We start from the raw sequence: 54679 nt of genomic DNA on the forward strand, positions 1-54679 counted from the left end.
GTCTCCTCCTCGGCCTCGCGCAGCGCCGTGCCGACCGGGCCGTCGTCGCCGTCCTCCGCGCCGCCGCCGGGGAACGAAACCTGCCCGGCGTGCGAGCCGAGCGTGTCCGCCCGCCGCTGCAGCAGGACGTCGGGACCGTCGCCGCCTGGCCGGTCGCCGAACAGGATGAGCACCGCGGCGGCACGGGTGAGCAGGTCTTCCGGCGGGCTGAACCGGGTGAACGTGCGGCTGTCGACCTCGCCGGACACCTTCACCAGCGGCCGCAGCCATTCCGGCACGGCTTCGGGTTCGACGAGCGGTCCGGTGGTCATGAGTAGTCCTTCACAGCAGCGCGCACCTGGTCAGTGTTGTCGAACACCCGCGGGTTCGCGACGAACCGGACCTGACCGTCCGCGGTGACCAGGTACGACGCGGGCAGCGACGAGGGCACCTTGAGCGCGGTGCGGATGGGACCGGTCTGGCCGTCGCCGTCGTAGAGCGACGGGAGATGCACGCCGAGTCGCTCGAACAGGCCGAGCCCGTCCGAAGCCGGGCTCGCGACCTGCACGCCGACCACGCGCACCGCACCCGGCTCAGCGGCGTATCGCTGCAGCACCGGCAGTTCGGTGCGGCACGGCTGACACCACGACGCCCACACGTTGATCAGCACCGGACCGCCGCCGAGAACCTTGCCGACGTCCACGCGAGACCCGTCGCCGAGGCAGTCCGCCTCGATCCCGGACAGCTGGCCGACCGCTTTCGCCGCGGCGGGCGGGCAAGCCTGGAGCTTCGCCGCCGCTCGCGGCCCGGCGAGGTCGCCGGACGCGGGCTGCGCGGACGTCGAATCGCCGCCGCGCAGCGTCAGGACCGCCACCAACGCGGCCACCGCCAGCACCGCGACCCCGAGCGCCCATTTGGTGACTGCGGTCACCCGCGCGCCGCCAGCTCGAGAATGTGGTCCTTCTCCGGGCCTTTGACCAGTTTCGCGGCCACTTCGAACTCGGTGGGCCCGGTGCCGAACGACGGGCAGTCCTTGCGCAGCGGGCACGCGCCGCAGGCCGGTTTCCGTGCGTGGCACACGCGGCGGCCGTGGAAAATCACGCGGTGGGACAGCATCGTCCACTCTTTCCGCGGGATCAGCGCGCCGACCGCGTGCTCGACCTTGACCGGATCCTCTTCCTCGGTCCAGCCCCAGCGCCGGACGAGGCGGCCGAAGTGAGTGTCCACTGTGATTCCCGGCACGTCGAAAGCGTTGCCGAGCACGACATTCGCGGTCTTGCGGCCGACGCCGGGCAGCGTGACGAGGTCGTCCAGTTTCTTCGGCACCTCGCCGCCGTAGCGCTCCACGAGCGCCGCGCCGAGACCCATGAGCGAATTCGCCTTCGCCCGGAAAAACCCGGTCGTGCGCAGGTATTCCTCGAGTTCGGCGCGGTCGGCTCCGGCGTAATCGGCCGCGGTGCGGTATTTCGCGAACAAGGCGGGCGTGACGAGGTTCACCCGCACGTCCGTGGTCTGCGCCGACAACACCACCGCGACCAGCAGTTCCAGCGGATTCGTGAAGTCCAGCTCGGCCTTCGCGTCCGGATAAACCTCGTCGAGGCAACGTTTCATCCGCCGGGCGCGTCTCACGAGAGCGAGCCGGCTTTCTTCGCGGTCCGCGCGGGGCCCGTTCGGGACAACAGGGGGCACCCCGATAGCCTACGGGCGAGTCGGACGAGCCGGTCGGGAGCATCCGCCGGTGGACGGCCGAACCGCCAGAGCACCACCTCTGCGGGCCGCGCGTCCGCCCTGAGCGAGGATCTGGAGATCCATGACCGAGTGCGTCACCGAAAACAGCGGAGCTGTGGCATGACCGTGTGGTTCGTGATCTTGGTCCCGCTGGTGATCATGTTCTTCGCGTTGTTCATGGAACGGGTCGAGAGCAGGCTCAAGCACGTCGCGGTCCAGGAGAACGAGGTCGAGGAGTTCCTGGAGCAGGCCCAGCCCAACGAGGTCAGGGCGCTGTACGGGCACGGGATCGGCCGCGCGCTCGAGCTGTTCCGGCTGCGCCGGCTCGGCGGACGGGCAGCCAGGCTACGCGCGCGCAAGGTGCGGAGTTAGGCTGCTCAGTCGGACGTGATCGTTCCAGGCAGCCGCGCCGGGCGCGGCGAGCCGACGAGCGATCCGCCCGACACGCCCTAGACTGACGCGAAAGTGATCGGCGACACTGCCTTCGGCCTGCGAAGGAAGTGATCGTTTCTCGACGAGGAGGCACCCGAGGTGGACGAAACCCTGGCCCGTGCGGGCATTTTCCAGGGTGTGGAGCCGGCAGCGGCGGAGGCGCTGGCCCAGACCTTGGAATCCGTGGAGTTCCCCCGCGGCCATGTCATCTTCAACGAGGGCGAGCCGGGCGACCGGCTGTACATCATCCAGTCCGGCAAGGTGAAGATCGGCCGCAAGTCCCCGGACGGCCGCGAGAACCTGCTGTGGATCGCCGGTCCGTCCGACATGTTCGGGGAACTGTCCATCTTCGACCCCGGCCCGCGCACGTCCGGCGCCACGACGGTCACCGAGGTCCGCGCGGTCACCATGGACCGCCCGGCGCTGCGGCAGTGGATCGCCACCCGCCCGGAGATCGCCGAGCAGCTGCTGCGCGTCGTCGCGCGCCGCCTGCGCCGCACGAACAACATGGTCGCGGAACTGATCTTCACCGACGTCCCCGGTCGCGTGGCCCGTGCGCTGCTGCAGCTGGCGCAGCGCTTCGGCAGCCAGGAGGCCGGCCTGCTGCGGGTCACGCACGACCTGACGCAGGAGGAGATCGCCCAGTACGTCGGCGCGTCCCGCGAGACCGTCAACAAGGCACTGGCCGACTTCGCCCACCGCGGCTGGCTGCGGCTCGAGGGCAAGAGCGTGCTGATCCTGGACCCGGAGCGGCTCGCCCGCCGCGCCCGCTGATCTTCCCCCGAGTGGGTTAATCCGCACGGGTTTTTCGAAGGCCACCTCCTACCGGGGGTGGCCTTCGTGCGTGCGTACCGGACTATCCCCCACAAGAGCGGCATTCCGCTCCGGCCCCGTGTCGGCACCGGTTTCGGCGCGTCCGGCCAGGAAAATGACAAGGAGCCGGGCGCCACCCCCGACGTGGCGCACCGGCTCCTCGCCTGCGCACGGATCATCCCCCGACGACCCGCGCTCCCCGCCCTCCGGACCAGGCCCCGACCCATATGCCGGAGGGAGCTGGGTGCTGCAGTGCTGTCCAGCCCGTAATGGGCTGTCGTTCAACCATCACGGCCAAAACTCACGAATTCAAGGCCATTCACCCTCAAGGACGCCAAGACCGCGTCTTCGTTGCACGAGTTCACGAAGAATCCAGCTGGTGTTATCAGATCGAGACCTCCAGGTCACGCAACCGGGCCGCCACCGCCGCCGGGGCGGGCTGCTCGGCGATCTCGGCGGCCAGCGACTCCGCGGCCGCCCGGTAGGCCGGGTCGGTTAGCACCGTCCGGACCGCGTCGAGGATCCCGTCGCTCGAGTCGACCGCGATTCCGGCTTCCGCGGCCTGAACCTGCGCGGCGACTTCGAAATGATCAGTCGCCAACGGCGAAACCACCAGCGGCACCCCGTGCGCGAGCGCGCCGAGAACGGTCGCCGAACCGCCGTGACAGACCACCGCGTCCACGGCGGGCAGCAGCTGTGTCTGCGGCACGAACTGCTCGATCCGCACGTGGTCCGGCTGCTCTCCGAACCGGCTGGCGTCGCCGTCCCGGCCGATCGTCGCCACGACGTTCACCGGCTCGTCGCGCAGTGCGGTCAGCATTCCCTCCAGCACGCCGGGCCGTGCGTTGTGGGTGGTGCCGAGGGTGACGTAGACGGTCCGGTCGTAGGGAAGCCCGTCGAGGACTGCCGGACGCGGGCTGGGGGTTGGCGTCACGCCAGCGGACTGGAGCGGCCAGCGCGTCGGGTACTCCCAGGCGACGTCAGCCGGAGTCAATCCCGACGGCCAGAAGTCCAGGTACGGCACGGCATCGCGCGGCGGCAACTCGTCGAGACCGCGCTCGCGGACCAGGCCGTTGGCGACTTCCCAGGCCCGCTCCATCGTCGCGGCGGATTTCGGCGGACCGATCGCGTGCATCGCGTACGGCACGCCGACCAGGCACGCGGCCATCACGGCGGCGCGTTCGGCAAGGTTGGCGATGACGAGATCGGGCTGCCAGTCGCGGACGAAGCCGACCATGTCGTCGAGCCGCGCGGCCGCGCCGAGACCGACCATGTACTCGGCGACCAGGTGGGAGAGCCGCTCGTCCGCGGTCATCCCGGCCATCTCCTCGCGGGCCCGCTGCCACATCGAGGCCGCGGCGCCGGGGTCGTTCGGCTGCCCTACGGAAATGACCCGCAACCCAGTGTTTTCCAAGTACCGCACGGCTTCCGGACCGGTCACGAACGCGACCTCGTCCCCGGCCGCTCGCGCGGCCCGCGCGAGCGGAAGCATCGGCTCGATATGGCTGTACCCAGCTCCGGAGGAGAACATCAGCCGCATCGCGCGAGGGTACTGACTGAGCCGATCGAGCGTGACCAAGATGACCGGAAAATTACTGGTACCTCCGTACCAATTTCGTCATACTAGTACGCGTGTCCCAGTCTGCCCATTCCGAAGGCCGCACCACGCTCGCCGACTACCGTGCCGCGCTGACCGCCCCTGGCTCGCGCGGCCCGGTGATCGCGTCGATCCTTGCCCGGCTCCCGATCGCGATGATCGGCATTTCCGCGCTGCTGTACGTGCAGCGCGAAACCGGCTCGTTCGCCGCCGCCGGACTGGTCTCCGCGAGCTCGCTCGCCGGGGTCTCGGTGGGCGCGGTCGTGCAGGGCAGGCTGATCGACCGATTCGGACCGAGCCGTCCGCTGCTGGTCGTCGCCGCCGTCTTCGCGCTGTCGATGGCGTCGCTCGCGGTCGCGATCGAGGCACATCTGCCGACATACGTGCTGATCCCGCTGGCCGCGGCGACCGGGCTTTCGGAGCCGATGGTCGGCTCCGCGTCGCGGGCGCTGTGGACGAAAATCCTGCCGGAAGGACCGGCGCGCAACGCCGCGTTGTCCTATGAGGCGATCAGCATGGAGGTCTTCTTCATCCTCGGCCCCGGCATCGCGGGCCTGCTGATCACCGCGCCGTGGGCGGGCACCGGCATGGTCGTCGGCTCGATCACCATGGTCACCGGCGCGGTGCTGTTCGCGCTGAACCCGACCGTGCGCGCGTGGGGTCCGGCTCCGAAGTCCAAGACCCCGCTGCTCGGCGCGCTGGCCAGCCCCGGAATGCGGACGCTCGCCTTGGCAGCCCTCGGTTTCGGCATGGTGATCGGATTCGTGGAGGTCGCCGTCCCCGCCGCCGCGACGGAATCCGGCCACCCCTCGCTCAGCGGTCTGCTGCTGTCCGCGTGGTCGTTGAGCTCGGTGGCGTTCGGCGTGGCCTACAGCCTGCACCCGTGGCCCCGCCGCCTGGGCCTGCGCCTGCCGATCCTGCTCGGCGGTTTCGGTGCTTTCGTCGCGCTGCTTGCCCTTCCGTCGAGCCTGTGGGCCCTTGCCCTGCTGATGCTGCTGGCCGGCGCGATGATCACTCCCCAGTCGACGACCCACTCCGCGGCGATCGAGGTCGTCGCCCCGCGCGGCACCGCGGCTGAGGCATTCGGCTGGGTCCTCACGGCGGTGACGCTGGGACTCGCGGCGGGCCAGTCGGTGAGCGGCTACCTGGTCGAACATTCCGGGACGGCTTCGGCGTTCTTGGCTGCTGGGGTGGCTGGGGTTGCGCTGGCTGTGGTGGTTTGGCTGCTGCGGGGGACCGTGCGGGCCGCTTCGCCGGCGATTGCTGACGATGCTCTTGTGGGCGCTGCCGGGTAGCTTCGCTCCTTCTCCCGCGGCTGGCGCGGGTTCGCTCGGCAGCGCCCTCATTGGCGCTGCCGGGCAGCAGTTCCCGGAGTCGCTCGGGCCTCTTTCCCGCGGACGAGCACCGTCCGTGTCCTCTCCGCCAGCGACAGCGGGGACGTTTCCGCAGCTCAACCGTCTTAGTTGCCTTTTTTGTCGGTGCTCCCCGCTACTTTGCGTGGCATGGACCTCACCTCCTTCGTGCGGCCGCTGGCGGCGGTCGCGAACGCCGCGGCCCGGCTCCTGTCAAGGCAAGCCCGCCTGCGCTTGCGGGCGAACGCTGACGGCCTCGTCGTGTCCGGCAACGACCGCGACCTGGCCGTCCAGCTGTCCTGCCCAGCGACCACCCATCTCGACGGCGAAGTCGTCGTACCAGCCGCGCCGTTCGCCGAAACGGTCCGCATGCTGGATGTCGACCAGGTCCGGTTGGCCGTCGAAGGATCCCGCCTCGCGATCCGAACGGACAGCGCCCGCTTCGCGCTTCCCCTGCTGGATCGCGACCTGCTCCACGTCCCGGAACCGCCACCCCTGCTGTCCAAAGTGGACGGGTCAGCCCTCGCCGCGGCGTTGCGCACCGTCGCGGGCACCGCCGCCAAGGACGACCCACTCCCGGTCTTCACCGGCGTACGGGTGCAATCAATCGGCGGCGAACTGTGCCTGACCGCTTCAGACCGCTATCGCCTGGCCGTAGCCCGCCTGCCACTGCAAGAGGTCCGGCAACCCATCGACGTCCTGGTCCCAGCCACCCTGCTGACCGAAGCCGCCCGCCACAGCGCCGGTGCCATGGGACTGCACGCCGACCCCAGCCACTTCGCCCTGAGCTGGCTAGGCGGCACCGTCACCACAGCGGTCCTGGGCGCAGGTTTCCTGTCCGCGGACTCCATCCCGTCCGACGCGGTCGACACAGAAGTCGAGGTGGGTGCCGACGAACTAACCGCAGCCATCCGCCGAGTCGGCGTCTACTCCGAAGACCGCCGAGTCCTGACCCTGGAAGTCGGCGACGCACACCTCCGCCTGGCCAGCACGCGACAAGACACCGGCGAAGCAGAGGAACACCTCAAAGCAAACGTTTGCGGCGGCCGGACATCGCCGTCCTTCCAGGCTCGGTACCTGCTGGACGCCCTCGCCCCGTTCAGCGGAGAACGAGTCCGCCTGGCAATCCAGCCAGGATTGCGGGCGTGCGTCCTGACCCCGGCCGACGAAGACGGACGGGAGGTGGCATTGAAGTACTACTTGATGCCCATGCTGCCCCGGTAGCCGGGCGAACGCGCCGACTCTGGCTCGAATCGGACGGCCATGTTCGCACTGGGTGGGGTGCGATCGGGAGCCGCCACGGGTTCGGCCGCACGGTGGCGGGCCAAGCTATGGGTTCGGCCGCACGGTGGCGAGTGAAGCTGCTGGGGTGTTGCCGGAGCGAGCGGCAGCCAGGCCGGACGATGCTGGCCGGACCGAACCGAGCCGTGACGAATTGGCCGGACCGAGCCGGGCTGGCCAGGCTGGGTTGAGCTGGCCGGGCTGGCCAGGCCGGGTTGAGCTGGTCGGGCTGAGCTGGCCGGGCTGAACTGGCCGGACTGGCCAGGCCGAGCTGAGCTGGCCGGACTGAACTGGCCGGACTGAGCCGAACTGACAGGGTCGGGCGGACACAACCGGGATTGAGCGACGCCATGCTCAGCTGCGCCATGCCGGGCCAAGCCAAGTCGCGCGTGGTTGTGCCGAGCTGGGCCGGACGCCGCCCCGGGCCGGAGCATGTCGCTGTCGGTTGGCGGCCAGACCTTCTGGCTCGGGCTGCCCCGCGCGGAAGTGCGCGGTGACGGGGCAAGCCACTGCCGCCCGCCCGCAGCGCCACCCGGGCCTGCGCGAGGGGTGCCTGAGCGATCGGCCGGTACGGCGCGCACCCGCTGCACGCCGGGCGGAAACCCAGGGCCCAGCTCAGCGCGCCCAGAACAACCTCAGGCAGCCGTCTCCGCGGCCACTGCGGCCTTGACCTCATCGAAAGTGGGGTTCACCAGCGCAGTCGATCCCACGATCACCGTAGGCACCGTCTCGTTGCCGTTCGCTACCTCGCGGACTCGTTCGGCCGCGCCCGGTTCCTCCCAGATGTTGATTTCCCGGACCGGCAGGCCGCTTTCCAGCAGGGGACGGCGCAGGGCTGAGCAGAAGCCGCAGCCTGGACGCCAGTAGAACTCGACTTCGACGTTGCTCATTGTCCGTCCTCCGAAGACGACCGTAGGTACTCCAGTTGTGCGCGCACGCTCGCCTCGGCTGGTGCCCACAGCGCGCGGTCGACGTCGGCGTAAACCACCTCGACCACTTGCCGCGGCGTTGCGTCTTCGCCGAGCGTGCCCAAGGCGGAACGCACCTGATCCAGGCGCTGTTCCCGGTGGGCCAAATACTCCCGTGCGGTGGCGGGGAGATCCGGCAGCTCCGGGCCGTGGCCGGGCAGGCCTGGGGTGCCGTCCGGGAGTGCGATGAGTTTGCGCAGCGAGCGCAGGTAGTCGCCCAGGTCGTGCAGGACCGTCGTGCCTCGGCCGAGGATGGTGTCTCCGGTCAGGATTTGACCCCCGGCCAGCAGCGACACCGAATCGTCGGTGTGGCCGGGGGTGTGCAGGACGGTGAAGTCCAGGCCGCCCGCCGTAATGACGTCACCATCGGCGAAGGGGGGTGCGTCGATGCAGAGCGAAGGATCGAAAGCCCGGACGGGCGCGCCCGTTTTCGAGGCGAACCAGGGTGCGCCTTCGGCGTGATCCGGATGGTGGTGGGTCAGCAGGATCAGCTCGACCGGACCGACGGCGGCGAGTTTTTCCAGGTGCTCCAGATCGTGGTAGCCGGGGTCGACGACCACGGCGGCAGCGGCGTCGCCACCGCGCAGCACCCAGGTGTTGGTGCCTTCCAGCGTCATCGTCGAAGGATTGTTCTCCAGCAGCACCGACGCGGTTTCGGAAACACGGCGCAGGACGCCATAGGCAGGAGCGGTCACTCAGGACTCCGAAGTATCGAGGACAACGCGGATGTTCTCGCCGTCCCGGACAAGGGTCGGCACGGTCTTCACGATCTCGCGCGGCTCAGCGAGCACCGCGTCCGCCTTGGCGAACTCGGCGAGTTCGACGAGGGTCAGCCAGGTCGGCGGCATCAGCATGCGACGGCCTTCGCGCGCGTCCGCGACTGCCTCGGCGGGCGGTTGCCAACCGGCGGCCGCGGCTTCTGAGGTCGCGCCGTCCGCACGCTGGCCTTCAGGCAGCTTCGCGACGAAAAAGCGAGTGTCGTATCGACGCTGTTCCTGCGGCGGCGTGACCCAGTGCGCATACGGGTGGAGCAGGTCCGCGCGCAACGTGAGACCGGCGTCGGCGAGGAAGCCGGCGAGCGAGATTTCCCGTGATTCCAAGGCTTTCCGCGCTTCGTGGTACGGCGCGACGTCGGCGACCACCGAGTCCTCGGTCCCGGCCAGCAGAACACCGGACTCCTCGAACGTCTCCCGGACCGCTGCACAAACGAGCGCTCGGGCGAGGCTTTCGTCGCAGGTGAACTGCTCAGCCCACCACGACGGCGGCGGCCCGGCCCACGCCACGGAGGCGTCGGCGTCCCGCGGATCAACCCCGCCGCCAGGGAACACAGTCATCCCGCCGGCAAACGCCATGCCCATGACGCGATGCTGGAGGAAGACCTCCACACCGTCGGACACGTCCCGCAGCAGGATCACCGTGGCGGCGTCCTTCGGGGTCGCCGACGGGCCATCCGCGTTGTCCCGGATCGCGATGCCGGGACGGGCGGGGATGTCGAAAACGAATTCACGCGGCCGTTCCACCCGGGCAACATACCTCGCAATCCGTACGCGTCGCGGATTACTTGTGTCACCTCGCGACAATCCGAATCAGCCCGGCCCGCGTCCGGTCGCCCGAAAGCCGTGAAGGGCTTCTTGAGGGAATCTGATTCCCTCAAGAAGCCCTTCACGGAACAACAGTGGCGTCAGGACCAGTGCTGGTCCCCGCCGGAACGGGACGCGCCGTTGAGCCGCAACCGGGCGGCCTCGGCACGCTCGCGCTCAGCCAGTTCCTCGTGCAGCTCGCGCAGCAGCGCGCGGTCGCGTTCGGACAGGCTCGGATCGTCCAGATCCAGCGCGGGCAGCTCGACCACCTCGTGCATGCTCGGCTTGCCCGCGGCGATCTCGCGACCCTTCTCCGGGTCCTCGGCCAGCGCGCGCCGCAGCTGAGCCACCTCGGACGGAGTCAGGTCCGACGTGCGCTCGGCACGCGTCTCCGATCCGGCCGTCCGCGGCCGCTCCGAAGAGGCGGCGGGTTCGGCCGCCGGCTCCGGCATCGAGACCGGCTGTGCGGGCACGGCCTGCACGATCGGCACCACGGGCGCGACCGGCACCACCGGCTCTGCGGCGGCGACCGGTTCCGGCTCGGGCTGACGGTGCCCGTGCCGGCTCGGCGCTTCCGAGACAGGTTCGGGGACCGGGGCCGAAGCGGGCGCCGGGGCGCTGCGCTGCGGCGTCGGTTCCGGCCGGTAGTCCGGGGCCGAATGCGTGCTGCCGGTGACCCACACCGGGCTCGCGACGGCACCCGCGGCCTGGTGGTAATCCGACTGCGGGATCCCCGGGCCGCTCACCTCGACGACCGAGCGGATGCCCGCCCGGCGCAACGCGGTGTCGACGCGGAACGCGACCGCGGGCGGGTTGCCCTCGGGACCGAGCTCGACCAGCACGACCCGCTGCGGCAGCGCGCCCGGCACACTGCCCGCCGGGGTGTTGCGCCACACCGCGTGCACGGAACGCACGTCGGGCAGCACCTGCAAGGTCCGGTCGAGCGCCTCGGCGAGACCGAACTCGGGCTGGTTGTCGCCCGTGAACCGGTGCGTGTGCATCGGCTCGTGGTCGGTGACCAGCAGGTCGTTCGCGAGCGTCGCGTCCGACCGGCTCATCTCGAGCACCAGCGCCAGCTCGCGCTGTTCGGCCTCGCTCACCCCGATCCGGCCCGCGATCAGCGTGCCGGTGGTGAGTTCCACCGCCTCGTCGATGTGGGCCCGGGCGATCAGTTCCCGCGCTTCGGTGAGCGCGCTGTCGTCGATGCGGCCCGCCAGGGCCAGCAACAAGTTATGCAGGCGCAGGGGCACCGAGAACCCGTCCATCGGGCCGTCGTGAACCTCCACCATGGCTCTGCTCCTCCCAGCTCGCCTGGCGGCAACGAGCGTTAAGCGGCGACAAGTCGATGACCGGCGCCCGCGGCGCCTACGCAGACCAGCTCGGACTCGGCGAGCGCGGCCCGGTGGTACCCGGGAAGGTCGAAGCGCGGCGGGATGACCTCGACGCTGGGCTCCTCGTCCCCCATGACCCGCAGCACCCGCTGCAGTTCACCGGTGAGCCGGGGCTGTCCCGCGGTCGCCGTCACCAGCAGGACTCGCTTCGCCCCGCCCTCGCCGGAAGCGCCGAGGCGCCGCCAGCTCTGCCGTACTTCCCCCACATCCGCGCGTCCACGCAACGTCGCGTGGAGCAAGACGGACACAGAGTCGACGGAGTTCACCCATTCGGGCGCACTCTGCGTGAATGTGTACCTGGTCTCGGTGACGTCGTCTACCCCCAGGGTGGAACTCACCTGGTGCCAGTCGGCGCCGTGCGGGATCAGACCGGCCACGAGCAGGCGGTACTCCGCCTGGTCCAAATCGATCCTGTGCTTGAGCAAAGACCTCGGGAGGGTCCGCGCGAGCGTCCCCATCGCGCCTTCGCCGAGCCAGTCGCGGAATCGCCACAACAACTGGTCCGGCGTGCGGCCCGCGAGCCGCAGCAGCAGTTCGTGCAGGGACTGTTCGATGTCGGGGTCCATCACTCCACCTCCACGATCAGTTCGACTTCCACCGGCGACGCGATCGGAAGCTCCGCGACGCCGACGGCCGACCGGGCGTGCACCCCGGCGTCGCCGAAGATCTCGCCGAGCAGCTCGGACGCCCCGTTCACGACCGCGGGCTGGCCGGTGAATCCCTCCGCGGAGGCGACAAAACCGACCACCTTGACAATCCGGACAACAGAGTCAATGCCGACGAGGGCGTGCACCGCGGCGAGCGCGTTCAGCGTCGCCGTGCGGGCGTGGCCCTTGGCTTCCTCCGGGCTGACCTCGCCGCCGACCTTCCCGGTCGCGGCGAGCGCGCCGTCGACGAAGGGCAGCTGGCCGGAGGTGTAGACGTGCGAGCCGGTGCGCACGGCCGGCACGTACGCGGCCAGCGGTGCGGCGACTCCGGGCAGTTCGATGCCGAGCTCGGCGAGCCGGTCGCTCCAGGTCAACGCCGCCCCCTCAGCTCTTCGGCCGCTTCAGGTACGCGACGTGCTGTTCGCCGCTCGGGTTGGGCAGCACGGTCACCAGCTCCCAGCCGTCCTCGCCCCACTGGTCGAGAATCTGCTTCGTAGCGTGGATCAGCAGCGGGACGGTGGCGTACTCCCATTTGGTCGCACTCATGACTCGGGAGCGTAACCAAGCGGGCAAGGCCCCTCCGGACCGCCGCCGCCGAAAGCCCGTCACCCGTCCAGGGGAGCGCCGGGCTAGGCCGGGCGAGTGTGGGTCAGTTCACATCCGATCGTCGCTCTCGTGAGTGGCGATCACGGCAAGAACCGCGATCGCCGCTCACGAGGTCGCTAGCGTGGGCACGTGGAGACCTGGCGGATCGTCGCGACCGTGCTGCTCGCCGTGGCCGGGGTGCCGCTCGCGCTGGCCGTGATGGCCAAGACGCGGGACCGGGTGAACGATTCGGGCCAGGTGGCGATCGCGGGCGCGGTCACCCTCACCGGGCTGATCGTGGTGGCAGTGCTCACGCTGACCGTGCTGCCCGGCCTGGTGACCTGGATCGTCGTCGCGGTGGTCGCCGCTGCGGTCAGCGTCATGATGCTGGCCAGCTGAGCACCGGTTTAGTGTTGAGGATGTGACCACACCCTCCGCCGGCTGGACCGACGAGCTCGCCAGGGCCCGGCTGCATTTCGTCACCGGCAAGGGCGGAACCGGCAAGACCACGCTCGCCGCGGCGCTGGGTCTCGCGCTCGCCCGCAATGGCCGCCGGGTGCTCTTGATCGAGGTCGAGGGACGGCAGGGCATCGCACAGCTCTTCGACACCGAACCGCTGCCGTACGCGGAACAGCGGATCGCGTCGGTCCCCGGCGGCGGCGAACTGCGCGCGCTGCACATCGACGTCGAAGCGGCGCTGCTCGAATACTTCGAGATGTTCTACAACCTCGGTTTCGCCGGGCGGACGCTGCGCCGGATGGGGGCGATCGAGTTCGCCACCACGCTCGCGCCGGGCCTTCGCGACGTGCTGCTCACCGGGAAGATCAAGGAATGCGTCGGGCGCACGGAATCCGACGGCCGCCACACCTACGACGCGGTCGTGGTCGACGCGCCGCCGACCGGGCGCGTGGTGAAGTTCCTCGACGTCACCAAGGCTCTCACCGACCTCGCCAAGACCGGTCCGATCCGCGGCCAGGCCGACGGCGTCGTCCGGCTGCTGCATTCCGGCGAAACCGCCGTGCACCTCACCACGCTGCTGGAGGAGATGCCGGTGCGCGAGACCGTCGAAGCGGTGGCCGAACTGGACGGAGCCGACCTGCGGCCGGGCGCCGTGCTGGTCAACCGGGTCCGTCCGCCGCGGCTGCCCGCGCGTTCGGTGACCGCGGCCGCCGACGGCCGGGTGGACGCCGACCGGGTGCGCTCCGGCCTCGCCTCAGCCGGGCTGAACCTGCCGGAGGCGACGCTCGACGCGCTCGTGGAGGAAACCGTGGAGCACGCCGTCCGCGTCGCCGCCGAACAGCGGGCCCGCGAACAGCTCGCCGAGGCCGATCTGCCGACGCTGGAGCTGCCGGACCTCACCGACGGCGTCGACGTCGCCGCGCTCTACGAACTCGCCGAAACGCTGCAGGAACAGGGGGTGCGCTGATGGCTGCCGACCCGGCGCTCGACGTCGACGCCCTCCTCGACGACCCGGCCAGCCGCGTGATCGTGTGCTGCGGTTCCGGCGGCGTCGGCAAGACCACCACCGCCGCGGCGCTCGCGCTGCGGGCAGCCGAACGCGGCAGGCAGACCGTGGTGCTCACGATCGACCCGGCACGCAGGCTCGCGCAGGCGCTCGGGCTGCGCGAACTGGGCAATCACCCGAAGCAGGTGCGGGTCGAAGGCTTCGAGCCCAAGGGCGAACTGTGGGCGATGATGCTCGACATGCGCCGCACGTTCGACGACATGGTGCGCGTGCACGCCGGGCCCGAGCGGGCCGAGCAGCTGCTGCAGAACCCCTTCTACCAAACCATTTCCACGTCGTTCTCCGGCACGCAGGAGTACATGGCGATGGAAAAGCTCGGCCAGCTCGCGGCGACCGACGAATGGGATCTGATCATCGTCGACACGCCGCCGAGCCGGTCCGCGCTCGACTTCCTCGACGCGCCGACGCGGCTGTCCACCGCGCTCGACGGCCGGATGATCCGGCTGCTCACCGGCCCGGCGAAGGCGGGCGGCTGGGGTCTGCGCAAGGTGGTCAGCGCCGGGTTCTCGATGTTCGCGAAGGCCGTGTCGACGATCATCGGCGGCCAGTTGCTCGCCGACGCGTCGGCGTTCATGCAGGCCTTCGACAGCATGTTCGGCGGATTCCGCGAACGCGCGCGCAAGACCGCCGAGCTGTTGCGGTCGTCGGGCACCTCGTTCCTCGTGGTGGCCGCGCCGGAGCCGGACGCGCTGCGCGAGGCGTCCTACTTCGTCGAGCGGCTCGCCGGCGAATCGATGCCGCTGGCCGGTCTGGTCGCCAACCGCACGCATCCAGTGCTCGCTCCGCTGTCCGCGACCGAAGCGCTCACCGCCGCGGAGTCGGTGCAGAACGCGCCGCTCGCCGAGGCCGTGCTGCGGCTGCACGCCGACCGCGTCGCACTGGCCGAGCGCGAGAACCGGCTGCTGGCGCGCTTCACCCGCGCGCATCCGGAAGTGCCGCTGACCCGGGTGCCCGCGCTCGCCGGTGACGTGCACGACCTCGAAGGCCTGCGCGACATCGGAGTAAAGCTGACGTCGTGAGTGGCTACGCCGGTTCTCACCGGCGTAGCCACTCACGAGCAGGTTCAGCCCGCCGCGGCGGCCAGCGCGTCCCGCTTGGCCGCTTCGAGCAGGTCGGTCCAGCTGGTCACGTCCGGACGACGGCGCAGCAAAGCGCGCCGCTCCCGTTCCGTCATCCCGCCCCAGACCCCGAAATTGATCCGGCCGTCGAGCGCCTCGGCGAGGCATTCGGTGCGGACCGGGCACCCCATGCACACGGCTTTCGCCCTGTTCTGTTCGGCGCCTCGCACGAACAACCCGTCGGGATCAGCGTCCCGGCACGAGGCATCGACCCGCCAGCCAACCTGATTGGTTTGCATACCCCCAGCTCCCTCATCTGGTGTATGGCACCAGCGAAGGCGAAGCTCCCGCTCCCACCCCCGCGAGCGTTTCCCACTGCGCCGCACGTCGGTGACGGCACCTCCCCGGTGCCGCTGCCGCCGTCCGGACCAGCCAGGCTCCCACCCGGGCTGCTCCGTCTGTCGGCATCTACGTGAGACGTTGACGGACTGTAGGGTCCCTCGGTTCCCTCCGTCGAGACCTAGCATGCATTCCGTTACCAAAGGTCACGACACGGGGTCCCGTTAACGATCGCGGGCAGGGGCGCGCGGGCCCTTAGGTCACGAGGGCGACACGGGCCTTCAGTACCCTGGCTTTCGTGCGCAAAACGGATGGTCTTTTCAAGCTCCTCGGCCTGTGCCTGCTGGCAGGGGTGCTGGTCGCCGGGATCATGTTCCCGGTGGTGGGCGCCGCGGGGGTCGTGTCCAACCAGGCGAGCGAAACGGTCGACAAGACGTCGTCCGACCTCGCCGACATCCCGCCGCCGCTGGTGACGACTATCACCGACTCCGGCGGCAAGCCGATCGCGACGCTGTACAAGCAGTACCGGATCCCGGTCCGCCCGGACCAGATCAACCCGGCGCTGAAGTGGGCGCTGCTGTCGGCCGAGGACAAGGCGTTCTACGAGCACCACGGCGTGAACTGGGGACGGACGCTGCGCGCCGCCGTCTCCAACACCGCGGGCGGGGACACCCAGGGCGCCTCGACGATCACGCAGCAGTACGTGAAGAACTACCTGATCAACGTCGTCTACCGGGACGACAAGAACGGGCAGGCCAAGGCGCAGGAGCAGTCGCTCTCGCGCAAGCTCAAGGAAGCCCGGATCGCGATCAACCTCGAGACCAAGCTCTCGAAGGACCAGATCCTCGCGGGCTACCTCAACATCGTCGAGTTTTCCCGGCAGATCTACGGAATCGGAGCGGCCGCGCACGCCTACTTCAACACCACGCCGGAGAACCTGACCGTCCCGCAGGCCGCACTGCTCGCGGGCATCGTGAACAACCCGATCGTCCTCGACCCGTGGAACCACCCGGACAAGGCGACGAAGCGGCGCAACCTGGTGCTCGACCGGATGGTCAGCAATCAGAAACTGGCGAAGGCGGACGCGGACAAGTTCAAGGCGGAACCGCTCGGCGTGGTGCCGGACACTCCGCAGAAGCCCGCGTCGAACTGCACCGGGGCCGGGACCGAGAACGGCTTTTTCTGCCAGTACGTCCAGGATTATCTGCTTAAGGCCGGAATGTCCGAGGACCAGCTGTACACCGGCGGCTACACGATCAAGACCACGCTGGACGAAAAGGCCAACCACGAGGCGAAGGTCTCGGCTGAGACACAGGTGAGCAAAACCCAGAAGAACGTCGCGAACACGCTTTCGCTGATCCGGCCGGGCAAGGACCGGCACGAAGTGGTGGCGCTCGCGGCGAACCGGGACTACGGCATCGACGCGGATCAAGGGCAGACGACGTATGCGTTGCCGTCCGGAGTGTTCAACACCGGCGGCGCGGGGTCGAGCTACAAGATCTTCACCACCGCTGCGGTGCTGAACCAGCACATAGCCGGGATCTACAGCAACATCCCGATCGGCAGCAGCTATGTCTCACATGTGTTCACCGGCAGTCAGCCGCACTGCCCGCCGACCGGCGCGCCGAACACGCGCTGGTACTGCGTGGGCAACGCCGGCAACGGCTACCCCGATTCGGGTTCGTTGCAGCAAGCACTGGCGACCTCGCCGAACACCGCGTTCGTGGCGCTGGAGGACAAGCTCGGCAGCACTGGGCCCGCCATCGACATGGCGACGAAGCTGGGCATGCGCGAGACGATGGCGAGCAACCAGGGCGGCGGAAAGGTCGACCCGAAGTCGACCGACCCGGGCAAGAACCAGACTCAGGCGCAGGCCTACGGCCCCAAGGGCAGCTACCCGGGCACGGGTGCGTTCACGCTCGGCTTCAGCCCGACGAGCGGGCTGGAACTGGCGAACGTCGCCGCGACCATCCTGAGCGGCGGCAAATGGTGCCCGCCGACTCCGCTGGCATCGGTGACCGACCGCGACGGCAAACCGGTGCCGATCAAGGAAGCGGCGTGCGAGCAGGTCGTGCCGGAGGGCCTGGCGAACACGATGGCGGTCGGCATGAGCAAGGACGACCAGGAGCCCGGCGGTACGTCCGCCAAGGCCGCGCAGGCAGTCGGCTGGAACCGGCCATTGGTCGGCAAGACGGGGACGACCCAGAACAACGGCTCGGCGACCTTCGTGGCGGGCACGCCGCAGATGGCCGGTGCGGCCATGGTGTTCCGTCCGGAAGGCGGAAACGGCGGTCTTTGCTACAACGGCGTCGGCAACGTGACCACCTGCGGCGGCGGAAACATGTTCGGTGGCAAGACACCCGCGCAGACGTGGTTCGGTGCGATGAAGAACATCATGGAGGGCCAGCCGGTCGTGCCGCTGCCGCCGGAGGATCCGGCGTACACCAACTGAATCCGGTGAGAACGGGGCGGGAGAGGGGATCTCACGCCCCGTTTCGCTTGTCCGGGCTCAGCGTCATCCTTTGAGCGCTATCCGGAAAAGCCGCACGATCGCGATCAGAAAACCGGGTCCCAGCGCGATCAGCCACACCTGCGGCGCCCAGTGGCTGGGCATGCCGCCGTCCCAGTATTCGTAAGCAGGCCACCCCAGCGAAAACAGCACAACCGCGCTCAGCGCCCAGGGTTCCGCCCTCCGACGCCACGGGAACGACGCCAGCACCACCAGCAGAACGAGCACCGCGAGCAAGAAGAGAATCGCCGCTCCCATAGCCAGGCTCCGCATCGCTGCCGGACTGGTCCAATCCACTTCGATCGAACGACGCCCGGCGCTGGATGTCGAGAGGATGCCGCTGAGACCTTCGCCCTGCGCCATCCGGCACCGGCCACAGCGGACGACCCGATCGAACACGTATCCTCGACCCTGTGAGCACGCTCGGTAACGCCAATCCGCCCGGGGGCACCGCGAAGCGGTTGGCCGCGGGGACCATCGCCCTCGGGGCCGCCACCCTCGGTTACGCCGTCGGCATCGAACGCCGCCGCTACACCCTGCGGACCGCCGAGTTGCCCGTCCTCGCACCCGGCACGCCGCCGTTCACCATCCTGCACGTCTCTGACCTGCACATGCTTCCCGGTCACCAAGCCAAGCAACGCTGGGTCGCCGCGCTCGACGAACTCGACCCCGACCTCGTCGTCAACACCGGCGACAATCTCTCGCACCGCACCGCTGTCCCCTCCGTGCTTCGCGCGCTCGGACCGCTGCTCGACCGGCCGGGGCTGTTCGTCTTCGGCAGCAACGACTACTACGCGCCCAAACCCAAAAACCCGGCGCGCTACCTCATGCCCCGCGGCAAGAAGAAGCGCATCCACGGCACCCAGCTACCCTGGCGCGACCTCCGCGCCGCCTTCGTCGAACACGGCTGGGTCGACCTGACCCACGTCCGCCGCACGGTCGACGTCGGCGGCCGGGCCGTCTTCGCCGCCGGAGTCGACGACCCGCACCTCCACCGCGACCGCTACTCCGACATCGCCGGACCCGCCGACACCACCGCGGCCGTCCGCCTCGGCGTCACGCACTCCCCGGAACCACGCGTCCTCGACACCTTCGCCACCGACGGCTACGACCTCGTCCTCGCCGGCCACACCCACGGCGGACAACTCCGCATCCCCGGCTACGGCGCGATCATCACCAACTGCGAACTCGACCGCAGCCGCGCCCGAGGCGCCTCCCGCTGGGGAGCCCGCATGTGGCTCCACGTCTCCGCCGGACTCGGCACCTCCCCCTACGCCCCCGCCCGCTTCGCCTGCCCGCCGGAAGCGAGCCTGTTGACGCTGGTCCCGCGCGGATCCGGGGCCTCCGACCCCCGCAAACCAGCCCCGCGTAAAGCCGCGAAACCCGTCCGCTAGACTTACTCCCGACCCGCTGAGAAGTACCTCGGGGTGTGGCGCAGCTTGGTAGCGTGCCTCGTTCGGGTCGAGGAGGTCGTGGGTTCAAATCCCGCCACCCCGACTGGTGAGTGAGGGCCTGTGTCTGCGGAAAGCGCAGATACAGGTCCTCACTTCGTTGTGTCTTCTGGGGGTCGGACCCCCAGGCCCCCGCCAGGGGGCTTCGCCCCCTGGACCCCCGAAAGTGCATGGGCGCGAGAGTGCATTGGTGCGGTTGGGTGGCGGGTGGTTGCGCGTTACGGCGCACGAGGGTTGTGGTTAGCGGGTGGCGGTTAGTTCTTGCCAGCATTGGTGGAAGTCGCCGATGGCGGGGGACTTTGTCCAGGACCAGGCGGAGCGGGCTGCTGAGGTCAGCTGGTCGTGGTCCTTCGTCAGGGGTCGTGCCAAGGCTGCGGCTAGGCGGGTTTCTATGTAGGTGGCTAGGGCTCGGTAGGTCAGGTCTTCGCGGTAGCGAGTGCGTTCGGTGATGTTCGTGAAGCCTGCGGTCGCTAGTTTTGTGGCGATCGTGCGGCCGGAGAAGGGGTCTCCGCCGTTTTGGCGGCGCAAGAGGTAGTGCCCGCGCAGGGCGGCGTCTACGTTTGCGGTTCTGGGGCGGATTTTTGCTCTGCTCCAGTCTGAGGTGGAGATTGCCAAGTGGCCGCCTGGGCGTAAGACGCGGCGGATTTCCGTTAGGGCTGCTGCGGGGTTTGTCAGGTGTTCGAAGAGGGCGTGGGAGAAAACGACGTCTAGCGAAGCGGTGGCGAACGGGAGGGCGTAAGCGGTGGCGGTGACGTAGTCCACTGTGGACCCTGTGGGGAGCAGGGGGTGGTGGATGTCTACGCCGATTACGTGACAGGCGGGTGCCAGAGTCTTGGTGATGGAGCCTTGACCGCAGCCTAGGTCGAGGACTCTTGAGCCCGGGGTGAAGAGTTGTTGGGCGAACGCGGCGCGGTCACTCGCTGTGCGCGTGTTCATCATCGACAGCGCGTCTTGGGCATAGCCCGGCGCGTAACCCTCCAGCACCCCGCACAGAGTACGGGTGGAAGGTGGCAGGATCGAGGGGTGAGCACGCAGTCAGGCAACCAAAATCCGCCCGCGGTGGTCCCGGACCGCCTGTTCGACGACCCCGAAGCCGAAAAGCGCTGGCTGGCGCGGTTCCACGCGCCGCGCATCTCGGTGCCCGAGTGGGCCCGCGACGCACCCGAGGCCAACGTGTACGTCTCCAACGCCAGCGGCGTATGGGAGGTCTACGCGTGGGACCGGGCCACCGACAGTCACCGGCGCGTCACCAACCGGCCCAACGGCACCCTGCACGCCACGCCCTCCCCCGACGGAACAGCCATCTGGTGGTTCGACGACACCGACGGCGACGAGTTCGGGTCCTGGCGCAGCCAGCCGTTCGACGGCGACAGCTCCGCGGCCGTCAAAGCACTGCCCGATATTCACGACGGATACCCGGCCGGCCTGGAAATCGGCCAGCGAGTAATCGCGGCCGGTGTTTCGACCGACGACGGCAGCGAACTGTTCGCGAAAATCGACGGCGTAACCGAGCGCTTTTACCAGCACGCGGACGACGCCGGGATCGCGTCGATGTCGCGCGACGAAAGCCTGCTCGCTATTTCCCATTCCGAGCACGGGGATTCCCGGCACCCGGCGCTGCGAGTGCTGTCCACCGACGGGTTCACGACCGTCGCGGAAAAGTGGGACGGCGAAGGAAAAGGCTTGCAGGCACTGGAGTTCTCGCCGCTGCCGGGCGACCAGCGCGTGCTGGTCCTGCACGAACGCCGCGGCCGCGAGGAACTGCTGGTGTGGGATGTACAGGCGGACACCGAAACCGAACTGCTGATCGATTTGCCCGGCGAGGTCGTCGCGGACTGGTATCCGGACGCGCGCGCGTTGCTCGTCGTGCACTTCCACGAGGCGCGCAGTTCGTTGTACCGCTACGACCTTGACACCGGCGAACTGTCCGCTGTGGACACTCCGGCCGGCCGGATCGGCGGCGCGGGCGTGCGACCGGACGGAACCATCGAGTACTCGTGGTCCAGCGCCGCCGAACCCGCCGCGGTCCGTGCCCGCGCGGCCGACGGCACCGACTCGGTTCTGCTGACGCCGCCGGGCGAGCGCGCACCGCGTTCGTCGCCGGTCACCGACGCGTTCGTCGAGGGCGTCGGCGGCCGGATCCACGCACTGGTCTCCCGGCCCGCAGATGCCCCCGAAGGCCCGCTGCCGACGGTGTTTTCGCTGCACGGCGGCCCGCACGCGGCCGACGAGGACCGGTTCTCCGCCTATCGCGCGACCTGGCTGGACGCCGGATTCGCCGTGGTCGAGGTGAACTACCGCGGCTCCACCGGTTACGGCTCGGCGTGGCGCGACGCCATCGAAGGCCGCCCTGGCCTGACCGAACTGGAAGACGTCGCGGCGGTCCACGACTGGGCAGTCGAAAGTGGACTGTCCGATAAGGACAAGTGCGTCGTGAACGGCGCTTCGTGGGGCGGATACCTGACCCTGCTGGCGCTGGGCACCCAGCCGACCCGGTGGGCCGCGGGCGTCGCAGGCGTTCCGGTAGCCGACTATGTCGCGGCTTACGAGGACGAGATGGAACAGCTCCGCTCGTTCGACCGCGCGCTGTTCGGCGGCTCCCCGGAGGACGTGCCCGCGGTGTACCGCGAGTGCTCGCCGCTGACGTACGTGGACGCGGTCGCCGCCCCGGTCCTGATCCTGGCCGGCGACAACGACCCGCGGTGCCCGATCCGGCAGATCGAGAACTACCTGGACCGCCTCGCCAAGCGCGACGCACCCCACGAGTTCTACCGCTACGACGCCGGACACGGTTCGCTGGTGATCGCCGAGACGATCAAACAGACGTCCATCGAGGTGTACTTCGCCTTGCGGGCGCTGGGAATGCGCTGAGAAGTTCGGGCCGTCCAGGGGTCTCCTGGACGGCCCGGCTCACAGCCCGCGCTTAGCGCCCTTCAACTGCGCTACCGCGGCATCGTCACCCTCATAAGTCACCTGCACCGCATCGCGCCCGAAGACGAACAGCAGCAGTTCCACCGGCTCGCCCACCACCGTGACCACCGGCGCGCCTGACTTCACCGAAGCCGACTGGCCGCCCGGGGTCCGCAGCACCACCCCGACCGGGGATTTGCGCAGATTCAGCTTCGCCGTCCGCGTCGCCAGCTTCCAGGCCGCCGCGTCTCGCGAAGGGTCTGCCGGACGCGGGGTCCACTCCGGCTGTGCCCGGCGGACATCCTCGTGGTGCACCAGGAACTCAGCGCTGTTCGTCGCCTCGTCCACCGGGCCGATGGACGTCGGCCAGAACCGGGACGGGCCGCGGCGGACCTGGGCGACCAGGTCGTCCCACGGGCGCGCCGCGACGCCGTCCTGCACCTTCTGCGTGTGACCGGCCAGCGCGGGCACCACGATTCCGGGCATCGCGTCCGGTCGATGCTCTCGCACGACCAGATGCGCGGCCAGATCCCGCGTCTGCCAGCCCTCGCACAGGGTCGGGGCGTCCGGGCCGAGCTGCTCGAAGAGGTCGCTCAGCGCTTGGCGTTCATCCTTGGCAAGGCCCATACCAGCCAGGTTACTCGCTGGTAGCGGTCAGTGGTGGAATCCCGTCGACGTGGCTGGGTCGTGCTGCGGGGACGGCTGGCGGCTCAGCTCCGGCAGCACGCGCTTCAGGTCGGCGAGCAGCAGGTCGGCCAGGTCGTGGGTGAAGCCGTTGCGGACGACGACGCGCAGCACGGCCAGGTCGGTGCGGTTGTCCGGGAAGGTGTACGCGGGCACGAGCCAGCCGCGTTCGCGGAGGCGGCGGGAAACGTCGAAGACGTCGAACGCGGTGACGTCCGAGCGGGTGGTGAAGGCGAATACCGGCAGCTGGTCGCCACGCGTGAGCAGTTCGAATGGCTCCAGTTTGGAGATCTCGCCGGCCAGGTAGGTCGCCACGTCGCGCGAAGCTTGTTGTACCGCACGGAAACCTTCGCGACCCAGCCGGACGAAGGTGTAGTACTGCGCGGCGACTTCCGAGCCAGGGCGGGAGAAGTTGAGCGCGAAGGTCGGCATGTCGCCGCCGAGGTAATTGACGTTGAACACCAGTTCCTCGGGCAGCGCCTCCTTGTCGCGCCACACCACCCAGCCGACGCCGGGGTAGACGAGGCCGTATTTGTGCCCGGAAGTGTTGATCGACGCGACGCGCGGCAGCCGGAAGTCCCATTCCAGATCCTCGTCGAGGAACGGGGCGATCATCGCGCCGGACGCGCCGTCGACGTGCACCGGAATGTCCCAGCCGGTTCGCTCCTGCAGTGCGTCGAGGGCGGCCGCGACCTCGGCGACCGGCTCGTAGCTGCCGTCGAAGGTCGAGCCGAGGATCGCGACGACTCCGATGGTGTTCTCGTCGCAGAGCTTCACCGCTTCTTCCGCGGACAGGTGGTACCGGTCGCCCTCCATCGGCACCAGGCGCGGCTCGACTTCCCAGTACTCGCAGAACTTTTCCCAGCACACCTGGACATTGATGCCCATCACGAGATTCGGCTTCCCGGTGCGGCCCAGCTTCGACCAGCGCCGCTTCAACGCCATTCCGGCGAGCATGCAGGCTTCGGACGACCCCGTGGTCGAGCAGCCCATGATGTTGGTGGGATCTGGCGCGTGCCACAGATCGGCGAGGATGTTGACGCAACGCCGCTCGAGTTCCGCGGTCTGCGGGTACTCGTCCTTGTCGATCATGTTCTTGTCGACGCATTCGGCCATCAGCTCGCGCGCCTGCGGCTCCATCCACGTCGTGACGAACGTGGCGAGGTTGAGCCGCGCGTTGCCGTCGAGCATCAGCTCGTCGCGCACCAGCTGCAGCGCCGTGTCCGGCGGCAGCGAATCGTCCCGCAGCCGGTCGCGCGGCATCGCGAAGTCCGCGGCGAGCGCCGGATTGCTCCCGGCGTACAACGGATTCGTGCCGGTCTTCCGGTCTGCCCGATCTTGTTTCCCCTGATGCAGCACCATGTCAGCGAACCTACTGCCGGGCGCCCGCGACGACCACCGGATGCGGAAAGCCGCCCGCGACAAGGGCGGGCGGCTTTCGGTCAGGCGGCGTGGGTCAGGCTTGCTGCGCCTGCCACATCCAGTGCGCCTCTTCCAGCGCACGGGTGATCTCGATGAGCAGATCCTGCGTGACGAGGTCGCTCTTGTCGGTCTCGTCGATACGCTTGCGGAGCCGGTCGATCAGCGCCGCGAGGGTGTCGACGATCGCGGCGATGGTGGACTCGACGGACTGCCAGTTGTCCGGGTACTCCGGCGCACCGGAGGTCGCCACGACGGTTTTCGCCTTGCCGTTGGGCGAAACCCCGATCGCGGCGGCGCGCTCGGCCACCTCGTCGACGTACTGCCGTGCGGTCGACACCAGCTCGTCGAGCTGCAGGTGCGCGCTGCGGAAGTTCTGGCCCACCACGTTCCAGTGCGCCTGCTTCGCGATCAGCGAGAGGTCGATCAGGTCGGCGAGCGTCGCCTGCAGCGCGTTGCCGGTGATCTCCTTGTCGGAGTCGGAAAGCGGGCTCTTGATCGGGGAAGTGGTCATCTCGGGTGTCCCTCCTCTGTCTTAAGGTTCAGACGGTGCCTATTCAGACACTGGTGGTCAGCTCCACCTCGATGTTGCCGCGGGTCGCGTTGGAATACGGGCAGACCTGGTGTGCCTGCTCGACCAGCTGGTCGGCGTCGGCCTTCGCCAAACCGGGCAGCGAAACGTCGAGCCGCACGCCGAGCTGGAATCCGACGTCTTTCTTGAACACGCTCACCGAACCGGTCACCGTCGCGGCGGGCAGCGCGACCTTCGCCTGCCGGGCCACGGCCTGCAGCGCGCTCAGGAAGCACGCGGAGTACCCTGCGGCGAACAGCTGCTCCGGATTGGTTTTGTCCCCGCCGGGACCGCCCATCTCCTTGGGGATCGCCAGCGACTCGTCCAGCACGCCGTCCGAGGACGTCACGTCGCCGTTGCGGCCTTCTCCTCGCGCGGTCGCGACGGCGGTGTAGATCGGCTCGGCCATGCGTGTTACCTCCTCATCGGGACGCCTCCGGAGTCAGCGTCTCAATGAGTCCAACGTCCCGCATCCGCGGAACCGTGCCCCGGCATGGCAGTCATCACCCCGGGAATAACCGGGATTCGAGGAGGCGAAACCTCAGTGTGCGCGAAGCAACGCGTGCTCCGCGACCTGCTCCCCGATGAGACGCAACGTGCGGACGCTCTTCTCGTCCGACGCGCCGCCGCCCTCGTCGAACTTCGTCTCGGCGGAGTTGATCGAACCACCCAACGGGGTGGACCAGCCGCGTAGCGCGTGCGTGATCGTGCGGAGCTGTTCGAGCGTGGTGACCGCGGCCTGCCAGCCGTACGCGACGGCGGCGAGCCCCACCGCGCGGCCGTCGAGGTAGGGGCGGGCGTCCTCTCGGAGGTCTTCGATGTAGTCCAGGGCGTTCTTGACCAGCCCGGACAGCCCGCCGTGGTAGCCGGGCGAGACGACGATGAGCCCGTCCGCCTGGCGCACGCCTTCGATGAGCTTCCGCGCGCGTTCGTCCCGCTCCGGAATCGCGGTGTCGTAGAACGGGAGGACCAGCTCGGGGCCCGGGATCAGCTCGGTCACGACGCCGCGTTCCTCGGCGGCGGCGAGCGCGATGCGCAACGCGCGCTCGGATTGCGAGCCCTCTCGCAGCGAGCCGCCAATGCCCAGCACCTTGACCTTTTTCGCTGAAGTCACTTCCGACCTTCCTCCCCACCACCGCTCTCAATGGAGTGGCTGCGCCACGCTGGCTCGTTTTGAGGCTAACCCCTCTACCTAAGTAGAGGACCAGGATCTGAGACGGAGGCTTGGGTCACACGCCGACTGGACCAACGTACCTACTGGCAAGTAGCCTCGGCTCATCCGGCGTTCGAGGAGGAACGATGGCCATTCCGCCGCAGATCCGTGCCCAGGCTGCCGCCGCGCAGTTGTTGTTCTGGCTGCCCCGCCCGGTGCGCAGGCTGATCGCCGGAGCGCCGCTCCGGCTGGACGGCCAGGAACTCGCCCTCGACGCCCAGTTGCTGCTGAAGCTGCAGAAGCTCTCCGGCGCTTCGCTGGTCAACGGGTCGGTCGAGCGGTCGCGCGCGCTGCTGGAAGCGAGCCAGCACCTGGTCAACGGCAAGCGGATCGACCCGGTTGCGACGCGCGACGTCGCCATTCCGTCCGGCGACGGGTCTCTCGACGCCACCCTCTACACCCCGGCCGGCCTGCCGGAACCGTCGCCGCTGCTGGTGTTCTTCCACGGCGGCGGATGGGTCATCGGCAGCCGGGCCACGCACGACAACGCCGCGCGCTACCTCGCGAAGCACGCCGGGGTCCGGGTGCTGTCGGTCGAGTACCGGCTCGCGCCGGAAACCCCGTTCCCCGGACCAGTGGACGACGCGCTGGCCGCGTTCGACTACGCGCACGCCAAGGCGGCCGACCTCGGCGCGGACCCGGACCGGATCGCGGTGGGCGGCGACAGCGCGGGCGGCAACCTCTCCGCCGTCGTCGCGCTGGAGGCGACCCGGCGCGGCGGCCCGGCCCCCGCGTTCCAGCTGTTGATCTACCCGGCGGTCGACTTCACCACGCGACGCCGGTCTCGCGAGATCTTCGGCGAAGACCTCTTCCTCACCGACGAGGCGATGGTGTGGTTCGAGGGGCATTACGCGCCCGAGGGCGTCGACAAGGCCGACCCGCGGCTGTCGCCGCTGCTCGCGTCTGACCACAGTGGACTCCCGCCCGCTTACATCGTGACCGCGGGCTTCGACCCGCTGCGCGACGAAGGCGAGGCGTACGCGGAGAAACTGCGTGCGGCCGGCGTTCCGGTGGCGGTCAGCAGGCAGGCCGACCTGATCCACGGATTCCTCAACTTCGCCGGAGTCGGGACACGGTTCCGCGAGGCGATCGCGGAGATGGCCGGCGCGCTGCGCGTGGGGCTCGCGAAGTCGTCGTGAGTGGCAATGCCGGTTAGAACCGGCGTGCGCGCTCACGACCCCGGACATGGAACGGAGCCTGGCGCGGCGAACCGCACCAGGCTCCGGGCCTTTCCCCCTCCTGTTCAGCCCGTTCAGGTCCCAGGCACTGGCACCGGGGCGGGCACCGGCGGTGCCGGCAGCGGCGGCGTCGGTACCGGAAGCGGCGGCACCGGCACTCCGCCGAGCAGCCCGCCCAGCAGGCTGGTGACCGCGGCGAGCAGGCCCTTGACCAGGTCGCTCACTGCCTTGAGCGGTCCGGGCAGGTCCGGCAGCGGCGGGATCGGCAACGGCGGGATCTGCCGCGGCGTCGCAGTCGGGTCGGCCAGGAGCCGGTTGGACTCGTCCGCGCGGACCTTCGCCGCCGACGAGAGCTGCTGGGTTTCGGATTGGACCTGGTAGCGCTTGCCCGCCGCGATGTCGGCGAGCACCGGGCTGAGCCGGGTGAGGTCCGCCCTCGTCTTGGCGACATCGCCCGCGTACGCCACCTTGGTCAGGTCGTCCCGCATCTGCAGTACCTGCGCGGCGACGGCTTGAGTGGCCGAGGACCCCTTGCCGCCCGCCGGGCTCGCGGAGGCCATCCCCGAGGTGCCGACGGCCAGCAGACTGCCCGCGGCGACCACAGCGATGATCCGCCCGATCTTGCCTTTCATTCTTTACCTCCCTGGCCTCTGGGACCTGCCGGGTAAATCGATACCCGCCGTGTCGGCCCAACACCAGCCGATCACCGGATAGGGAGTTTTTCTAACCCTTACGTGCCGAATCCAAGAATCGGGAACCGGCCCGCAATTGATTAACGTGGACGGCTTGCGCGTCCCCCGACGATCACGGACCGCGGATCTGAATCTGACTCATAGTAGCCGGATTGCCCGAACGGCGGCATCGCTCACTCACACAGGCGTAGTTCGTGATCGATTACCTTCATCACCCTGTCGGGACGCGCGATCTCGCTCGTCCGACCGTGGAGGGTCCCCCACGCACGCACCGCCGCCCGCATTCGAGCCCGCTCCCCTTTTTCCGGGGATCCCCGTCGCCGCGACCGGAAAACTCCAAGGTCGGCGCGGAAATATGAAAAACTGTTCGCGAATCGGCGGCGAGAATGCTTTTCCGCGTTGCCGATGAAGTTATCACCCAGGTCGCGCTCGCATTTTCCGGGTCCGCCGAACGCCTGCGCGACACCCGGACGGGTGCCCGGGCGCCGCTCAGCGGGTGTGACGAAAAGAAGTTGCACGCTCGTACCAACTCTTGCTCTCATGGGGTACGTGCCTTTTCAGCCGTATCGCCGCGTCCTGAGCGTCCCCGGAGTCCGCCCGTCGATGGCGCTGATGTTCTTCGCACGCGTGCCCATGACGATGACCGGCGTGACGCTGACGCTGTACGTCGTGAGCGGTCTCGGCCGCGGCTACGGCGCGGCCGGTGTCGTCGGCGCGGCGGTCACGCTGGGCATGGCGCTCGGCGCGCCGGTGATCGGGCGCACGATCGACCGGTACGGCCTGCGCCCGGTGGTCGCGGTGTGCGGGTTGTCGTCCACCGCTTTCTGGTTCGCGGCCCCGCATCTTTCGTACGGGGCACTGGTGGTGTGCGCGCTTCCGGCCGGCGTGCTGTCGGTGCCCGCGGGCTCGCTCGCGCGGCAGATCCTGGCCGCGCTCGTGCCCGCCGAACAGCGGCGCGCGGCGTACTCGCTGGACACGATCCTGGTCGAGGCCTCGTTCATGATCGGCCCGGCGGCCGGGATCGCGGCGATCTCGCAACTGTCGGCGACACTGACCTTGAGCGGCATCGGCACCATCTTCGGCGTCACCGCGCTGCTGATCTTCCTGCTCAACCCGCCGATCCGGAACGAGGACGAACTAGCCCCGACCGGCACCGTGCGGCCACCGCTGCGGTCCTGGCTGACCGGACGGCTGCTGGCGACCCTGCTGATCGCCGCCGGGACGCTGTTCTGCCTGGTCGGCACGGAGGTCGCGACGCTGGCCGCGCTGCGCTCGCACGGCGACGTCGGCTGGACCGGCCTGGTCATCGCGGTGATGTGCGCGGCGTCGATGATCGGCGGCATCGTGCACGGCGCGGTGCGGAAGTCGCTGCCGCAGGGCCTGCTGATGCTGCTGCTGGCGCTGCTGGTGATCCCGGTCGGGCTGGTGACGCAGCCGTGGTGGCTGCTGATGCTGCTGCTCATCCCGACGAACCTGGTCTGCGCCCCGACGCTCGCCGCCACCACGGAGGCGGTCAGCGAACTCGCGCCGCCCGCCGTCCGCGGCGAGGCGATGGGCCTGCAAGACGCGTCGACCCGGCTCGGACTGGCCGCGGGGAGCCCGGTGGTCGGCTTCGCGATCGACCATTCGAGCCCGGCGTGGGGTTTCGCGGCGGCCGGATTCGGCGGGCTGGCGCTGGCCGCGCTGGGGCTGGTGTGGTCGCTGCGCCGGAGCTCGGTGCGGACCCCTTCGCTGGCGGCTGCTGTTCGGGCTCGCCGCTGAGCTGATGCCGCGTTCGGGTGCGGCTCTGGCAATGGCTGCAGCTCGACGACGTGAGGTACGTGGGTTCCCCTCACGGACCTCTGCGGGAGGAGCGAGCCGGGCGGCGGTCAGGTGCAGGCTTTGCGCAGCCCGTCGAGCTTTTCCAGGTTCCGTTTGGTCCACCGGGCGATCACCCCGGCGTCCTCGAGGTGTTCCTTCTGCACCTGGACGTACGAATCGGCCATGCCGAGCAGGGCGTTCTTGACGTCTTCTTCCTTGACGTCGGCCGCCAGCTCGCGCAGCCGCCGTTCCTTGTCCTGCGCACGGGCCTTGAGCTTTTCGCCGTCCACCAACGGATTCAGGTCCGCCAAACCGAGCGCCTCGGTGCACGTGGAGACTTTGTCCACCGCTGAATTCGTCTGATTGACCGCCGAATCGACCTGGTCGCATCCGGCCAGCAGCGTTCCGGCCGCCACCAAGGCGACCGCCACCCCCCAGCTCTTCATGCCCTCAGGGTAGCGGGTCCCGCGGGCGCACCAGCGCGATTCGCCCGCGGGACTTCCTCATCCCTTCACGCACACGACCTGCTTGAGGTGGGCGACCACCTCGACCAGGTCGGTCTGTGCCTTGATCACCGTCTCGATGTCCTTGTACGCGGCCGGGATCTCGTCGACGACCCCGGTGTCCTTCCGGCATTCCACGCCCGAGGTCTGCGCGGCGAGGTCGGCGGCGGTGAAGGTCTTTCGGGCCTTCGTCCGCGACATCCGCCGCCCGGCGCCGTGGGACGCGGATTCGAACGACGCGGTGTTGCCCAGTCCGCGCACGATGTACGAACCCGTTCCCATGCTGCCCGGGATGATCCCGAGGTCTCCGGAGCCGGCCCGGATCGCGCCCTTGCGGGTGACGAGCAGGTCGACGCCGTCGTAGGTTTCCTCGGCGACATAGTTGTGATGACACGATATGGCGTCGTCGAACGTCGTTCCCGGAATTACCTCCGCGACCGCGAGCTTCACCAGCGCGACCATCGTCGCCCGGTTCCGCGCCGCGTAATCCTGTGCCCAGAAAAGGTCGCGCCGGTACGCCTGCATTTCCGGCGTGTCCGCGACGAACACCGACAGGTCGGGATCCGGCAGATCCCGGTTGTGCGGGAGCTTCCGCGCGATCGCCATGTGCCGCTCAGCGAGTTCCTTGCCGATGTTGCGCGAACCCGAATGCAGCATCAGCCACACGCGGCCCTCGTCGGCTCCGCCCTGTTCGAGGCAGACCTCGATGAAGTGGTTGCCGCCGCCGAGGCTGCCGATCTGCAAGTGCGCCCGCTTGCGCAGGTCCTGGACGCCTTCATGCAGGTCGCCGAACGACTTCCAGAACGTGTCCCAGCCGCCGACGCCGTGCACCTTCGCGGTGTTGACCGGCGTCTTGTGCAGGCCGAACCCGACCGGCACCGCCGATTCGATCCGCTTGCGCAGCTTGCCGAGGTCGTCGGGAAGGTCGCTCGCGGTGAGCGAGGTCCGCACCGCGCTCATCCCGCAGCCGATGTCGACGCCGACCGCGGCCGGGGAGACCGCGTCGCGCATCGCGATGACGCTGCCGACCGTGGCGCCCTTGCCGTAGTGGACGTCCGGCATCACCGCGACGCCGTGCACCCAAGGCAGGTTGGCGACGTTGCGCAGTTGCCGCATCGCTTGGTCTTCGACCGACGCGGGATCTGCCCACATCCGGATCGGAACCCGCGCGCCGTCCACTGCCGTGTACATGACTTTCCTTTCCCAGAACGAAGTTTGCCCGCTCAGCATCCGGCACTCGGGCGCTCGCGACAACGGGTTTTACCGGCGCCGGTGCATCGATGAAACGAAATCGGCGCTTTCGTCGATAACGGGCTCGGACGACCGGTTCGCCCAGGGTGCCGGTCTTGGGGAGGATTCCGTTTTTCGATGAAGAGCTCGTCGCGGGCGTTGCTCGCTGTCTTGTTGCTGGCCGGTTTCCCGGTGCTGATGCTCGCCGTCGCCGGGGCGCTGATCTGGCTGGAGATCGCCGCGTTCCAGCGTAGCCCGGTTTCCGCCGGGCGGCTCGCGTTCTTCGTGGTTCCGGTGCTGTATGTGCTGTTCAGCGCCCTGCTGACGTTCGAGCGGACCCGCGACGACGCGGAGGGAGTGCCTGTCACGCCCGCGGAACAGCCCGAACTGTGGGCGGCCGTCCGCGAACTCGCCAAGGAAGTCGGCACCCGGCCACCGGATGAGATCTGCCTGGTTCCCCAGGCCAACGCGGCGGTGCACGAGGAGACGCACTGGGCGGGGTTGCGCGTGCGGCGCCAGATGTTCATCGGCGCGCAGCTTTTCGCCGGGACGCGGGTCTGCCAGCTCCGCGCCGTTCTCGGGCATGAACTGGCGCACTACAGCAATCGCCATACCCGGTTCGCCGGCGCGACCTATCGCGGACGGCAGACGATCGGGCGAGTCGTGGATGGACTCCACCGGTCGGCCTGGTTGCTGCGGCCGGTCTTCAGCGCGTATGCCGCGCTGTACTTCCGGGTCTCAATGCGGGTAAGCCGGGAACAGGAACTCGCCGCTGACCTCGATTCCGCGCGAGTCGCGGGCACCACGGCAGCGACAACCGCGTTGCGCGAGGCCGAAGTGCTCGACACTGCGTGGTGGCTCTTCCTGAACGACTACGCGACGATCGCTTGGTCCTCCGGGTATCTCCCGGAGCGGATGGCCGAGGGCTACCAACTGCTGCTCGCCGATGGAAAACGCGCGAAGGAATTTGCTTCCCTGCGGGAGAATCCGCCGTCGCGGCCTGCCTCGAAGTACGACAGCCACCCGCCGACTTCAGAACGGATCGCACTGCTGGAAGCCGCGCCGGACGTCCCCGTTCCGCCCGGCGGCGAACGGCCGGCGACGGATCTTCTCCGCAACGGAATGGCGCTACTCGACGCGGTGCTGGCGACCGGCTTCACGGAGAGCGCGGCCTCGAAGAAGAAGCTCGACTGGGCCAGCCTGGTCGCCATCGGGGTGCGCGACTCGAATCAGGCCGAGGCGCTGCGGATTCTCCGCAGCCGCAGCATCGACGACCTGCTCGATCTGCTCGACGCCGGACACCTTGAGGACATCGCCGATCCCACGGCTCCGCCGGAGGCTCGGACGCGGGCCAAGCGCGAGCTCTATCGAGATCAAGTCCACTGCCGACTGTCCATTGTGCTGCACGCACAGCTCGCCGAAGCCGGTGCGGCGCACTGGGAACTGTCCTGGTCCGGACCGGCGAAGCTGGTGCTGGCCGAACCGTATGCCACCGAACTGGATCCCGCCGTCGGCGCGGCGGTCGACGGGGACACCGCTGCGCTTCGCGCGTTGCTCGCCCCGACTCATTCCTGAGAGGAAACCCCGTTGCTGGGACTGATCAAGCTCTACACCGTTCCGCGATACCGCCGGATGATGAAGGGAATCGCGAAAGACGCCAAGAAGCGCGGCTTGACCACTTCCGACTACATGCGCACGCTCGGCAGCAGCGACCTGGCCCGCTATCTCGTCCCGCCGATCAAGCCGATGGACGTCGAACGGTTCGGCCTGCCGCCGGATGCCAAGATCACCACGAAGCCGCTGCTGCCGAAGCCGGTTCGGGACGCCAAAGTCGCGCACGCCGCCGGGAATTGGCAGCCGGGCGCTGACCTGCTCGCCGGAATCGGGAAGGACTGGGACCGGCGCAGTTCGGTCGTGAGTCTTCTCGGCGAGGTCGCGGCCGACGACGACACCGCCCTGAAGGCTTGGCGGGCGGCCCGCCCCGACGACGCGGACGCCGCCGCGGTCCACGCCGACGCACTCACGAATGTGGCGTGGCAAATCCGCAGCGCCCGGCAGGCGAAGTACGTCAGTGCGGAGCAATTCAGGGGATTCCAGCGCGTGCTCGACGAGGCCGACGAAGCGAGCCAGACCGCCGCCGAACTCGCTCCCGACGACCCGACGCCGTGGGCGACACGGTGCATGATCGCGATGGGCCGGCAGTACGGTCACGACGAATTCCGCACGGTGTGGGACGGCGTCCTGGCGCGCGATCCATTGCACGTCCACGCGCACGCGCGTGCCCTGCAGTACTGGTGCGACAAGTGGTTCGGCACCAATGATCTGATGTGGACATTCGCCGAAGAGGGCGCGGCGAAGCATCCGAAACTGGCGTGGCTGCCGCTTGCCGCGGCGTTCGAAGCGTCTTTCGCCGGCGTCAAGGACGCGTGGCGGGACAAGCGCGTCGAAGCCGCGCTCGACCGGCTGCTGCCGTGGCTCGACGGCGAGGGCCGGGATGCGCCGGACACCCCGAACAGCCGTGCCTTCGCCGCCCGTGCGCTCGTCGAACTCCGGCGCGGTACCGAGGCGGTGGAGCAGTTCCGCCACCTCGGCCGGAGCGCGTCCGGACGGGTGTGGTCGTACAGCGGTTACGGAGCGAGCCACGAATTCCGGACTCACCGGAACCGGGCCTGCCGGCTCGCCAAGTAGCGGGGACCGGTCCCGGACGACCAGTGGTCTCCTGGCCCGGTTCCCGAATCTGAGGTGGTGTCCGAGGTGTTCCCGACCAGCCCTTACCAGCCGATGCCCGCGTCGGGCGCGAACGCGGAGCAGGAGGTGCGGCGAGGAATCCGGTCGATGCGGTGGGCGATCGGCGGCCAGGCCGTGCTTTACCTGGCGCTCGCGGCCTTTGTCGGTTACCTGCTCGGGCTTGGCGGCACGTCGAGCGCGGTGGCCTTGCCGGTGACGATCCTGGTGATCAACTCGGCGCTGACCAGCGCGCTCGTGGTGTGCGCTGTCCTGCTGGGCAGGCGGCAGCGCGCGGTCATGCTCGCGCTCATCTGGCTGGAGTGCGGGTTCATGGCGATGCTGCTGCTCGGCGCGATCCTGACGTTCGCCACGAGTTCGGCATCCGCGGGCGCGCCGGTCGGGCTGATCCTGTGGGGTTTCCTGATGCAGGCTGTGCTGCGCCCCTTGCAGAAGCCGGAGATCCGGGTCGCGTTCGGGCTGAAACCGATCAAGCCGCGGCAGCGGAAGAAGGGAAAACTGCCCGGCCCCTGAAACCAGGGGCCGGGCAGTTTCCGCGGAGCTCGCTCAGCGGTTCTGCGCCACCAGCTCGGCGATCTGCACGGTGTTCAGCGCCGCCCCCTTGCGGAGGTTGTCGGCGGAGACGAACAACGCGAGGCCGCGGCCGTCCGAGACGCCCGGGTCGGTGCGGATGCGCCCGACCAGGCTCGGGTCGATTCCCGCGGCCTGTAGCGGCGTCGGCACGTCCGCCAGTTGCACGCCCGGCGCGTTCGACAGCAGTTCGGTCGCCCGCTCGACCGACAGCGGCCGTTCGAATTCGACGTTGATCGACAGAGAGTGCCCGGTGAACACCGGCACCCGGACGCACGTGCCGGACACCAGCAGCTCCGGGATGCCCAGGATCTTCCGGCTTTCGTTGCGCAGCTTCTGTTCCTCGTCCGTCTCGAACGTGCCGTCGTCCACAATGGACCCGGCCATCGGCAGGACGTTGAACGCGATCGGCGCGACGTACTTGGCCGGGGCCGGGAATTCGACCGCCGAACCGTCGTGCGTCAGCGAGGCCGCGCGCGAGGCGACAGCGTTCACCTGTGCGGCGAGTTCGTCGACGCCGGCGAGACCGCTGCCGGACACCGCCTGGTAGGTGCTCGCGATGATCCGCACCAGACCGGCTTCGTCGTGCAGCGGCTTGAGAACCGGCATCGCGGCCATGGTGGTGCAGTTGGGGTTCGCGATGATCCCCTTCCGCACGTCCTTGATCGCCTCCGGGTTGACCTCGCTGACGATCAGCGGCACGTCCGGGTCGCGGCGGAACGCCGACGAGTTGTCGACCACGATCGCGCCCGCCTCGGCGAACCGCGGCGCCTGCTCGCGCGAGGTCGCGCCGCCAGCGGAGAACAGCGCGATGTCCAAACCGGACAGATCAGCGGTCGCGGTGTCCTCGACGGTGATTTCCTCGTCGCGCCACGGCAACGTGCGCCCCGCCGAACGGGCCGACGCGAAGTACCGGATCTGCTCGACCGGGAAATTCCGCTCGTCGAGCAGCTTGCGCATCACAGCGCCGACCTGGCCGGTAGCCCCGACCACCCCGACGCGAAGACCCTGCGCCATCAGCGACCACTCCCCGCGTAGACGACGGCTTCCTCGTCGCCGCCCAGTTCGAACGCCTCGTGGATCGCGCGCACGGCCTCGTCGAGCTGCGCGTCGCGGATCAGCACCGAAATGCGGATCTCCGAGGTGTTGATGATTTCGATGTTCACGCCCGCGTTGGCCAGCGCCTCGCAGAAGGTCGCGGTGACGCCAGGGTGCGAACGCATCCCGGCGCCGACGAGCGACACCTTGCCGACATGGTCGTCGTACAGCACGGACTCGAAGCCGATCTCCGCCTTGATCTTCTCGAGTTCCTTGACCGCCTTGGCCCCGTTGGCCTTCGACAGCGTGAAGGTGATGTCGGTGCGGCCCGAGGACGTGCTGGACACGTTCTGCAGCACCATGTCGATGTCGATCTCGGCGTCGGCGACGACCCGGAAGATCTTGCCCGCGGCGCCGGCGTGGTCCGGCACGCCCGTCACGGTGATCTTCGCTTCCGAGCGGTCGTGTGCCACACCGGTGATCAGCGCTTGTTCCACGGGGATCTCCTCGATCGATCCGGCCACCGTGGTGCCCGGCTTGTCGCTGTAAGAAGAACGGACTCGGATCGGCACGCCGTAGCGGCGCGCGTACTCGACCGAACGCAGGTGCAGGATCTTCGATCCGCTCGCCGCGAGCTCCAGCATCTCCTCGTACGGGATGGTGTCGAGCTTTTTGGCGTCCGGCACGATCCGGGGGTCGGCCGAATACACACCGTCCACATCGGAATAGATCTCGCAGACGTCCGCGTTCAGCGCGGCGGCGAGCGCGACCGCGGTCGTGTCGGAACCGCCTCGGCCGAGCGTCGTGATGTCCTTGGTGTCCTGTGCCACGCCTTGGAAACCGGCCACCAGCGCGACGTAACCCTGTTCGAGCGCCTCGGTGACGCGGCTCGGAGTGACGTCGATGATGCGCGCGTTGCCGTGCACCGATGTGGTGACCACGCCCGCTTGCGAACCGGTGAACGACCAGGCTTGCGCGCCCTGCGCGGAAATGGCCATCGCGACCAGCGAATTCGAGATGCGCTCACCGGCGGTGAGCAGCATGTCCATTTCCCGCTCCGGCGGTGCCGGGTTCACTTGCTGCGCCAGATCGAGCAGCTCATCAGTGGTGTCGCCCATCGCCGAGCACACGACGACCACGTCGTTGCCCGCCTTCTTGGTCGCGACGATCCGTTCTGCCACGCGCTTGATCCGGTCGGCACTTTCCAGCGACGATCCGCCGTACTTCTGGACCACGAGGGCCACGCCCGAACCTCCTTGACGGGCCGGGGCGTACTCCTTGGAGGGCACCGAGGAGCGCCCACGGCCCTTCATTTGGAGAAGAGCCTACCGGCGCGAACGGCGCTCGCCACCCCATCGAGTGGTCCGCCACGGCCCGTCAGGAGGGTTTGGAAGTAAATTTTCCTTAACGCCAGGGGAAAGCTCGAAGCCCTTCCTCCGGAGTGACGGAGAGCACTCCCCGGCCGTACTACCTTCGCCGCATGCGCAAACCAGCCGAGACGAGCGTCCCCGTCGCGCCGGCCATCGCCGAGCGCTGGAGCCCGCGGGCCTACGACGAGACCGCCGTGATCACCGACGCCCAGCTGACCGCATTGCTCGAAGCCGCCAGGTGGGCGCCGTCTTTCGGCAACACCCAGCCGGCGCGCTACCTCGTCGGCCGCCGGGGCGATCCGGCGTTCCCCCGCATCCTCGCGACGCTGAACTCGGGGAACCAGGCGTGGGCGTTCCGGGCGAGCGCGTTGCTGATCGGCGTGATGGTCACCACGAACGAGAAGGGCGAGGTGCCCTACGCCGACTACGGACTGGGTTTGGCGACCGAGAACCTCGTCCTCCAGGCGGTCGAACTCGGCCTGATCGCACACCAGATGGCGGGCTTCTCGCCGGAGCAGGTGCATGAGGAATTCGGCCTGCCCGAGGACGCGGTGGCCCGGGTGGCGATCGCCGTCGGGTCCCCCGGCGACCCGTCCGTACTGGACGACCCGCGCCGGATCGAACGGGAACTGGCACCTCGGCGACGGCTGCCGCTCGCGGAGTTCGCCTTCGGCGACCAATGGGGCTCGCCGGCACTGTGACCGTTTTGTGAGCAATCTGGGGAACCGGCGTCGCGCCATTGAGGTCAGATGGACACCAAACCGGTCAGGCAGCTGAATCGGTGGGATTCTTCTCAAGGAGTGACGAAATGCGTAAAGCGATGCCGGTTGCACTGGCGGTTTCCGCGACGGCGATGGCGTTCGCGCTGTCCGGGTGCTCTTCCGAGGACACCCCCGCCCCGCCGATCGCCCCTCCGCCCGCTTCGTCCGCCGCGGCCGCGCCCTCCTCCTCGGCCGCCGCTCCCGCCGGTGAATCCGCCTCCGCCGAATACACCAAGCAGGGCACGAAGCTGAAGATCGGCGATAAGGCCGTGGTGCCGTTCAAGTCGAAGAACAACACCGGCGCGGTCGGGGTGACGGTGACCGGGATCGACAAGGGCGTCGAGGCCGACCTGGCCCCGCTCAAGCTGGGCGACCGGGCCAAGGGGATGACGCCGTACTACATCCAGGTCAAGGTCACGAACGAGACCGGCACGGACTTCGCGTACGCCTCGCTGGGCCTGATGAACGGCCTGCTCGCGGACGGCACGAAGGGTCCGCACGTGACGGTGATCGGCAAGTTCGAGAAGTGCGACAGCGAGAACGCGGACAAGACGTTCACCACGAAGGGGGCGTCGTTCACCAGCTGCGTGCTGGCACTGGCCCCGGCGGGCGCGGAGGTGAAGGGCGCCAGCTACAGCGCGAGCACGTATCGGGACCTGGCTCCGGAGACCGACTACGGCAAGGAAGCGGTGACCTGGCAGTCCTGACGGACTGGACACCGGTCAGCGGGCGAATTCAAGGAAGCGGCTGTCTCCTTGAATTCGCTCGCACCGCAGTTCAAAAATCTTGAAAAGCGCCGGTCAGGAGCCAGCGCCGCCGACCCGGCGGATGATCTTCGCCAGGATCCCCGACACGATCAGCCAGAACACCGCCGCGATGCCGTAGTTCACCAGCACTCGCAGCTTCGCGTCGCTCGGCGTGAACAGGTCCTTGAAGCCGAGCGACAGGCCGTCGGCCCAGCTGCGGACGAACGAGACGATGCCGTTGCCCTGGTTGGCCTCGCCGATGACGAAAATCACGTGCAGCACCAAGACCGCGGCGAAGAGCAGCCCGACCCAGCGCACGAGTGCCGCGAGGAAAGACACCCCGCGCTCACGAGTGCGCCGCCAGTCCACCGGGGTGCGCTGGGGACGCGCCTTCGCCTCGGTTTCCTGCGCTTGTTCCGCGTGCTCGCCCATGCCGGGCAGTCTGGCACGTCGTTTCGCGGGCCGCTACCCGCTAGTAACAGGTATCAGCCACCCGACGTAACAGTTCGATCGCGACGGGCGGCTTTCCTTTCGCGGCGCCGGGTGGTTACAGTGACCCCGTGGCGCGTGAACTCCTGCTTCGCTGCCGCGACGGGGCCTGATCTGACCGGCTCCTCGTCGCGGGGCTTTGTGGTGCCGGTCGTCCGCACCGATCCCGTCAGGAGATTTTCCCGCGATGAGCACCGACCCTCGTACCACTAACTCCCGTCTGCGCACGCCCTCTCGTCCCGCGCCCGCCGGACAGCCCTCGTGGAACCCGCAGCGCGGCACGTCCATGCCGGTCCACCGTTACCGCCCCTGGTACGACGTCGTCGAGAACATCGACGTACCCGACCGCACCTGGCCGGACAAGCGCATCGACCGCGCGCCGCTGTGGTGCGCGGTCGACCTGCGCGACGGAAACCAGGCGCTGATCGACCCGATGTCGCCTGCCCGCAAGCGCAAGTTCTTCGACCTGCTGGTCCGCATGGGCTACAAGGAGATCGAGGTCGGTTTCCCGGCCGCGTCGCAGACCGACTTCGACTTCGTGCGCGAGATCATCGACGAGGGTGCGATCCCGGACGACGTGCACATCCAGGTGCTGACCCAGTGCCGCCCCGAGCTGATCGAGCGCACCTTCCAGGCTCTCGAGGGTGCGCCGCGGGCGATCGTCCACATTTACAACTCGACGTCGATCCTGCAGCGCCGTGTGGTGTTCCGCGAGGAGCGCGAGGGCATCAAGAAGATCGCGACGCAGGCCGCTGAAATGGTCGTCGAGCTGGCGGCGAAGCAGCCGGACACCGACTTCCGCTTCCAGTACTCGCCCGAGTCCTACACCGGAACCGAGCTGTCCTACGCGCTCGAGGTGTGCAACGCGGTCACCGAGATCTGGCAGCCGACGCCGGAGAAGCCGGTGATCCTGAACCTGCCGGCGACCGTCGAGATGGCCACCCCGAACGTGTACGCGGACTCGATCGAGTGGATGTCGCGCAACCTGGAGCGCCGCGATTCGGTGATCCTGTCGCTGCACCCGCACAACGACCGCGGCACCGGCATCGCCGCCGCCGAACTGGGCTACCAGGCCGGCGCGGACCGGATCGAGGGCTGCCTGTTCGGCAATGGCGAGCGCACCGGCAACGTCGACCTGGTCGCGCTGGGCATGAACCTCTACAGCCAGGGCATCGACCCGCAGATCGACTTCTCCGACATAGACGAGATCAAGCGGACCGTCGAGTACTGCAACCAGCTGCCGGTCCCGGAACGCTCCCCGTGGGGCGGCGACCTGGTGTTCACCGCCTTCTCCGGCAGCCACCAGGACGCGATCAACAAGGGCCTCGACGCGATGAAGGACGCCGCGGACAAGAAGGGCGTCCCGGTCGACGAGCACCCGTGGGAGGTCCCGTACCTGCCGATCGACCCGAAGGACGTCGGCCGCACCTACGAGGCCGTGATCCGGGTGAACTCGCAGTCCGGCAAGGGCGGCGTCGCCTACATCATGAAGGCCGAGCACCAGCTGGACCTGCCGCGCCGGCTGCAGATGGAGTTCTCGAAGGTCATCCAGGCCTACACCGACACCGAGGGCGGCGAGGTCGACCCGGCCACGATGTGGCGCGCGTTCTCCGCCGAGTACCTGGAGTCGAAGACCCCGCTGGAGCTGATCAAGCAGCGGGTCACCGACAACGGCGGCGGCGAGTACGACCTCGAGGCCACGGTGAAGGTCGAGGGCGACGAGCACGAGATCACCGGCCGCGGCAACGGGCCGATCGCCGCGTTCTTCGACGCACTGTCCACTGTGGGCTACGACCTGCGGCTCCTGGACTACAGCGAGCACACGCTGAGCCCCGGCGACGACTCGCGTGCCGCGTCCTACATCGAATGCGCGATCTCGGACCGCGTGTTCTGGGGCATCGGCGTCGACCCGTCGATCGTCACCGCTTCGCTGCGGGCCGTGGTAAGCGCGGTCAACCGGGCCAACCGCTGACCCGAGCCTGACAGCGCCCCAATGCCACATTGGGTGCGTCACACGCACCCAATGTGGCGTTCGGTGCGTCACATGCACCCAATGCCACATTGGGGTGGGCGGGGCGGGAGGTAGGTGTGCGGGCTGAGCGGCTGGTCGCGTTGCTGTTCACGCTGCACCGCAAACGCGCGGGCACCGTCGGGGAGCTGGCCGACGAGCTCGGCGTGACCGAACGGACGATGCGGCGGGATCTCGCCGCGTTGCGCGAAGCCGGCGTGCCGCTTTGGAGCGAACCAGGGCGGCACGGCGGCATCCGGCTCGTGGACGGCTGGCGTTCGCGGCTCGACGGCCTCACTTCCCGGGAGGCCGTCGCGCTGCTGGCCCTCGACGTGCCAGACGCACTTGCTGGGCTCGGCCTCGGCACCGCGGTGGCCGCGGCGCACGCGAAGGTGTCCGCGAGCATGCCCGCTCAGCTGCAGGAACAGGCCAGGACGGTCGCCGAGCGGTTTCATCTCGACGCCTCGGCCTGGTTCACCTCGCCGGACGACGCCGCCGCACTGCCCGCGGTCGCGAAGGCGGTGTGGACTCAGCAACGGCTCGACGTGCGCTACCGGCGCCGTGACAAGGTCACCCGGCGGACGCTCGATCCGTTGGGTCTCGTGCTGAAAGCCGGGGTTTGGTACCTGGTGGCGCGCGTCGAAGAAGACCTGAGGACGTATCGCGTCTCGCGGTTGACGGCGGTCGCCGAAACCGGTGAAACCTTTGCCCGGCCGGAAGAATTCTCGCTCGCGGATTGGTGGCGCGCGTCGTCGGCGGAGTTCGAGAAGATGCCGCTGCCGTTGAAGGTGACGGCTCGGCTCGACCGTTCCGCGGCGGGTGCGTTGCGGCGGGTTTTCGGCCCGGAGCACGTGAACGAGGTGCTGGTGTCGCTCGGCCCGAGGGACGACGACGGGTGGGCCGAGGCCGAGTTCGCCATGGAAGGCAAGGAAGTCGCCGTCGGACAGCTGGTTTCCCTCGGCCCCGGCGTCGAGGTGCTGACCCCGCCGGAGATCCGCGCCGCGGTCGCGGAATTCGGTCAAGCGCTGGCTGATCGCAACAAGGATCAGCGGTAGCCGCTGGCGTCGGCGGGCTTTCCGGGTTCCTGGACCTCCTCGATGTAGCGCCACGCGTCCGGACGGCTGCCGTCCACGTCGTCGATCTCGTAGACCTTCGCCAGCTGTCCGCTGGAAACGGTCTGGCCGGTCCAGCGGTGCCGGTCCGCGTCAGCGGCGAGGGCGACGACCGTGCGGCCGGAGAAGGTCGGCGATTCCGAGATCACGAAGTGCGGCTCGCGGACGGTCGCGTCGCGCCAGTTTTCCTCGGTGACCTCGAAAATCTCCAGCATCGCTTCCGAACGCAGCCAACCCGGCGTGAACGCGATCGCGGTGCAATCGTGCGCCTTCAGTTCGGCCGCCTCGCCGACCGCCAAGACGTTGATCGCCGCCTTGGCGAGGTAGTACGGCAGCGACGTGCCCTCGCGGTACTTCTGGTTGTACTCGGCGGTGCCGTCGGTCAGCTCGATCACGAGCCCGCCCGGACGGCGGATCACCAGCGGGAACAGGTGGTGGCTGGTGATCAGGTGGGCGTCGAGGGACAGCCGCATCATCCGCAGGCTGGCGTCCAGCGAATGCTCCCAGACCGGTTTGCCCCACTCCAGGTAACGGTCGCCGCCCCAGATGCCGTCGACCAGGATGTCGAGCCCGCCGTGCTCGGCGTCGATCCGCTTGGCGAGCGCGGCGACCTCGTCGCTCACCAGGTGGTCGACCCGCAGCGCGGTTCCTTTGCCGCCCACGGCTTCGATCCGCTCCAGGGTGTCCTCAATGGTCTCCGGACGGTCCACTTCGGACCTTCCGGCCCGCGTCGTTCGACCGGTGACGTACACGTACGCCCCGGCCCGGCCCAGCTCGACCGCGATCGCCCGGCTCGCCCCGCGCGTGCCGCCCGCCACGAGCGCGACCTTGCCCGCCAGTTCCCCGCTCATTCCGTTCGTCCCCTTTTCTCTCGGTGAACCACCAGCGTGCGGCCGAACCCTGACATCCTCTGTCCGGGTTCTGGAAATCTGTGTCCCGGCTGTGCCTTGCTGTGAAGAGCCGGTGATCGGGACTCATCTGGGCTGCGGTGACGGTTAATGGAGATATGGACGCTACGACGGCTGGGCTGGTGGTGCTATTCGTCGTCTCGCTGGTGCCGGTGCTGCCCACCGAGGTGACACTGCTCGGCATGGGCGTGGCCGCCGCGCAGCACGGGACCTCGCTGGCCGTCGTGATCGCGGTCGCGAGCTTCGGCTGCCTGCTGTCTGACCAGGCGTTGTACGCGCTCGGGCGGTTCGGCGGGGCTCGGGTGCTGGCCCGGCTGAGCCGTCGGCGCAAGCTGGCCGCCGGGCTGAACTGGCTCGACGGACGTTTGCAACGGCATCCGCGGCCGGTCCTGGTGGTCGCGCGCTGGCTGCCTTCCGGCGGGACGGTCGGCGCACTGCTGGCCGGCTCGTTGCGGTGGCGGTTCACTGAGTTTCTGACCGCGTCCGCGATCGGGGTGCTGCTGTGGACGTCGTATGCCGCGTTCCTCGGCTACGCCGGCGGGCAACTGGTCGCCGAGCCCGGGCTGAGCCTCGCGTTGTCGCTGACCATCGCGGTGGTGCTGGGCACGGCGATCACTCTCGGGATCCGACGGCACGCAGCGCCGAGTACAGCGCCTTGATCAGCGGTTCGTTCTCCGGAGCGGCCGCGGCGGGGAACGGGATCCGGCGGCGGGTGTAGCCGTACGCGATGCCGTTGCGCGGGTCGGCGAACGCCTGCTGGCCGCCCGCGCCGCTGTGCCCGAAGCTGCCCTGGCCCAACTCCGGGCAGTACTCGCCGGTGGCGTGGAATCCGACGCCGAACGCCTTGTGCTGATGCAACACCACGTCGTGGCCGACGGACTGGATCTGCGCGAACTCGGCGACGGTTTCCGCCTTCAGCAGCGGCGGTTCTCCGTCCAGCGGACTGATCGCCGCGGCGTACATCCGGGCCAACCCGCGAGCTGACGCGACGCCGCCGAACGAGGCCGGGCCGAGCCGCCGGACCTCCGGGAGATTCGGCAGTTCCCAGACTTCCGGGCCGTCCGGACGGTGCCGGTTGAACGCGATCCCGTTCAGGCTGTTCGCGGCGGGCGGGGCGATCTGCCGCTCGGGGGTCAGGATCATCGGCTGCGCGCTGACGAATCGCGGCTCCAGTTCGGCGGGGAGGCCGAGATAAAAGTCCACTGTGTACGGATCGCGGACCCGTTCGGCGAAGTGTTCCTGGATGGTGCGGCCGGTCGCCCGCAGCACGACCTCGCCGCTGAGCGCGCCGATGACCAGCGCGTGGTAGCCGAACGCGCTCCCCGGCCGCCAGAACGGACGCTGACGAGCAAGCCGTTCCGCGACGATCCGGTCGTCCGCGAGTTCCGCACGGCTGAATCCTTCGTCGGCCCCGACCAGTCCGGCTCGGTGCGCCAGGAGTTCTCGCAGGGTGACGTCGGCCGAGAACTCCGGCCAGTAGTGGCGCACCCGCTGGTCGAGGTCGAGCACTCCGTCCTGGACCAGCAGCGCGACGACCAGGTGAGCCGCGCCTTTCGTCGCGGAGTAGGCACCAAGCAGGGCATCCCCGTCGACGCCGGTCCACAAGTCGACTATCCGCTCGCCGCGGTGGTACGCCACCAGTTGAGCGGCTCCGTCGGCGACTGCCGCGAACGTGTCCCGCACCTGTTCGAAACCGGGCTGCACGATGCCCTCGATGGTTGCCATGCCACGACCGTACACCTATTAATAACCATTGGTCACTAACTCTGTCTCGGTAGAGTCCCGAGCTATGACTCGACCGCGGCCAGGCCGCCCCGCGCAGCTCGACCGCGAGCGGATCGTCGACGCGGCGTTGTCCGCGGGGAACCTCGACACGCTGACCATGCGCGAACTGGCCGCGCGGCTGGGCGTGACGCATGGCGCGCTCTACCGCTGGGTCGCCAATCGGGACGCACTGTTCGATCTGATCAGCGAGGTGGTGCTGGAGCGGGTGCTTCCGGCGGAAGGCCCGCCACGCCGGTCTTGGCGGCCATGGCTCGCCCAGGTCGCGTGGGCGATGCACGACCAATTCCTCGCGGTCCCCGGTTACGCGACCCGGTTGTCCAGGCCGCACCGGCACAACGCGAATTCGTTCGGCAGGCTGCGCTCTCAGGTGGTCACCGCGTTCACCAACGCCGGTGTTCCGCCGGAGCTGGCCGAGCAGAGCTGGTACATCTTCATCACGTGCACGGTCAGCTGGCTCGCAGTGCGGGAAAACCCGCTCGACCTCGGGCCGGACGCGCCGCGGTTTGAGCTGTTTCTCGATACCTTGCTGCGAGGGCTTCCCGCCCGGGAACCCGGTTAAGTCGTCAGCGCAGCCACTTCGGCACGCAACTCGTCGATCACAGTCGCGACCGCCGGACGATTCGCCGCACCCGTACGGCACACCACTTCCACCAACCGCGCTGCCCGGATCCCGGCCAACGGACGACCGACCAAACCACTGCCCCGCCGAGTGTCCATTGTGTACCGAGGCATCAACGCGATCCCGTGCCCCGCCGCGACAAGCCGTTCGGTGATGCGGAAATCGTTGATGCGCTGGACGATCTGCGGCCGCACCCCGGTGCGCACGGTCAGCGAGCGCAGAACGTCGTCGACCGGGAACCCGTGGTCGACCGAGATCCAGCGTTCGTCGGCGAGGTCGGCCAGTCCGACTCGGCGGTTGCGGGCGAGGCGGTGTCCGACGGGCAGGGCGACGTCCAGTGGTTCGCGCAGCAGCGGGACGACGTCGAGGCGTTCGGTGTCGAATTCGGGAGCGTGCTCGTCTCGGTGGGCGACAACGACGTCGTAGTCGGCGACCAGGCCGGGCACCTGCGGCGGGACCATGTCGACGTCGCGGACGTCGACCTCGAGGTTGTCGTACTGCTCGATCCGGCGCAGCAGGCCGGGCAGGAGCATCAGGCCCGCGGATTGGAAGATCGCGATCCGGACGCGTCCGCGCGGGGCGCTGCGATAGGTGGCCAGTTCCGCTTCGGCCCGGTCCAGTGCGGCCAGGACGTCGTCGGCGCGGGCGACCAGTGCGCGGCCCGCGTCGGTGAGGCGCAGGCCGCGGCCTGCTGGTTCGGTGAGTGCGATGCCGACCTCCGCCTGCAACGCGCGCAACTGCTGGGAGATCGCCGACGGCGTGCAGTGCAGCGCCCGAGCGGCGGCGGTGACGCTGCCCCGATCGGCGAATTCGCGCAGCGTGCGGAGCCTGCCCAAGTCCATCCGCGCAGTGTATGTGAAGCACAGCTACACAGTCGGTGCAGTTTTTCTCGCTGGTGCTTCAAGGTTTGCCTAGGCAGAGTGGCGGGCATGGCCATCCGGGACCGTCTGCTCGCTGTGTTCGTCGCCGTCTTGTGGGGCCTCAATTTCATTGCGATCCACGCCACACTCGGCCAATTCCCGCCGATGTTCGCGGGTGCGCTGCGGTTTCTGCTGATCGCGATTCCGACGGTCTTCCTCGTGCCGCGGCCGCGCGTGAAGCTGCGGTACCTCCTCGGCTACGGGCTCGGGTTCGGCACCGGGCAGTTCGCGTTCCTGTTCGTCGCGATGCACCTGGGCATGCCGACCGGGCTCGCGTCGCTGGTGTTGCAGGCGTCCGCGCCGTTCACCGTGCTGCTGGGCGCGGTGCTGCTGCGGGAACGCGTCTCCGGACGGCAGCTGGCCGGGATCCTGCTCGCGGTGGCGGGCATGACCGCGATCGCCTGGCAGCAGTCCGCCCACGCCGCGCTGGTGCCGGTGCTGCTGACCTTGCTGGCCGCGCTGAGCTGGGCGATCGGCAACCTGAGCATGCGCCGCGCGGAGCCGGACAACCCGTTGCACCTGACGCTGTGGATGTCGGTGGTGCCGCCGCTGCCGATGCTGGCGCTGTCGAGCATCTTCGAAGGCCCCGGCGCGGCTTGGCATTCGCTGGCGACGCTCGGCACCAAGACCGGCCTGATCGGCATCGCGGGCCTGGCGTACGTCGTCGTCTTCGGGACGGTCGTGGGCTCCGGCATCTGGACCACGCTGATGCGCCGCAACCCGGCGGGCGTGGTCGCGCCGTTCTCGCTGCTCGTGCCGGTGGTGGGATTGACGGCGTCGTTCTTCATCCTCGGCGAGGAGCCGACGGTCCTGACCCTGGTCGCGGCGGCGGTGGTGATCGGCGGGGTGCTGCTGGGCTCGCTGCGGAGGAAGCCCGCGGTCACGCCGGAGGAGCTGCTGCCGGTGTGAGGGTCACCGGCCGGGACGCTGCCGCAGCAGCTCCGGCACCCGGTCGTATGCCTTCAGCTCGCCTGCCAGCTCCGGGACCAGGTAGCCGAGCACCCGCAGAATCGTCTCGTGGTCCTTCCACAGATGCCGGTGATGAATCGGCTCGTGATGCATGATCCGGTTGCGGAACAGCAGCACGGTGCGCAAATCCGTGTGCAGATCACGCCGTTTGCCGCGGTAGAAGGCGAACGTGCGATGCAGGTGCGGGACCCACAGCGTCCGGTCGTAGGCACTGCTGAGCGTGGACACCCAGAACCCGAGCGACAGGTTGGCCACGAGGTCGTCCGGGGTCCGCGGCCGTCCGCGCACAGTCAGCTTGCGCCGGGCCTCGGCCAGCTTGCCGACGCCGTCGGGGCGCAGCGGGGCGACCCGCCACCAGTCTTCCCGGCCGAACGCCGTCGCCAGCGTGCGGTGCAGGCCGTTCCGCAGCGCCAGCTCCAGGCAATGCAGCGCCGGGTAGAACGCCGCGGAAACCTCCACGTTCCACCAATAGAGCGCACTTGCCCTGGCGAGATCGCCTTCCGCCTTCGCGAGATACGGAGCGAACCTCGGGGTCGACAGACCTTCCTCGATCCACCCCGGCTCCTCCGGCATCAGCCGTCCCTCCCCCTTTTTTTGCCCCCTCCGGGCTGGAGGGGATGTGCTAGTATGGCGCAGTACGCCCCGGGTCGCCTCTGCTTTTGCATGCCGCCCGGGGCATCGCTTATTTCCGGGCCCAGGAACAGAAAACCCCCGGCACGTCCGAAGACCCGCCGGGGGAATCCCGTCAGCTAGTTCAGGCGACCGCGTCGTTCTTCTCCTCCGCCTGCGAGGACGCCTCCGCGTGCCGGGCCATGCGCTTCTTCAGCACCAGCGTCACCACCACGCCGATCACCAGCGCCGCTCCGAGGCCTGCCCACTGGAAGCCCTTCAGCCACTTGTCGGCGACCACGCCGAGGTAGTAGATGAGCGCCGTCGTCCCGCCTGCCCAGACGATGCCGCCCAGGGCGTTCGCGACAAGGAAGCGCGGGTAGTGCATGTTCAGCGACCCGGCGAGCGGGCCGGCCAGGATGCGCAGCACCGCGACGAACCGGCCGAAGAACACAGCCCACATACCGCGTTTGTGGAACATCTTTTCGGCGCTCGCGATGTGGTCGGGGCCGAAATGCTTGGGGAACTTCCGGCCGGCCCAGGCGAACAGCCGTTTGCCGCCCTTCTTGCCGATCAGGTACCCGATGCTGTCGCCGATGATCGCGCCCGCCGAAGCCAGCACGCCGATCCACAGCGGGTTCAGGCCGCTGTGCGACGACGCCAGCAGCGCCGCGCTCACCAGCACGATCTCCCCCGGCAACGGAATGCCCAGGCTTTCGACCATCACCACCAAGCCCACCAACAGGTAGACCGACAGCGGAGGGATCGCCTCCAGCACGTGGTCGATGTTCACTGCCAACCCCCTTGTGATTCGTGCCTGGTCTCCGCAGGGTACCCAGGTCGAAAGCTTTCCCGCGTCCACCTGCAGTCGGGGGTGGGGTCCGCCTTCCGGCAGGGTTTTTTCAGGGTTTTTCCGACATAACACGCAAAGCGCGCGATTCGAAGTACTCCCGTTCCGGGAGGCTCAAGGTGCGCTGGGCGGCGCGGACGTAGCAGTCGTGGGCACCTCGCGGATCACCGGACAGTTCGAGGAGATGGGCGCGGACCACGTCGGCCCGGTAGTGGTCCAGGTGCTCGGTCGCGTCCAATTCGGCCAGCGCGACCGCCGGGCCTTCGACGCGGGCAAGCGCGACCAAGCGGTTGAGGGTGACCATCGGACCGGGCGCGATCTGCCGCAGGAGGTCGTACAGCAGCAGGATCTGCGGCCAGTCGGTGTCGTCAGCGGTCGGGGCTTCGTCGTGCACGGCGGCGATCGCGGCTTGCAGCTGGTACGGGCCGACCGGGGTGTTCGCCAGCGCGTGTTCGATGAGGGCGCTGCCTTCGGCGATCGCGGCCGCGTCCCAGAGCGAACGGTCTTGGTCGACCAGCGGCACGGGGATGCCGTCCTGGCCGGTGCGGGCGGGGCGGCGGGCGTCGGTGAGCAGCATGAGAGCGAGCAGCCCGGCGACCTCGCCGTCGTCAGGGAGCAAGGCGTGCAGTTGCCGGGCGAGCCGGATGGCCTCCGCGGTCAGTTCGACGCGGTTCACCTCGCTGCCGGAGCTGGCGGTGTGGCCTTCGGTGAACACCAGATACAGCACCTGCAATACCGCGGCGACGCGTTCCGGCAGCTCGTCCTGGGGCGGCAGGGCGAAATCCGCACCGCGCAGCTTCTGCTTCGCGCGGCTGATTCGCTGGCCGATCGTCGGCTCCGGGACCAGGTACGCCCGCGCGATCTCGGCGGTGGTCAGGCCGCCGACGGCACGCAACGTGAGAGCCACCTGCGACGGGCGGGTCAACGCGGGATGGCAGCAGAGCAACAGCAGGGTGAGGGTGTCGTCTTGCTGCGGCACGAGTTCGAAGGACGGCGGTTTCAGTGCGGCCACCGTCTCCTCGCGGCGGATCCGCGCGGCCTCGTTGCGCCACATCTCGATCCGCCGCCGCGAAGCGGTCGTGATGAGCCAGGCCTTCGGATTGTCCGGGACCCCGTCCTTCGGCCACTGCACGGCGGCGGCGAGCAGGGCCTCCTGCACGGCGTCCTCGCATTTGCCGAAATCGCCGTAGCGGCGCACGAGCGCGGTCAGCACCTGCGGGATGAGGTCGCGCAGGAGGCCGTCGATCACAGCTCGAAGTCCACGTCGCCGGTCAGCCCCATCACGGGCCGCACCTCGATCGTCGCGTACGGGGCCTCCGGGATCCGCGCGGCGATCTCCAGCGCGCGGGCCTCCGAATCGCATTCCAGCAGGTAGAACCCGGCGAGCTGTTCCTTGATCTCGGCGAATGGCCCGTCGGTGGTGCTCACGCCGTCCGCGCTCACCCGGACCTGCTTCGTCAGCTCCGGCGCGGCCAGCCGCTCGGACACGATCCGCTCGCCGGTGCCCGCCAGCTCCTCGTGGAACCGCTGGTAAGCCCGCAGACCCTCGGCCTTCTGCTCGTCGGTCATCCCCGCCCACGCCGCGCGCGACGCCGGGTTGCCGTAGATCAGGACCAGATACTTCATCGGGAGCCTCCTCGAAAAGTTTTTCCACCCCAGATGTCGAAGCAGGGCGGACGGCTTCGACGTCCCGGACGAACACCGAGTCCGGGAAAAGGAGACCACAGAATGTCCGAAAACGAGATCCGCGACCTGCTGGCCGAGCGCACCGCCGCGATGCACGCGAAGGACCCGCAGCGGGTCGTCGCGAGCTACACCGAGAAGGCGGTCAAATTCGATCTCGCCCCGCCGCTGCGCACGACCGGCGCTTCCGCGGAGCACGTCGCGCAGTGGATGAGCACCTTCGACGGGCCGATTTCCTATACGTACCACGACGAGGAGATCACCGTGTCCGGCGATCTCGCGGTGGTGGCGGCGCTGGCGAAACTGACCGCGACGCCGCAGGGCCAGAGCGAATCGTTCACGCTCTGGTTCCGCGCCACGCTTGCCTTGCGGCGCACCGGAAACGACTGGCTGATCGCGCACGAGCACAACTCGACGCCGTTCCACATGGACGGTTCGTTCCGCGCCGCTGTCGACCTTCAGCCCTGAAAACGCGGTGAAGGGCTCCTCGAATTGCTTCGGGGAGCCCTTCACCGGCGGTCAGAGGATTTCGGCGGCCGAACCGACGTCCGGCGGGCCGAGGTCCGGGTTCAGCGCCCCGGCGTCGACCAGTTCCACCTCGACCTTGTGCGGCTGGATCCGGCCGTCGCGGATGTCCTCCGCGTAGTGGCAGGCCACCCGGTGCCCGTCGCCGATCTCGCGCAGCTGCGGGCGATCGGTGCCGCACAGGCTTTCCTGCTTCCACGGGCACCGCGTGTGAAACCGGCAGCCCGACGGCGGATTGGCGGGCGAAGGCAGGTCGCCGGCCAGCAGGATCTGCTCGCGGCTGTCCTCCACCACCGGGTCCGGCACCGGGATCGCCGAGAGCAGCGCGCGCGTGTAGGGGTGCAGCGGATTCTGATACAGCTCCTCCGACGTCGTTTCCTCGACCAGCGCGCCGAGGTACATCACGCCGATCCGGTCGGAGATGTGCCGGACCACCGCGAGGTCGTGCGCGATCACCACGTAGGTGAGACCGAGCTTGTCCTGCAGATCCTCCAGCAGGTTCACCACCTGCGCCTGCACCGAAACGTCGAGCGCGGACACCGGTTCGTCGGCGACGATCAGGTCCGGCTCCACCGCGAGCGCCCGCGCGATGCCGATGCGCTGGCGCTGGCCGCCGGAGAACTCGTGCGGGTACTTCCGCAGCGCGGTCTCCGGAAGGCCGACCGCGCTCAGCAGTTCGCGCAGCCGTTTCGCGGTGGACTCCTTGTCCTTGTCCAGCCCGTGCGCGCGCATGCCCTCGACGAGGATCGACTCGACCGACTGACGCGGGTCCAGGCTCGACATCGGGTCCTGGAACACCATCTGCATCCGCCGGCGCGCCTTGCGCAACTGCTCGCCCTTGAGCTGTGCGACATCGGTGCCGTCGAACACGACCTTGCCGCCGGTCGGCTCGTTGAGCCGCAGGATCGCGCGGCCGAGCGTCGACTTGCCGCAGCCGGATTCGCCGACCAGGCCGTAGGTTTCGCCGCGGCGGATCGACAGGTCGACCCCGTCGACCGCGAACACGTGCCCCACCGTGCGGTCCACGATGATGCCGCGCTTGATCGGGAAGTGCACCTTGAGGTCGGTGACCTCGAGCAGCACCTCGTCGGTGTTCGCCACCGTCATCGGGTTCCTCCTCCTGCCGCCACGGCGGGTTGCACCGGGTTGTGGCAGCGCAGCAAGCCGTTCCGGTCGGGAACGAGCTCCGGCGAATGCTCCAGGCAGGCCTGGATCGCGTTCGGGCAGCGCGGCGCGAACGCGCAGCCGCCGTCCCACGGGATGTTGTCGGCCACCGAACCGCGGATCGGCACGAGCTTCTCGCCGCGGCCCTCGTCGAGCCGCGGGATCGAGGACAGCAGGCCGTGCGTATACGGATGGCGCGGCTGCGCGAACAGCGAATGCCGTTCCTGGCGCTCCACGATCCGGCCGCCGTAGAGCACGTTGACCTCGTCGCAGAGCCCGGCGACGACGCCGAGATCGTGCGTGATCATCACCAGCGCGGTCCCGGTGTCCTGCACCAGTTCCCGCAGCAGCGCGAGGATCTGCGCCTGGATCGTCACGTCGAGCGCGGTGGTCGGCTCGTCGGCGATGAGCAGCCGCGGACGGCAGGCCAGCGCGATCGCGATCAGCGCACGCTGGCGCATCCCGCCGGAAAGCTGGTGCGGGTACTCGGAAAGCCGCCGCGTCGGGTCGGGGATGCCGACCTTGTCGAGCAGTTCCGCCGCTTCGATCCGCGCCTTCTTGCGCGGCATGTCGCGGTGGCGCTCCAGCACCTCGGTGATCTGCAGCCCGATCGGGATGACCGGGTTCAGCGAGGACAGCGGATCCTGGAACACCATGCCGAGATCGCGGCCGCGCCGGTCGCGCATTTCGCGGTCGGACAGGGTCAGCAGGTCGGTGCCCTCGAAGCGCACCGAACCGCTGACGGTGTTGCCGCGCTTGGCGAGCAGCCGCATGATCGCGAGCGACGTCACCGACTTGCCGCAGCCGGACTCGCCGACCAGACCGACCGTCTGGCCGGGTTCGACGTCGAAACTCACGCCGTCGACCGCGGTGAACGGACGCTCGCCGCGGCGCTGGAACACGACCTTCAGGTCGCGGACTTCGAGAAGTGCCACGGGGTCACCGCCGGTTCTTCGGGTCGAGGGCTTCGCGGAGGGACTCGCCGAGCAGCGTGAACCCGAGCGCCACGATGATGATCGCGATCGCCGGGTAGTAGGCCAGCTCGGGCCGGATGTCGAGGAAGTGCTGGGAAGCGTTGCCCAGCATCAAACCCCACTCCGCGCGGGTCGGGTCCGGGTCGCCGAGACCGAGGAACGACAGCGCCGCGGCCTCCAGGATCGCGGTCGCCAGGGTCAGCGTCGCCTGCACGATCACCGGGCCGAGCGAGTTCGGCAGCATGTGCCGGAACACGACCGTCGTCCGCTTCACGCCGAGCGACGTCGCCGCGAGCACGTGGTCCGCCTCGCGCTGGGCGAGCATCGAACCGCGCAGCAGCCGGGCGAAAATCGGCACGCCGATGATCGACACCGCGATGATCACCGTCCACTGGCTCGGCTTCGCGAACAGCGAGGCGATCGATATCGCCAGCAGCAGCGAGGGAAACGCCAGCAGCACGTCGACCACTCGCATGAGGACCGTGTCGACCCAACCGCCGAAGGCACCCGCGAGACCGCCGATAAGCGCACCGATGAGCACGCCGATCACCGTGGCGAGCACGCCGACCAGCAGGGTCTGCTGTGCGCCGATCAGCAGCCGGGACAGGAAGTCGCGGCCGAAATCGTCGACGCCGAGCGGGAAACCGGGCTGTGCGCCGGGAATGATGCCGCGGCCGAGGATGACCTTGTCCTGCAAATACCGGACCTGTGGATCCTTCGGCGCGAGCAGCGGCGCGAAAATCGCCAGCAGCAGGAACAGCAGGATGATCACGCCGCCGACGATGGCCACCGGACTGCGCAGCATCCGGCGCAATGCCTCGGCGCCGAGGCTGCGCCCGCCCGCCGACGCCGCGGCGAGCTTGTCGATCGGCTCTTTCTTCTTGTTCAGCAGAGTGTTCACCGCACACGCACCCTCGGGTCGATGAGCCCGTAGGAAATATCCACGAGCATGTTCACGAGCACGTAGACCAGTGCCCCGAGAAGCAGCAGCGCCTGCAGCCGCGGGTAGTCCCGCTTGTCGATCCCTTCGGCGAGAAGGAATCCGAGGCCGCGGAAGTTGAACACTCGCTCGGTCAGCACGGCGCCGCCGAGCAGCGCGCCGGTCTGCAGGCCGATCGTGGTGATCACCGGCAGCAAGGCGTTGCGCAGCACGTGCCGCTGGCGGACCACGGGCTGCGTGAGGCCCTTCGAGTTCGCGGTGCGGATGAAGTCCTCGTTGAACACGTCGAGCACCGAAGCGCGGGTGATCCGGGTGATCACCGCGAGCGGAATGGTGGCGAGCGCGAGCGCGGGAAGAATGAGGTGCTTGATCGCGTCCCACACCGCGTCCCATTCGCCGGTCATCATTCCGTCGAGAATGGCGAAATGCGTGACGACGGTGGCATCGATGCCCGGTGCC

59 protein-coding genes and 1 tRNA gene (2 of these 60 cut by a window edge) are annotated in these 54679 nt (G+C 68.9%); 24 read left to right on the forward strand and 36 right to left on the reverse strand.

Annotation, left to right across the window (positions count from 1 at the left end; genetic code table 11):
* The 3 genes in view from L3Q65_RS33435 to nth are tightly spaced (each overlapping or abutting the next) and all read right to left on the reverse strand, a layout consistent with a single transcriptional unit that may run on beyond the window.
* On the reverse strand, window positions 1-311 hold the 5' end (the start) of the coding sequence (locus L3Q65_RS33435; protein WP_182895858.1) for a CoA pyrophosphatase. Its footprint begins 406 nt before the window's first position; the window shows 311 of its 717 coding nt (coding positions 1-311); the start codon lies at window positions 309-311; its stop codon lies off the left edge, out of view.
* A complete protein-coding gene (locus L3Q65_RS33440; RefSeq protein WP_182895859.1) occupies window positions 308-910 on the reverse strand; it encodes a TlpA disulfide reductase family protein in 603 nt (200 codons plus the stop codon). The genes L3Q65_RS33435 and L3Q65_RS33440 overlap by 4 nt, the downstream gene beginning before the upstream one ends.
* Complete coding sequence (gene nth, locus L3Q65_RS33445) at window positions 907-1590, reverse strand: endonuclease III (protein ID WP_220508512.1); 684 nt, start codon at window positions 1588-1590, stop codon at window positions 907-909. The genes L3Q65_RS33440 and nth overlap by 4 nt, the downstream gene beginning before the upstream one ends.
* A 237-nt stretch (window positions 1591-1827) precedes the next feature.
* Between nth and L3Q65_RS33450 the strand changes: the two genes are divergently transcribed.
* Both L3Q65_RS33450 and L3Q65_RS33455 read left to right on the forward strand, forming a co-directional pair.
* Window positions 1828-2079: a hypothetical protein gene (locus tag L3Q65_RS33450; RefSeq protein ID WP_037369289.1), complete on the forward strand. Its 252-nt coding sequence runs from the start codon at window positions 1828-1830 to the stop codon at window positions 2077-2079.
* Window positions 2080-2238: 159 nt separating this feature from the next.
* Window positions 2239-2913, forward strand: a complete 675-nt coding sequence (locus L3Q65_RS33455) for a Crp/Fnr family transcriptional regulator (RefSeq protein ID WP_009084463.1) — start codon at window positions 2239-2241, stop codon at window positions 2911-2913.
* A 424-nt stretch (window positions 2914-3337) separates the two neighbouring features.
* On the opposite strand, the gene L3Q65_RS33460 is transcribed toward L3Q65_RS33455, so the two are convergent.
* The gene (locus L3Q65_RS33460) at window positions 3338-4492 is read right to left on the reverse strand and encodes a glycosyltransferase (protein ID WP_237597515.1); all 1155 of its coding nucleotides are present in this window, start codon (window positions 4490-4492) and stop codon (window positions 3338-3340) included.
* Window positions 4493-4584: 92 nt separating this feature from the next.
* On the opposite strand from L3Q65_RS33460, the gene L3Q65_RS33465 reads away from it, so the two are divergent.
* Entirely contained in the window at window positions 4585-5844 is a 1260-nt protein-coding gene (locus L3Q65_RS33465; protein ID WP_237597516.1) for an MFS transporter, read from the forward strand.
* A 207-nt stretch (window positions 5845-6051) separates the two neighbouring features.
* Entirely contained in the window at window positions 6052-7125 is a 1074-nt protein-coding gene (gene dnaN, locus L3Q65_RS33470) for a DNA polymerase III subunit beta (protein WP_182895863.1), read from the forward strand.
* Window positions 7126-7817: 692 nt separating this feature from the next.
* On the opposite strand, the gene L3Q65_RS33475 is transcribed toward dnaN, so the two are convergent.
* The 7 genes from L3Q65_RS33475 to L3Q65_RS33505 all read right to left on the reverse strand — a co-directional run bounded on the left by L3Q65_RS33475 (window position 7818) and on the right by L3Q65_RS33505 (window position 12314).
* Entirely contained in the window at window positions 7818-8072 is a 255-nt protein-coding gene (locus tag L3Q65_RS33475) for a glutaredoxin domain-containing protein (protein ID WP_043827085.1), read from the reverse strand.
* Entirely contained in the window at window positions 8069-8845 is a 777-nt protein-coding gene (locus L3Q65_RS33480; RefSeq protein ID WP_237597517.1) for an MBL fold metallo-hydrolase, read from the reverse strand. The genes L3Q65_RS33475 and L3Q65_RS33480 overlap by 4 nt, the downstream gene beginning before the upstream one ends.
* A complete protein-coding gene (locus L3Q65_RS33485) occupies window positions 8846-9670 on the reverse strand; it encodes an NUDIX domain-containing protein (protein ID WP_237597518.1) in 825 nt (274 codons plus the stop codon). It lies immediately after the preceding gene.
* 161 nt (window positions 9671-9831) lie between these two features.
* On the reverse strand, window positions 9832-11019 hold the full coding sequence (locus tag L3Q65_RS33490; protein WP_043827082.1) for a hypothetical protein: 1188 nt from the start codon (window positions 11017-11019) through the stop codon (window positions 9832-9834).
* A gap of 38 nt (window positions 11020-11057) precedes the next feature.
* Window positions 11058-11687, reverse strand: a complete 630-nt coding sequence (locus tag L3Q65_RS33495; protein ID WP_037808399.1) for a hypothetical protein — start codon at window positions 11685-11687, stop codon at window positions 11058-11060.
* On the reverse strand, window positions 11687-12142 hold the full coding sequence (locus L3Q65_RS33500; protein WP_116205785.1) for a RidA family protein: 456 nt from the start codon (window positions 12140-12142) through the stop codon (window positions 11687-11689). Before L3Q65_RS33500 ends, L3Q65_RS33495 begins: the two co-directional genes overlap by 1 nt.
* A gap of 10 nt (window positions 12143-12152) precedes the next feature.
* Window positions 12153-12314, reverse strand: a complete 162-nt coding sequence (locus L3Q65_RS33505) for a DUF4177 domain-containing protein (RefSeq protein WP_020664158.1) — start codon at window positions 12312-12314, stop codon at window positions 12153-12155.
* A gap of 189 nt (window positions 12315-12503) precedes the next feature.
* On the opposite strand from L3Q65_RS33505, the gene L3Q65_RS33510 reads away from it, so the two are divergent.
* The 3 genes from L3Q65_RS33510 to L3Q65_RS33520 are packed head-to-tail and all read left to right on the forward strand — an operon-like array spanning window position 12504 to window position 14897.
* The gene (locus L3Q65_RS33510) at window positions 12504-12752 is read left to right on the forward strand and encodes a hypothetical protein (protein WP_182892612.1); all 249 of its coding nucleotides are present in this window, start codon (window positions 12504-12506) and stop codon (window positions 12750-12752) included.
* Between the two features lie 22 nt (window positions 12753-12774).
* Window positions 12775-13779, forward strand: a complete 1005-nt coding sequence (locus tag L3Q65_RS33515) for an ArsA-related P-loop ATPase (protein WP_037808405.1) — start codon at window positions 12775-12777, stop codon at window positions 13777-13779.
* On the forward strand, window positions 13779-14897 hold the full coding sequence (locus L3Q65_RS33520) for an ArsA family ATPase (RefSeq protein WP_182892613.1): 1119 nt from the start codon (window positions 13779-13781) through the stop codon (window positions 14895-14897). The genes L3Q65_RS33515 and L3Q65_RS33520 overlap by 1 nt, the downstream gene beginning before the upstream one ends.
* Window positions 14898-14941: 44 nt before the next feature.
* Here L3Q65_RS33520 and L3Q65_RS33525 read toward each other — a convergent pair whose 3' ends face one another.
* Entirely contained in the window at window positions 14942-15235 is a 294-nt protein-coding gene (locus tag L3Q65_RS33525) for a WhiB family transcriptional regulator (RefSeq protein ID WP_020664154.1), read from the reverse strand.
* Window positions 15236-15573: 338 nt separating this feature from the next.
* Between L3Q65_RS33525 and L3Q65_RS33530 the strand changes: the two genes are divergently transcribed.
* The gene (locus L3Q65_RS33530) at window positions 15574-17727 is read left to right on the forward strand and encodes a transglycosylase domain-containing protein (RefSeq protein ID WP_182892614.1); all 2154 of its coding nucleotides are present in this window, start codon (window positions 15574-15576) and stop codon (window positions 17725-17727) included.
* Window positions 17728-17790: 63 nt separating this feature from the next.
* Here L3Q65_RS33530 and L3Q65_RS33535 read toward each other — a convergent pair whose 3' ends face one another.
* Complete coding sequence (locus tag L3Q65_RS33535; RefSeq protein ID WP_182892615.1) at window positions 17791-18042, reverse strand: hypothetical protein; 252 nt, start codon at window positions 18040-18042, stop codon at window positions 17791-17793.
* Window positions 18043-18245: 203 nt separating this feature from the next.
* Here L3Q65_RS33535 and L3Q65_RS33540 point away from each other — a divergent pair, with 203 nt between their 5' ends.
* Entirely contained in the window at window positions 18246-19178 is a 933-nt protein-coding gene (locus L3Q65_RS33540; protein WP_220507619.1) for a metallophosphoesterase, read from the forward strand.
* Between the two features lie 29 nt (window positions 19179-19207).
* Window positions 19208-19281: transfer RNA gene (locus tag L3Q65_RS33545), tRNA-Pro, on the forward strand.
* 194 nt (window positions 19282-19475) lie between these two features.
* Here the strand turns inward: L3Q65_RS33545 and L3Q65_RS33550 are convergent.
* On the reverse strand, window positions 19476-20219 hold the full coding sequence (locus L3Q65_RS33550) for a methyltransferase domain-containing protein (protein WP_237597519.1): 744 nt from the start codon (window positions 20217-20219) through the stop codon (window positions 19476-19478).
* Between the two features lie 39 nt (window positions 20220-20258).
* Between L3Q65_RS33550 and L3Q65_RS33555 the strand changes: the two genes are divergently transcribed.
* Complete coding sequence (locus L3Q65_RS33555) at window positions 20259-22106, forward strand: prolyl oligopeptidase family serine peptidase (RefSeq protein WP_237597520.1); 1848 nt, start codon at window positions 20259-20261, stop codon at window positions 22104-22106.
* A gap of 39 nt (window positions 22107-22145) precedes the next feature.
* Here L3Q65_RS33555 and L3Q65_RS33560 read toward each other — a convergent pair whose 3' ends face one another.
* From L3Q65_RS33560 to L3Q65_RS33580, 5 genes are all read right to left on the reverse strand, one after another.
* Window positions 22146-22772 carry a TIGR03085 family metal-binding protein gene (locus tag L3Q65_RS33560; protein WP_182892619.1) on the reverse strand — a complete coding sequence of 209 codons (627 nt, stop codon included), beginning with the start codon at window positions 22770-22772 and terminating at the stop codon, window positions 22146-22148.
* Between the two features lie 27 nt (window positions 22773-22799).
* The gene (locus L3Q65_RS33565) at window positions 22800-24191 is read right to left on the reverse strand and encodes a glutamate decarboxylase (RefSeq protein ID WP_182892620.1); all 1392 of its coding nucleotides are present in this window, start codon (window positions 24189-24191) and stop codon (window positions 22800-22802) included.
* A 94-nt stretch (window positions 24192-24285) separates the two neighbouring features.
* The gene (dps, locus tag L3Q65_RS33570; protein WP_182892621.1) at window positions 24286-24762 is read right to left on the reverse strand and encodes a DNA starvation/stationary phase protection protein Dps; all 477 of its coding nucleotides are present in this window, start codon (window positions 24760-24762) and stop codon (window positions 24286-24288) included.
* 43 nt (window positions 24763-24805) lie between these two features.
* On the reverse strand, window positions 24806-25228 hold the full coding sequence (locus tag L3Q65_RS33575) for an organic hydroperoxide resistance protein (RefSeq protein WP_182892622.1): 423 nt from the start codon (window positions 25226-25228) through the stop codon (window positions 24806-24808).
* A gap of 132 nt (window positions 25229-25360) precedes the next feature.
* Complete coding sequence (locus tag L3Q65_RS33580) at window positions 25361-25933, reverse strand: NADPH-dependent FMN reductase (protein WP_182892623.1); 573 nt, start codon at window positions 25931-25933, stop codon at window positions 25361-25363.
* Between the two features lie 185 nt (window positions 25934-26118).
* On the opposite strand from L3Q65_RS33580, the gene L3Q65_RS33585 reads away from it, so the two are divergent.
* Window positions 26119-27171, forward strand: coding sequence for an alpha/beta hydrolase (locus tag L3Q65_RS33585; protein WP_182892624.1), 1053 nt, complete (start codon window positions 26119-26121; stop codon window positions 27169-27171).
* A gap of 113 nt (window positions 27172-27284) precedes the next feature.
* Here the strand turns inward: L3Q65_RS33585 and L3Q65_RS33590 are convergent, their stop codons facing one another.
* Window positions 27285-27842, reverse strand: coding sequence for a hypothetical protein (locus L3Q65_RS33590; RefSeq protein WP_182892625.1), 558 nt, complete (start codon window positions 27840-27842; stop codon window positions 27285-27287).
* Window positions 27843-28514: 672 nt separating this feature from the next.
* Between L3Q65_RS33590 and L3Q65_RS33595 the strand changes: the two genes are divergently transcribed.
* The gene (locus L3Q65_RS33595; protein WP_370648232.1) at window positions 28515-29663 is read left to right on the forward strand and encodes an MFS transporter; all 1149 of its coding nucleotides are present in this window, start codon (window positions 28515-28517) and stop codon (window positions 29661-29663) included.
* 107 nt (window positions 29664-29770) lie between these two features.
* Here the strand turns inward: L3Q65_RS33595 and L3Q65_RS33600 are convergent, their stop codons facing one another.
* Together L3Q65_RS33600 and L3Q65_RS33605 are read right to left on the reverse strand one after the other, a co-directional pair.
* Entirely contained in the window at window positions 29771-30148 is a 378-nt protein-coding gene (locus L3Q65_RS33600) for a hypothetical protein (RefSeq protein WP_182892626.1), read from the reverse strand.
* Window positions 30149-30205: 57 nt separating this feature from the next.
* Window positions 30206-31396, reverse strand: a complete 1191-nt coding sequence (locus tag L3Q65_RS33605) for an RtcB family protein (protein WP_182892627.1) — start codon at window positions 31394-31396, stop codon at window positions 30206-30208.
* Between the two features lie 177 nt (window positions 31397-31573).
* On the opposite strand from L3Q65_RS33605, the gene L3Q65_RS33610 reads away from it, so the two are divergent.
* Genes L3Q65_RS33610 through L3Q65_RS33620 form a run of 3 tightly spaced genes read left to right on the forward strand, consistent with a single transcriptional unit; the run spans window position 31574 to window position 34693 of the window.
* Window positions 31574-33010 (forward strand): M48 family metallopeptidase, encoded by a 1437-nt coding sequence (locus tag L3Q65_RS33610; protein ID WP_237597521.1) that lies wholly within the window; start codon window positions 31574-31576, stop codon window positions 33008-33010.
* A 12-nt stretch (window positions 33011-33022) separates the two neighbouring features.
* On the forward strand, window positions 33023-34123 hold the full coding sequence (locus L3Q65_RS33615) for a DUF4034 domain-containing protein (protein ID WP_182892629.1): 1101 nt from the start codon (window positions 33023-33025) through the stop codon (window positions 34121-34123).
* Between the two features lie 57 nt (window positions 34124-34180).
* Window positions 34181-34693 (forward strand): hypothetical protein, encoded by a 513-nt coding sequence (locus L3Q65_RS33620; RefSeq protein WP_182892630.1) that lies wholly within the window; start codon window positions 34181-34183, stop codon window positions 34691-34693.
* A 33-nt stretch (window positions 34694-34726) separates the two neighbouring features.
* Here the strand turns inward: L3Q65_RS33620 and L3Q65_RS33625 are convergent, their stop codons facing one another.
* Both L3Q65_RS33625 and L3Q65_RS33630 read right to left on the reverse strand, forming a co-directional pair.
* Window positions 34727-35767 carry an aspartate-semialdehyde dehydrogenase gene (locus tag L3Q65_RS33625; protein WP_237597522.1) on the reverse strand — a complete coding sequence of 347 codons (1041 nt, stop codon included), beginning with the start codon at window positions 35765-35767 and terminating at the stop codon, window positions 34727-34729.
* Complete coding sequence (locus L3Q65_RS33630) at window positions 35767-37032, reverse strand: aspartate kinase (protein ID WP_037808437.1); 1266 nt, start codon at window positions 37030-37032, stop codon at window positions 35767-35769. The genes L3Q65_RS33625 and L3Q65_RS33630 overlap by 1 nt, the downstream gene beginning before the upstream one ends.
* Before the next feature lie 236 nt (window positions 37033-37268).
* Here L3Q65_RS33630 and L3Q65_RS33635 point away from each other — a divergent pair, with 236 nt between their 5' ends.
* Window positions 37269-37859 carry a nitroreductase family protein gene (locus L3Q65_RS33635; protein ID WP_237597523.1) on the forward strand — a complete coding sequence of 197 codons (591 nt, stop codon included), beginning with the start codon at window positions 37269-37271 and terminating at the stop codon, window positions 37857-37859.
* Between the two features lie 107 nt (window positions 37860-37966).
* On the forward strand, window positions 37967-38626 hold the full coding sequence (locus L3Q65_RS33640; protein WP_237597524.1) for a hypothetical protein: 660 nt from the start codon (window positions 37967-37969) through the stop codon (window positions 38624-38626).
* A 93-nt stretch (window positions 38627-38719) separates the two neighbouring features.
* Here the strand turns inward: L3Q65_RS33640 and L3Q65_RS33645 are convergent, their stop codons facing one another.
* A complete protein-coding gene (locus tag L3Q65_RS33645; protein WP_237597525.1) occupies window positions 38720-39097 on the reverse strand; it encodes a hypothetical protein in 378 nt (125 codons plus the stop codon).
* Between the two features lie 244 nt (window positions 39098-39341).
* Between L3Q65_RS33645 and leuA the strand changes: the two genes are divergently transcribed.
* Window positions 39342-41126, forward strand: coding sequence for a 2-isopropylmalate synthase (gene leuA, locus L3Q65_RS33650; protein WP_237597526.1), 1785 nt, complete (start codon window positions 39342-39344; stop codon window positions 41124-41126).
* 116 nt (window positions 41127-41242) lie between these two features.
* A complete protein-coding gene (locus tag L3Q65_RS33655; protein WP_237597527.1) occupies window positions 41243-42217 on the forward strand; it encodes a YafY family protein in 975 nt (324 codons plus the stop codon).
* On the opposite strand, the gene L3Q65_RS33660 is transcribed toward L3Q65_RS33655, so the two are convergent.
* On the reverse strand, window positions 42208-43125 hold the full coding sequence (locus L3Q65_RS33660) for an SDR family oxidoreductase (RefSeq protein WP_182892636.1): 918 nt from the start codon (window positions 43123-43125) through the stop codon (window positions 42208-42210). The genes L3Q65_RS33655 and L3Q65_RS33660 overlap by 10 nt on opposite strands.
* 155 nt (window positions 43126-43280) lie before the next feature.
* Between L3Q65_RS33660 and L3Q65_RS33665 the strand changes: the two genes are divergently transcribed.
* Entirely contained in the window at window positions 43281-43841 is a 561-nt protein-coding gene (locus L3Q65_RS33665) for a DedA family protein (RefSeq protein WP_182892637.1), read from the forward strand.
* Here L3Q65_RS33665 and L3Q65_RS33670 read toward each other — a convergent pair.
* Window positions 43795-44907: a serine hydrolase gene (locus L3Q65_RS33670; RefSeq protein WP_182892638.1), complete on the reverse strand. Its 1113-nt coding sequence runs from the start codon at window positions 44905-44907 to the stop codon at window positions 43795-43797. The two genes, L3Q65_RS33665 and L3Q65_RS33670, sit on opposite strands and share 47 nt — an antisense overlap.
* Before the next feature lie 64 nt (window positions 44908-44971).
* Here L3Q65_RS33670 and L3Q65_RS33675 point away from each other — a divergent pair, with 64 nt between their 5' ends.
* Window positions 44972-45526, forward strand: a complete 555-nt coding sequence (locus tag L3Q65_RS33675; protein ID WP_237597528.1) for a TetR family transcriptional regulator — start codon at window positions 44972-44974, stop codon at window positions 45524-45526.
* On the opposite strand, the gene L3Q65_RS33680 is transcribed toward L3Q65_RS33675, so the two are convergent.
* Window positions 45523-46428, reverse strand: coding sequence for a LysR family transcriptional regulator (locus tag L3Q65_RS33680; RefSeq protein WP_182892640.1), 906 nt, complete (start codon window positions 46426-46428; stop codon window positions 45523-45525). The genes L3Q65_RS33675 and L3Q65_RS33680 overlap by 4 nt on opposite strands.
* A gap of 87 nt (window positions 46429-46515) precedes the next feature.
* Between L3Q65_RS33680 and L3Q65_RS33685 the strand changes: the two genes are divergently transcribed.
* A complete protein-coding gene (locus L3Q65_RS33685) occupies window positions 46516-47415 on the forward strand; it encodes an EamA family transporter (protein ID WP_182892641.1) in 900 nt (299 codons plus the stop codon).
* Between the two features lie 3 nt (window positions 47416-47418).
* Here L3Q65_RS33685 and L3Q65_RS33690 read toward each other — a convergent pair whose 3' ends face one another.
* From L3Q65_RS33690 to L3Q65_RS33705, 4 genes are all read right to left on the reverse strand, one after another.
* Window positions 47419-48048, reverse strand: a complete 630-nt coding sequence (locus L3Q65_RS33690; RefSeq protein WP_182892642.1) for a hypothetical protein — start codon at window positions 48046-48048, stop codon at window positions 47419-47421.
* A gap of 181 nt (window positions 48049-48229) precedes the next feature.
* On the reverse strand, window positions 48230-48877 hold the full coding sequence (locus L3Q65_RS33695) for a DedA family protein (protein ID WP_182892643.1): 648 nt from the start codon (window positions 48875-48877) through the stop codon (window positions 48230-48232).
* Window positions 48878-48986: 109 nt separating this feature from the next.
* Window positions 48987-50183: an RNA polymerase sigma factor gene (locus tag L3Q65_RS33700; protein WP_182892644.1), complete on the reverse strand. Its 1197-nt coding sequence runs from the start codon at window positions 50181-50183 to the stop codon at window positions 48987-48989.
* Window positions 50180-50560, reverse strand: coding sequence for a YciI family protein (locus L3Q65_RS33705; protein ID WP_182892645.1), 381 nt, complete (start codon window positions 50558-50560; stop codon window positions 50180-50182). Before L3Q65_RS33705 ends, L3Q65_RS33700 begins: the two co-directional genes overlap by 4 nt.
* A gap of 102 nt (window positions 50561-50662) precedes the next feature.
* On the opposite strand from L3Q65_RS33705, the gene L3Q65_RS33710 reads away from it, so the two are divergent.
* Complete coding sequence (locus tag L3Q65_RS33710) at window positions 50663-51085, forward strand: nuclear transport factor 2 family protein (protein ID WP_220507590.1); 423 nt, start codon at window positions 50663-50665, stop codon at window positions 51083-51085.
* A gap of 51 nt (window positions 51086-51136) precedes the next feature.
* On the opposite strand, the gene L3Q65_RS33715 is transcribed toward L3Q65_RS33710, so the two are convergent.
* The 4 genes in view from L3Q65_RS33715 to L3Q65_RS33730 are tightly spaced (at most 4 nt apart) and all read right to left on the reverse strand, a layout consistent with a single transcriptional unit that may run on beyond the window.
* On the reverse strand, window positions 51137-52249 hold the full coding sequence (locus tag L3Q65_RS33715; protein WP_182892647.1) for an ABC transporter ATP-binding protein: 1113 nt from the start codon (window positions 52247-52249) through the stop codon (window positions 51137-51139).
* Window positions 52246-53241 carry an ABC transporter ATP-binding protein gene (locus tag L3Q65_RS33720; protein WP_182892648.1) on the reverse strand — a complete coding sequence of 332 codons (996 nt, stop codon included), beginning with the start codon at window positions 53239-53241 and terminating at the stop codon, window positions 52246-52248. The genes L3Q65_RS33715 and L3Q65_RS33720 overlap by 4 nt, the downstream gene beginning before the upstream one ends.
* Window positions 53242-53245: 4 nt before the next feature.
* On the reverse strand, window positions 53246-54181 hold the full coding sequence (locus tag L3Q65_RS33725; protein ID WP_182892649.1) for an ABC transporter permease: 936 nt from the start codon (window positions 54179-54181) through the stop codon (window positions 53246-53248).
* A protein-coding gene (locus L3Q65_RS33730) for an ABC transporter permease (RefSeq protein WP_182892650.1) crosses the window boundary here: on the reverse strand, window positions 54178-54679 show its 3' portion. 500 nt of this gene lie beyond the right edge of the window; the window shows 502 of its 1002 coding nt (coding positions 501-1002); its start codon lies beyond the right edge, outside the window; its stop codon occupies window positions 54178-54180. Before L3Q65_RS33730 ends, L3Q65_RS33725 begins: the two co-directional genes overlap by 4 nt.

The organism is Amycolatopsis sp. FU40 (assembly GCF_021903635.1).
In the GTDB taxonomy this organism is placed as follows: domain Bacteria; phylum Actinomycetota; class Actinomycetes; order Mycobacteriales; family Pseudonocardiaceae; genus Amycolatopsis; species Amycolatopsis dendrobii.

Excerpts from the sequence above, each read along its gene's own strand:
- L3Q65_RS33715 (WP_182892647.1), bottom strand. The coding sequence starts at position 52,249 with ATGACGGTGGCGAACACCGACGAGGTGCTGCTCGAGGTCACCGACCTC.
- L3Q65_RS33460 (WP_237597515.1), bottom strand. The coding sequence starts at position 4,492 with ATGCGGCTGATGTTCTCCTCCGGAGCTGGGTACAGCCATATCGAGCCG.
- dps (WP_182892621.1), bottom strand. The coding sequence starts at position 24,762 with ATGACCACTTCCCCGATCAAGAGCCCGCTTTCCGACTCCGACAAGGAG.
- L3Q65_RS33705 (WP_182892645.1), bottom strand. The coding sequence starts at position 50,560 with ATGAAGTATCTGGTCCTGATCTACGGCAACCCGGCGTCGCGCGCGGCG.
- L3Q65_RS33595 (WP_370648232.1), top strand. The coding sequence starts at position 28,515 with ATGTTCTTCGCACGCGTGCCCATGACGATGACCGGCGTGACGCTGACG.
- L3Q65_RS33675 (WP_237597528.1), top strand. The coding sequence starts at position 44,972 with ATGACTCGACCGCGGCCAGGCCGCCCCGCGCAGCTCGACCGCGAGCGG.
- L3Q65_RS33710 (WP_220507590.1), top strand. The coding sequence starts at position 50,663 with ATGTCCGAAAACGAGATCCGCGACCTGCTGGCCGAGCGCACCGCCGCG.
- L3Q65_RS33520 (WP_182892613.1), top strand. The coding sequence starts at position 13,779 with ATGGCTGCCGACCCGGCGCTCGACGTCGACGCCCTCCTCGACGACCCG.
- L3Q65_RS33610 (WP_237597521.1), top strand. The coding sequence starts at position 31,574 with ATGAAGAGCTCGTCGCGGGCGTTGCTCGCTGTCTTGTTGCTGGCCGGT.
- L3Q65_RS33585 (WP_182892624.1), top strand. The coding sequence starts at position 26,119 with ATGGCCATTCCGCCGCAGATCCGTGCCCAGGCTGCCGCCGCGCAGTTG.
- L3Q65_RS33475 (WP_043827085.1), bottom strand. The coding sequence starts at position 8,072 with ATGAGCAACGTCGAAGTCGAGTTCTACTGGCGTCCAGGCTGCGGCTTC.
- L3Q65_RS33560 (WP_182892619.1), bottom strand. The coding sequence starts at position 22,772 with ATGGGCCTTGCCAAGGATGAACGCCAAGCGCTGAGCGACCTCTTCGAG.
- L3Q65_RS33635 (WP_237597523.1), top strand. The coding sequence starts at position 37,269 with ATGCGCAAACCAGCCGAGACGAGCGTCCCCGTCGCGCCGGCCATCGCC.
- L3Q65_RS33665 (WP_182892637.1), top strand. The coding sequence starts at position 43,281 with ATGGACGCTACGACGGCTGGGCTGGTGGTGCTATTCGTCGTCTCGCTG.
- L3Q65_RS33605 (WP_182892627.1), bottom strand. The coding sequence starts at position 31,396 with ATGTACACGGCAGTGGACGGCGCGCGGGTTCCGATCCGGATGTGGGCA.
- L3Q65_RS33535 (WP_182892615.1), bottom strand. The coding sequence starts at position 18,042 with ATGGGAGCGGCGATTCTCTTCTTGCTCGCGGTGCTCGTTCTGCTGGTG.
- L3Q65_RS33590 (WP_182892625.1), bottom strand. The coding sequence starts at position 27,842 with ATGAAAGGCAAGATCGGGCGGATCATCGCTGTGGTCGCCGCGGGCAGT.
- dnaN (WP_182895863.1), top strand. The coding sequence starts at position 6,052 with ATGGACCTCACCTCCTTCGTGCGGCCGCTGGCGGCGGTCGCGAACGCC.
- L3Q65_RS33600 (WP_182892626.1), bottom strand. The coding sequence starts at position 30,148 with ATGAAGAGCTGGGGGGTGGCGGTCGCCTTGGTGGCGGCCGGAACGCTG.
- L3Q65_RS33660 (WP_182892636.1), bottom strand. The coding sequence starts at position 43,125 with ATGAGCGGGGAACTGGCGGGCAAGGTCGCGCTCGTGGCGGGCGGCACG.
- nth (WP_220508512.1), bottom strand. The coding sequence starts at position 1,590 with ATGAAACGTTGCCTCGACGAGGTTTATCCGGACGCGAAGGCCGAGCTG.
- L3Q65_RS33525 (WP_020664154.1), bottom strand. The coding sequence starts at position 15,235 with ATGCAAACCAATCAGGTTGGCTGGCGGGTCGATGCCTCGTGCCGGGAC.
- L3Q65_RS33565 (WP_182892620.1), bottom strand. The coding sequence starts at position 24,191 with ATGGTGCTGCATCAGGGGAAACAAGATCGGGCAGACCGGAAGACCGGC.
- L3Q65_RS33685 (WP_182892641.1), top strand. The coding sequence starts at position 46,516 with ATGGCCATCCGGGACCGTCTGCTCGCTGTGTTCGTCGCCGTCTTGTGG.
- L3Q65_RS33670 (WP_182892638.1), bottom strand. The coding sequence starts at position 44,907 with ATGGCAACCATCGAGGGCATCGTGCAGCCCGGTTTCGAACAGGTGCGG.
- L3Q65_RS33575 (WP_182892622.1), bottom strand. The coding sequence starts at position 25,228 with ATGGCCGAGCCGATCTACACCGCCGTCGCGACCGCGCGAGGAGAAGGC.
- L3Q65_RS33450 (WP_037369289.1), top strand. The coding sequence starts at position 1,828 with ATGACCGTGTGGTTCGTGATCTTGGTCCCGCTGGTGATCATGTTCTTC.
- L3Q65_RS33495 (WP_037808399.1), bottom strand. The coding sequence starts at position 11,687 with ATGGACCCCGACATCGAACAGTCCCTGCACGAACTGCTGCTGCGGCTC.
- L3Q65_RS33645 (WP_237597525.1), bottom strand. The coding sequence starts at position 39,097 with ATGGGCGAGCACGCGGAACAAGCGCAGGAAACCGAGGCGAAGGCGCGT.
- leuA (WP_237597526.1), top strand. The coding sequence starts at position 39,342 with ATGAGCACCGACCCTCGTACCACTAACTCCCGTCTGCGCACGCCCTCT.
- L3Q65_RS33640 (WP_237597524.1), top strand. The coding sequence starts at position 37,967 with ATGCGTAAAGCGATGCCGGTTGCACTGGCGGTTTCCGCGACGGCGATG.
- L3Q65_RS33680 (WP_182892640.1), bottom strand. The coding sequence starts at position 46,428 with ATGGACTTGGGCAGGCTCCGCACGCTGCGCGAATTCGCCGATCGGGGC.
- L3Q65_RS33505 (WP_020664158.1), bottom strand. The coding sequence starts at position 12,314 with ATGAGTGCGACCAAATGGGAGTACGCCACCGTCCCGCTGCTGATCCAC.
- L3Q65_RS33625 (WP_237597522.1), bottom strand. The coding sequence starts at position 35,767 with ATGGCGCAGGGTCTTCGCGTCGGGGTGGTCGGGGCTACCGGCCAGGTC.
- L3Q65_RS33490 (WP_043827082.1), bottom strand. The coding sequence starts at position 11,019 with ATGGTGGAGGTTCACGACGGCCCGATGGACGGGTTCTCGGTGCCCCTG.
- L3Q65_RS33690 (WP_182892642.1), bottom strand. The coding sequence starts at position 48,048 with ATGCCGGAGGAGCCGGGGTGGATCGAGGAAGGTCTGTCGACCCCGAGG.